Source organism: Nostoc sp. DedVER02 (assembly GCF_034530675.2).
Lineage (GTDB): Bacteria > Cyanobacteriota > Cyanobacteriia > Cyanobacteriales > Nostocaceae > Nostoc.
In genome coordinates this window covers 57672-115342 of record NZ_JAVRCP020000001.1, presented here as the reverse complement: position 1 = coordinate 115342, position 57671 = coordinate 57672, and the positions used below count along the sequence as shown (strand labels likewise).

Here is a 57671-nt window from a genome sequence, read left to right as displayed (position 1 = left end):
TGAGCCAGAGCTAGCCGGCATTTCAGCAGCAGAAGTCATGTATATTTATCCAAAACAAAAAACTTACAGTTGCACCGAAAACGTTGTGCGTAAACCTTTCTCCAATGGTTTGAGCGCAAAATCCGGTATAAACAACAACTATGGAATCTAACTAAATTTTTGACAAATCTTCTTCATTCTAGTGGCAAATCTGCGTTATCGCCCAGCCCTTTCCCTAAAGGCTTAAATGTAATTAGCCATTGAACAAAGATTCAGTTAGGGGTTTCCTCGTTAGTAGCGCCAATTAAAATTTTAATTGTCTTTTAATATATTAAACCCCATTTTTGGTGTAATATCTTGGCTCAAATTCATAGTTTTGCAACGAAAGATTACAAAAACTCTTTAAATCGCAATCTTATTTTACATAAGCTGTAGTGAACTGAAAACAGTACAATTTCTGAATTGGTCTACAGGATGTTGAGAGTATCCTATGGGAGTGATGAGTGAAAGTAATTTTTAATTCAACACTCCAATTTAAAATTTAGGATTGCTCGCTGTGAATGATACCCTCAACCCAAAAGAACAAATGTCAACCAAAAACATTATTCTTTTCGTTTTATTACTGTTTATCCCAGTTTCCCTAGTAGCCCACTTTCTGGAGTGGGGAGAATTAATAGTTTTCATTACAGCTGGATTAGCAATTCTGCCCTTAGCAGCTTGGATGGGTACAGCCACAGAAGAAATTGCTGTGGTAGTGGGGCCATCATTGGGGGGTTTGTTAAACGCCACCTTTGGCAATGCAACAGAACTAATCATCGCCTTAGTAGCGCTGAATGCTGGCTTAATAGATGTAGTTAAAGCCAGTATCACGGGATCGATTATTAGCAACTTATTACTGGTAATGGGTTTTTCCATGCTTTTGGGAGGACTGCGTTACAAAGAACAGACATTTCAGCCAATTGTGGCGCGGGTGAATGCTGCCTCGATGAATTTGGCAGTGATTGCCATTTTGATGCCTACGGCGATGAATTATACCTCTCAAGGAATTAACGAACAAACACTGCAAAATCTTTCTATTGCTGTTGCTGTAGTATTAATTCTGGTTTATGCTTTAACGCTGCTATTTTCGATGAAAACCCACTCCTATTTATATGATGTGGGTGTTGCGGAAACAGAAGAAGAGGAGATTCCTCATAAAAAACCAAATATGATGTTGTGGGTTGGCGTGCTGCTAGTATGTACCTTGCTAGTGGCACTTGAGTCAGAAATGTTGGTCGATTCTCTGGAGGTGGCCACATCTCAGCTAGGCTTGACGGCGCTGTTTACAGGGGTAATTTTGGTTCCCATCGTCGGTAATGCGGCTGAACACGCCACAGCAGTCACCGTGGCGATGAAAGATAAGATGGATCTTTCCCTTTCGGTAGCTGTGGGATCGAGTATGCAGATTGCCCTATTTGTCGCACCCGTGTTGGTAATAGCGGGGCGGATATTGGGACAACCAATGGATTTGGATTTCAAACCCTTTGAATTAGTAGCTGTGGTTGTGTCAGTGTTGATTGCAAACAGTATTAGTTCTGATGGTAAATCCAATTGGCTCGAAGGCACTTTATTATTAGCTGCTTATACAGTGTTGGGGTTCGCCTTCTTCTTCCATCCAGTTATGGATGTTGTGGGGTAGTTAGCAGTATGTAGACGTAGCCCGTCGTAGCGATCGCTTATAGTTTAGTCCAAAGTGATGTCTACGACGGGCTATTCGGTGTCTTTCGTGATTATGGTTGATGAATTTTTTAATTACCTATCTCGATAGTTGGCGAATCTAAACCGCTTTTGCCTGGGACAGGAGAAAATAGAAACATATAAGAGCGATCGCCTGTATGAGCTACTGCCTTAATCCCCATTGTCCCAAGCCTGAAAATCCCAGTGATGTCAAGTTTTGTCGGACTTGCGGTTCTAAATTACTCCTCAAAGAACGTTACCGTGCTATCAAACCAATTGGACAAGGTGGTTTTGGCAAAACTTTCTTAGCTGTGGATGAGGATAAACCGTCAAAACCACGCTGCGTAATTAAGCAATTTTATCCCCAATCCCAAGGCACTAACACTCTTGCAAAGGCTGTAGAGTTATTTAACCAAGAAGCGGTTCGGTTAGATGAATTGGGGAAACATCCTCAAATTCCCGAATTACTGGCATATTTTACCCAAGAAGCTCGGCAATATCTTGTACAAGAATTTATCGACGGGCAAAACTTAGCCCAGGAATTGGCACATCTGGGTGCTTTTAATGAAACGCAAATCCGGCAACTATTGAATGATTTATTGTCAGTTTTGCAATTTTGTCATGCGAGACACGTGATTCACCGCGATATTAAGCCAGAAAATATTATTTTACGTGAGAAGGATAACAAACTAGTACTAGTAGATTTTGGTGCTGCAAAATCTGCCACTGGCGCTGCCTTAAATCAAACTGGTACAAGTATTGGTAGTCCAGAATATGTAGCTCCTGAACAAATGAGAGGTAGGGCTGTTTTCGCCAGCGATATTTATAGTTTGGGCGCGACTTGTATTAATTTATTGACAGCGCGATCGCCTTTCGATTCTTATGATACCCACAACGATGCTTGGGTTTGGCAGCAATATTTGAAAACCCCTGTTAGTAAGGAGTTGAGTCACATTCTCAACAAGATGCTAGAAAGTATTCCCATTCGGCGTTATCAAACAGTGGATGAAGTTCTCAACGACTTAAATCACCAGTCGCAAGTAATAGCCACGCCAGCGATATCGCAAAAATCCATCCCTCAATCACCACCTAATTCTCCAGCTACATTTGTATCGCCATCTCCTAGCCAAATTGAGAATGAATTAGAGGAATTGAAAACTCAATTTTTGGGTGGCAACAAACCTCAACCAAATAAAATACAACCAACAAATCCGACATCTCAGCCTACGAATAAAAGCAAATTAGATGAAGAATTAGAAGAATTAAAAGCCAAATATCTTGGTAATAATAACCCTTAAAATTTTATTAACCTTATATCGAAGTCAGGTTTTTCTCAATAGAGTTCAGTTAAGCATTTCTTCCTTCTCTTACTTTGCGTACTTTGCGGCAAGCCGCTTTGCGTCTACGTTCAAAAATTTACTTTGGCAAAGCGTTAAGCCTTAACTGAACCCTATTAAGGTTTTTCTCATGAGTGTATTCAATACTGCTCGGGTAAAGCATTTTTAACTTGGAATTGGATTTGGGGAAAAGGTTAAAGGTTTTTTCTTCCCCTTTTCCCCAAATCCCGACAAGTATTGTGTGTGTATTGATATTTTTGGTAGTGTAAGCCCTAAACCAAAAAAATCTGTAGAAACGCAAAACATAGCGTTTCTTAATTAGATACGACAAGTTTTATGCTTGGGACTCTTATTAGATTTACATCCAGTATTTTGATTTTTATGAAATGAATTACTCTAAAATGTCAGATCCCTGACAACTTTTATGAAGTCGGGGATCTTGTTGTTCATGAAAAAATCGGTCTAAAACCTTAAGTTCCAAGGCTTTTGGGTTTTAGCTTCACTGCGTGTAATGCGATTATGAATTTTCTATATCTAGAGGAATAAAAATTTTTTGATAAAGGAATAAGTGAATGAAAAATCAGGTAAACTCAAGCAGCAAAAGCTTTCTTGTCTTTCGGGTAAGTAATTAACAGGCACGAAAAACCGTTGTGGATGAACAACTTCAAAAACTTATTGATGAGGTATGCTGCTACCCAGACCCCAGTCTAGAAAGGCAGAAAGCATTAAATAGACTGCTGATGGTTATTCAAAAACTCCCTGGCATTTATAAATCTGGACACCAAGACTATTTAGAAGCCTTAAATCAAACTTGGGAATGGGTAAGCCGGAAGATTTGCTCTTTTGAAGCGCGTTCACGAAATGACTCCGTTCGCGTAGCGTCCCGAAGGGAAGGAGTATCGCCTTCTTTACAACAAAGCCTAGTAATCTGGATTAATGGCTATCTCAGGTGGCGCATTAAAGATTTATATATACTAGATATTAATTATACTCTAAGTTTAGACAGACTTACCCGTAACGATGAGGGTGATGAAACAACCCTGCTCAATATCTTGCCAGACCCTCAATCACCAAATATTTCTTTAGATTTGCTGGATATCAAAATTGCCCAAATCCAGGAAGTTGAGCGTCAGAGACTTGGTAAACGCATCTGGCGATATATTGAGCAAGACGATGAGGGTAAATTAACAGCTAGTCATCCCCGCAAAAATCCCGAATGTCATTGTCACTTATTGGCAATGCGCTTACTTATTCAACAACCACCTCATAAAATCGCTGATATTGCCAGAGAGTTAAATATAAGCAATCAAACTCTCTACTCCCACTGGAAGAAAAATTGCCTTCCCCTATTAAAAGAAATTGGTATGAATTTCGGATCTGACTAATGACTAACACACAACCACATACTTTAAGCGTCCCTCTCCCGAAAAATGCCCACCGTTGGGCTGAGGAATTTGCCGCCCAGCAAGATAACCCCGAAAAGGGAAAACAAGTTTATCTGAATACCCTGGCTGTCTATGCCGTTCATAGCTACCTCAAATGGCTGAACGTTGAGACAGCACTAAATCAAGGTGACAGTTGGCATCGTGCTTTAAGGGCGATTTTTGATGTTGCTGATTTAGTCTTGCCTGGTGTTGGTAAGCTTGAATGTCGTCCAGTGTTACCGGGTGAGGCTACTATAGTTTTGCCGCCAACCATGACACAAGAACGCATTGGTTATGTAGGAGTTCAGTTTAGTCAGCAATTAGATTCTGTAGAACTACTGGGATTTTTGCCAGCAAGGGAGATGACGGAATCATCGGCAATACTGCAAATAGCACAACTGCAATCCTTTGATTCTCTTTTCGAGATTATATATAGACGAACGCTATTAATAAATCTGCGTCAATGGGTTACAGGAATTTTTGAGACAGATTGGCAATCCCCAGAGTTAGTTTTTGCTAACAATTTTAGAAGCAATAGCACAATAATTCGCTCTTCCCCTAACTCCATCAGTCGGGCAAAGGTGATTAACCTAAAAAGCCAAGTACTGTTGTTATTGCAGTTAACTTCTACAGATAGCGAAGTTTTTGATATTCGCCTGCGGGTTTATCCCGGTGATGATTCGATTCATCTACCACCAAATTTACAAATGATTGTCCTTGATGAAGCCGGGAACACTGGTATGGAAGTGCAAGCCAGAAGTGCAGACGACTGGATGCAACTGGAGTTTAGCTGCCAGCACGAGGAAAAATTCAGTGTCAAAATAGTGTTAGGGGAAACAAGTTTGACGGAAGAGTTTGTTGTTTAAAACAAACAAAAGGAGACAGGAATGGCGATCGTCAAGTTGAAACTTAGACACAACTCACAAGATGGGTTTCTGGTAATTCTGACGGCAAAGAATTTGGATGAAGAAACGGAAGGATTTTTGCCTCCATTGCCACCAGATTTAGAATCATCCTTTAATGAATGGCAGTCAGCTTATCGTCAAATCGAAGCTGTACGCTCTTATGTTGCTCCTGCACCAGGGTTGCGTCTTACACCCAAAAGTGTGACGATTCATTCTCATGCAGAACATACGGGAGCAGTTAAAGATTATCTGAATCAATGGCTCAATTGTGGAGATAATAGGTGGCAACCAATCCGGGATAGATTAATTGCGATCGCACAACAATTACATCAGTCAAATGATGAGATTCGCGTAATCATTGATGCTAAAGATATCGGTTTACGCCGCCTTCCTTGGCAAGCATGGAATTTATTAGAAGAACACTATCCCAACGCCGAAGTTGCCCTCAGTGCCCCCAAAAGCTCCAATTTTAAGATAAATAAACTAGTTCCTCAAAGTACAAAAGTCAGAATTTTAGTTGCTGTGGGTAGAAGTGATGGCATTAATACAAAAGATGACTTAAAGGTAATTCAAGATTTAGAGACAGATGGAGTAGAGGTACGCTGTTTAATTAAGCCTAGCCGCCGGGATTTGTGTGATGCTCTTTGGGATGAACAAGGATATCATATTTTCGTATTTACAGGACATAGTGGCAGTCAAGAAGATGGGCAAATAGGTTGGATTGAACTTAACGACAAAGAAAGTTTGACTATTGAGGAATTTAAGGAAGCTTTGAAACAAGCTATTGATAAAGGATTACAATTGGCAATTTTTAATTCTTGTGATGGTTTAGGATTAGCTAACCAACTTGCTCAAATACATTTACCTCAAGTTATTATCATGCGGGAACCTGTTCCCGATCCCGTAGCAGTAGATTTTTTAAGGTACTTTTTCCAAGAATTTACCCATAATAATAAGTCACTATTTACTTCTGTAAAAAAAGCCCGCAAACGCCTAGAACATTTTAAATCTGATTATCCAGGCGCAATTTGGTTGCCAACAATTTGTATTGAAGCTAATGTTGAACCCTTGACTTGGCAAGGATTACGCGAAAGTTCTCCGCCAAAGGCGACTTCAATCAAGCCAGAGAATTAAACTCATCAACCAAAGAAAAATATCAAGCCCTGGTTATTAATTGGTTTGCTTGGTGTGATTGTCGGTAGTGGTGTTGCTTATTTCGTTGGGAAAAAAGTCAACTCCGATTTTAGTTCGGTAACTGCTCCCGAAGGAACATGGTTTTATGGTGGTAGCACATCTTGGGCACCAATTCGGCAATATGTAGATCCTGAAATTAAAAAAGCGCATCCGCAGTTTGAATTACGCTATACAGATGCGATTAATTCTACACCAGGTTCCGGTACAGGAATTCGGATGTTGTTGGAAGGACAACTCACCTTTGCTCAATCTTCTCGCCCGATCGCAGATAGGGAGTATCAACAAGCTCAACAACGAGGCTTGAGTCTAAAACAAATTCCAGTAGCTTTGGAAGGATTAGCGATCGCAGTTCACCCTGATCTCCAAATTTCAGGGCTAACCTTGGGGCAAATCAAAGATATTTATACTGGTAAAATAACTAACTGGAATCAGATTGGTGGCCCTAACCTCAAAATTACTGCTTACTCCCGTCGCTTTGAAGATGGGGGCACTGTAGAATTCTTTGCAAACAACGTTCTCAGTGGTGAAAAACTAGGAAGTAACGTAGTATACGTTTACGATACAACAGATGGGCTGAAAAAATTAGCTAGCGATCGCGGTGGTATTTACTACGCTTCGGCTCCCGAAGTCGTCCCCCAATGTAAGATTAAGCCACTGCCAATTGCAAAACAAGGGAACAGTTTTGTCGCCCCTTACACAGAACCTTTCATTAAAGCAGAACAATGTCCCAATCAACGAAATAAGTTAAACATTGATGCTTTCAAAACAGGTCAGTATCCAATTACACGCCAGATGTTTGTCATAATTAAGCAGAATAATAATAACAGTTTAGAACAACAAGCTGGCGAGGCATACGCCAATATGCTACTAACAACTCAGGGACAAAAACTGATGAATGAAGCCGGATTTGTGCGTATTCGTTGAACAAGAGGCAAGGGGCAGGGGCAATACGGTTCGGTTAAAGGGGAAAGGGAAAAGGGGAAAGGTTTTGAATACATCCTTTACCCTTTCCCCAGACCACAAGGAAAATGAAAAATGCTTATCCGAACCGTATTGGAAGCAGGGGGAAGAAAAGTAGTTTTAATTCAATACAGTTCAGTTCAGCCCAAAATCCTCATGTAGAGACGCGATAAATCGCGTCTTTAAAGACCAATTATCTACACCAATAACTTTTAACTGAACCGTATTGAGTTTTAATTCCAATTCCAAAAATTAGATATAGCACAAGCCTTGGTGGTTAGGACATCAACAGATGATGAAACTTAGACACAAAAGGACTTTTCACCCAGTCCCGAGTCCCCAGTCCCTTGCTATAATTTATTTTTTAGAGTTCCCTAAAAAGAAAGTGACTCTGAAACTCAGAGCCACTCTTAAAACTGTATTCTGAAACTTTTTAACCTTTCACAGTATCTTGATACAGATGTGTGAAAATTTACTTCTTAGCTTCAGCAATGGGTACCCATTCAGTGTGGAAACTTCCGGGCTTGTCAAGACGCAGGTAAGTATGTGCGCCGAAGTAATCGCGTTGTGCTTGAGTCAAGTTTTGAGGTAGGCGATCGCGGCGATAGCTGTCAAAATAATCCAAAGATGCGCTAAATGCGGGTACTGGAATTCCTACTGTTGCTGCTGTTGCAATCACTTCCCGCCAAGCAGTTTGTCTGTCGAGAATTGTCTGCTTAAATTCGGGAGCTAACAGCAAATTAGGCAAAGCTGGATTTTCGCTAAAAGCCTTCTTAATCTTATTCAAAAAGCGAGCGCGAATAATACAACCACCTTTCCAAATCCGCGCCATTTCGCCCAGATCCAAATTCCAGTTATATGTTTTTGAAGCTGTGGATAGCAATGCCATCCCTTGAGCATAAGAACAGATTTTTGAGCAATAGAGAGCATCGCGTACTTTATTGATAAAGTCCTTGGTTTGCCCGTCATACTTGCCACTGGGGCCTGTAAGGGCTTTAGATGCTGCAACCCGCTCCTCTTTAATTGAAGATATAATCCGGGCATTAACTGCTGCTGTAATTGTAGGAATAGCAACTCCCAATTCCAATGCAGTTTGCACAGTCCAGCGTCCAGTTCCCTTTTGACCGGCTGCATCAACAATCAAATCCACCAAGGGTTTTTTTGTTTCTGGGTCAATATATGGGAAGATATTCTTCGTAATCTCAATCAAAAATGAATCGAGTTCATCGGTGGTGTTCCATTCAGCAAACACCTCATGTAGCTGATTGTGGTCTAATCCAGCGACATTTTTCAGCAAGTCGTAGGCTTCAGCAATTAGCTGCATATCGCCATACTCAATACCGTTGTGTACCATTTTGACATAATGGCCAGAACCACCAGGGCCAATATAGGTTACACAAGGGCCATCATCGACTTGGGCAGCAATTTTGTTGAAAATTGGTGATAGATACTCGTAAGAGCTTGTTGTACCTCCGGGCATTAGTGAAGGGCCATTCAACGCCCCTTCTTCACCGCCACTGACACCCATACCAAGATACCGAAGCCCTGCGGGTTCTAATTCCTGAGTGCGTCGTTCCGTATCTTCAAACCAAGAGTTGCCACCGTCGATAATGATATCGCCTTCCTCTAACAAGGGTTTGAGTTGAGCAATCACCGCATCCACTGGCTTACCAGCTTGCACCATTACTAGAATTTTGCGGGGACGTTCCAGTAAGGCAACGAATTCTTCCAGAGTAAAAGCGGCTTTGACGTTCCTTCCTGGCGCACGCTGCGCCATAAACGCATCCGTTTTTTCTCGGGAGCGGTTGTAAACTGCAATTGGGAAGCCATTGCGCTCTACGTTTAGAGCGATGTTCTCACCCATAACGGCTAATCCAATCACACCAAAGCTTTGTAGTGTCATAAAAAATTTCTGGCTAACTCTTGCAGATCCTTTTACTTTAAGGGTAGTCCGATATTTTCCGTTCTCTCCTAAAGAAGACCTTAAGACTTGAATAAACGACAAAAATCCACAACTAACACGGATAATTAATTTTAAATTGTATCTAAATCAACAATTGACTTGTAAAATTTGCAAAATTGTTAGTTTAGGGACTAGGGATTGGGGACTAGGGACTGGGGACTAGGGACTAGGGACTAGGAAGGAATTTAATTTACTGAATTAGTTTTTCTTCTTAATACCTAATACCCAATCGCCAGTTCCCAATAGCCAGTCCCCAATCCCCAATCCCCAATCCCTAGTCAAAGGAGTAACCAAATAATGCTGGCATTTGTTCTAGCTTTGGTGGTCGGTTTTGGTAGTTTAGCCATTTACATAGCAGCTTTCTTTTTTCCAGAAATCCACCGCAAGAATGACTTTATCTGGAGTGGTGTAGGACTATTCTATGCCTTAGTCTTATGGGTGTTTGCACCACGCATTACTGGAGGTTTATTGCTTGGTCATGTGGCTAGCGTGGCTCTTTTAGTCTGGTTTGGCTGGCAAACTCTATCATTACGTCGCCAACTAACCCCCCAAGCACAACAAACCCAAGTACCCAGTCCTGAGACGGTGAAAACTGGCATTCAGGAACAGGTAAATAAGTTCTCCCTTCAAGAACGGCTGGGTCAGTTGCAAAAAGGTCTTGGTAGCACCTTTAGCGGCGTGAAAGATAAAGTGCAACAGACTGGCACTAAAAAGCCACCTGCAACCCCCAAACCTGAAGACATTACTTCTGTTCTGGCAGAGAAACCTGTTGTTGAGATTATCGACAATACTACTGCTATACCAGAACAACCAGCAGAGGACACAGTTACTACCGACACTGAAGCCAAAACCGAAACTGTACCAGAAGCGATTCCACCAAATCCCCCATCTCCCGAATTAGTGGAAGCAGCACAACCAGATTTTGAAATTGAGGACAAGCAACCGATTCCCGTAGAAGAAATTGCGCCGGATGCGGTACTCGCTCCCCCTGCGGAAACGCCACCTGAACAAATACCACCGAATCAAGCTAGTTGAATGTAGTGAAACCCAGTGTTAGCCTAATATAATGTTGGGTTTCACTATTTCCATCAGCTATCCCTGAAAGACTATTGTCTTGTGTTCTCTCTACGGGTTTTCTCTACATGGGCTTTAGGGGAGAGGCTGGAACTAGCTCTAACTCAAAGGATTACAGCAATCCATTACCCTAATTGTCAGTATTCCCAAACATATATACTGTCTAACTAATTACCAAGATATTTATGTAGAATTAAATGTATGAATAAAGACTTTAATTCCGGCGATCGCTCTTTTGAAAGTTATAGGCTCTAAAAAGTACAATAATTGTGCGACAGCTTACTAAAATTCCGCAACTTTAGTCGTGGGGAATGCGTTAGTTATATTAAAAATAAAAATTGGAAAATTAAGAGAGATTAGGTAATGCAGGATTCTGAGTGGAGAATTAAAGTCTTAAAAGAAGTGCAGCAAATCCCAGATGCTAAGTTAGCACAACTCTATGAGATGATTCACGGATTTAGACTTAGCTCAGAAACTAACAGCCACAACGCTGCTGCTATTATGCAGTTCGCAGGTTGCTGGAGCGATATGTCAGATGAGGCATACGGCGAATTTTCAGACGAGATTGCTATCCGTCGTCAGCAAGCATTTTCTCAAAGACGAAACCGTGAAACCAGCATTGATTGATACTGATATTTTGTCCTTGTTCTTTCGAGGCAATACCAATGTAGTAGCTAAATTTTATACTTACTTGATAACCTATCGTCAAATCAACATTAGTATCATCACTTATTACGAAATTCTCAGTGGCTTAAAGCACCGTGATGCCCAAAAGCAACTCGCTTTATTTTTGGAGTTTGTAGCTCAAAACACTGTCTTGCCCCTTACTGAACAATCAGTCACCTTATCGGCAGATATCTACGCAAACTTGCGCCTTTAAGGGATTCCCATCGACGATATTGACTTGCTCATTGCTGGGGTTGCTATTGCCAATAATCTACTAGTTACGATTACTCATAATCAGCGCCATTTCGGTAGAGTTGAAGCACTAGAGTTGCAAGATTGGAGTCAAGCTGAAGTGCTTTGATTGCAATTAAAAGTTGCTCTGTCGATTTTATGCAGCGATCGCAGTACCATCAGAATGAATAAAAGCACACATCTGAAGTGGTTATAACAAGGTTCCCGACTTTTAAAATAAGCCGGGAATCTGAGCCTTTGCTAGAGGCAAGGTACTACCAATTAGATGTCAAAACCTTAATTTATATTACAAGAACATAATCTTCAACAGAAAAGTTATTCAACTTTGGCGCGGAGTGCAGGAGATGGAAAGAGACTTCCAAATCCAACTTGTCGCTCCTTTAAGGGTTCTAAAGCATCGTTCCAAAGACTTTCATAATAAAAGAAAGTTACGCCTAGACCACGTTCTTGGGCAGCCCGCACTTGAGATTTAATTTGCTGCATGGGAACTGGATTATTTCGTAATCCAGTCATAATCCCAATTCCAGTGGGAATTATTTTTTGGGCTTCTTGAATTTCTTGGCGAGAAATATTAGCCACAAAGCTTTGTAGATTCGGACGATAAACTTGCACAATTAACTCGTCCACAATATTTTGTCGCATCCAACTCAGCCAATCTTGCAGGTGAAACTTGTAAGCAAAATCATAGTAATTAGGAGAAACAGAGAAAATCGCCTGGGGTTTTCTCTGTTTCACAGCTTGGTTAAGTTGTACCATGAATGCCGTAATTTTATCTGCCCGCCACTTTACCCATGCCGCATCTTGGGAATTTTTTGGGGGAGCATTCTTGGTTTCTTTGGTGTACAAAGCAACTGTATATTGGTCGTAGCCAAATTCATTGGGCAAACTCATGTGATCGTCAAACTGAATACCATCGGCATCATATTGAGTGACAGTTTCTAGCACGAGATTGGTGATGAATTGTTGCACTTGTGGAAGGAACGGATTGAGCCACATCACCTCACCCGCCGCACTGATGGAAGTTTGGCTACCATCACGCTTTTGCGTGAACCAATCAGGATAATTCAGTGCCAATTCTGACGTTGGAGGAGCCATGAAACCAAATTCAAACCAGGGAATTACTAGCAATCCTTTGCGATGGGCTTGATTAATTAAATCTGCAAGAATATCATGTCCATCTGAACCTTTGTAGATAAAAGGTTGAATACCTGCACGTTGTGCGATCGCACTAGGATACATTACATAACCAGAATTCCACACTACAGGATAGATTGTGTTAAAGTTCAGCCGTCGTAATTGACTTACTGCATCCTGGACTTTGGCGCGATCCTTGAGGGTGTCAAAATCATTGGTGGTCATCCAAACCCCACGAATTTCTTGACGGGGTATCTGTGCGATCGCGCCAAAGCCCCAACCTTGGCTAATTGCAGGAGTGAAACTGTCTACCAGCAATACCGTAACAAAGGATATTAAAATGAGAATTGGAAAAAGATACTTGAGTATTCGCCGCCAAGTTTGAATAATAAAAGGTGATTTCATAGATTTGAATGATGCATTAGCTACCCACACACGCCATATTGTTCGCTTTTGCGATTGAATCTACTAATCATATAGTGTACAAGTATTTATGCTTAGTACAAAATTGATTAGTTGGTAGTTATTTGTTCCCTGCTTATGGAACTTTTGCACCATAAAAACTAAAGCAGACCGATAAGATGCTTGACGCAGCAAGTAGTCATTAAGTGCCCAATAAAGATTGAAATGAAGAATAGGACACTTATACTGAGTAGTTCGACCCTTCAACTAGCTCAGTTTACAGTTGACATTGCTTTTGGCGTAGCCTCTAATAAAGAAATATTGGGCACTTGTCTTCTGCGTAGCCTCTCATAGAGAAGTATTCCTTATATTCCATCTCTCTTTGGGACTTCCGAAAAATAAAATCACAAATGTATAGGAATGATAATCACTGATGCACAAATTTCTACTAAAAAGTTGATTTAAACCTTGAGAATAATAATCTAAACTTATGAATAGTTAAAAACACTTTGAGAGATTTAAACTATAAATTTAATTTCCCGTTTTATTGTTTATTTAAACTTAATTCTGAAAGATAAGTTTTTTCTGCAATTCTTATAGAGTTATTAAAATTATCTTTAATGTATTCAAGTATACTTTGAGCAACATACTCTGCAAGCTTAACTGGTACAGCATTTCCTATCATTTGTTCTAGGTCTGTTTTTGTACCTTCAAAAATAAATGTTTCCGGAAAAGTTTGCAAGTAGCTTCTTTCAACTGTAGTCAATGGACGCAAGCTTTCTGTAACGCCGACTGGATCTTTAGGGTGTTTCTTATAGGTTTTAGGAATAGGTCGATTAACTCCTCTTACTGTTGGACTAGGTTCATCAATACTAAAAATTCCTCTTCTTTGGTAACTTCTTGGATGTCTGTAGTAATATTGAATTTCTAATTTATTTCCTAAATAATCTCTAATAGTCATTGGTTTATCTGCTAACCTTTTATTCAAGTAAGGTTCTAGACTTCCGTCTTTTCCTTGGAACTCTCCAAAGCAAAAAAATCTTTTTCGCTTTTGAGGGACACCGCACAGACTAGCATCTAAAATTATTTCGCTTAAACCATATCCAGCACTTTTAAATATTTCTTTAACCTGTTTATATTTATTAGTTTTACGAAAGAGGTCTACATTCTCTATCAAAAACCACTGAGGAATAACACTTGTAACTATATCAGAAAATACAATACTTAAATCTCCTCTTCCTAAATTCTCATCGCGTTTGCCTGCGCTAGAAAAATCTTGACAAGGTGGGCCACCAATAATAATTTCAGGACAGATTTCTCTAAAAATTTCATAATTTCTACTCAAATTACTAAGATCGTAATCAAAAATTTCATGGCTAAAGTTTTTCTGATAAACATTTATAGCTGGTTTCCAATTATCAAATGCGGCTAAAATGTTAAATCCAGCATTTTGAAACCCTAAAGATAACCCTCCACAACCTGCGAAAAGGTCTAAAACTCTAATTGAAGATATTTTTATATTATTTTTATATTTTTCTTCCATACTTTTATATGTATTTTAAATCTTCATCAAATATTTCTGGATTACTTAGAATAATACCATCAAATCTTCTCTCAGGGCTTAAGTAAGTTTGTCCTCCACCTAAGATAATATTTCCAATCTCTTCTTTCATAATTCTAGGTTTGATCAATTCATCACAAATCATATAAGGATGAGTATTTAATCCACTTGATGCAAAAGCTTTATCATTTTTAGTATGATATGTCAGTATATCAATTATCGATGCGTGCGGTATTTTACCATTTGTGGCAAATTCATATAACATTTTTGCCAGCCATATTACAGTTCGCGCATGGCGTTGAATACTTTCTGCTCCAATTAGTAATTTTTTTGTAACATCAAAAAACAATCTAGTAAAACCAAAATCACTCCAAATAAATATATCTAAACAGTTTTGATATAACTTTGATGTTTTTCCTACAGTTTTCCATACTGGCTGCATTACTAATGGAGATTGCATTTCTATATGATCGTAAAGTAAATTATCTAGACTTTCTATCAATCTTGAAATATAAGGAAGCATATTAGGAATACTAATCCAATCAATAATTTCACTACAAACAGGTTCAAGATATTTAAGTATTTGTTCTCTAGAATCTTGAAATTTATCAGCAATACTTAATGCTAAATAAACTATGGTATCTGGACGAGTAACAATTTCACAACCATATTTATGATCGGGTAAGCGACAAGTCGAGTTATCTGGTAAAGCTGTTAATTTAATTTCTATGCTACGTAAGCAAGTATCAATACTCAAAGTATTTAATGTAACTAAGTCTACTCGTAGTAATCTTCCTATAACTAGCTTTCTATAAGGAAGATAATCACTTTCAAATGCAAAAAATAAGTTGGGAGATAGTGGCGTAATACCAAAAATTTCAGTTACATCAATTTTTATATGTTTAATTTTTAGGTTTTTATCAAGAGTTAAATAGACTAGCTGTAGCCCTTTACTGTGCATATAACAAGCCAATGAAGCAGGAAAAGAATTATTAAATTGATTTTTTCCCCAACTATTAGGTTGAGAGAAATCCCTATTAGATTTAGCTAATCCAAAAAGACCAGGTTGTACTGTATTTTGATTCATTACTCTCTTAGTCACATAGTCATTTCAATGGCATCTTCTGCAAAAAGTGATTTTGCCGCGACACTATTATTGATATGATATGTGTTTATCATCAAGAATTATCACTTTAGTGCATATACTTAAGACAATGTATTTAATAATGCTTAAAAAATTACTAACTTATTCCACACCCTAACTGTGTCACAATAGAAAACTGTAATAAGAAAAATATTGTTAAGGTAATTTAGTGAGTCCAACTGCTCAATCCACGGCAAGCGCGCGTCGCGTTGTATTTCCTTTTACGGCAATTGTGGGCCAGGAAGAAATGAAACTGGCGCTCCTATTGAACGTGATTGACCCCAAAATTGGTGGTGTAATGATCATGGGCGATCGCGGTACCGGTAAATCCACAACTATCCGGGCGCTAGCGGATCTGCTGCCAGAAATTTCTGTGGTTGCCAATGACCCTTTCAGTAGCGATCCTAGCGACCCCGATTTGATGAGCGATGAAGTCCGCCAACTTTTAGAACAAGGGGCAGAAATTCCTGTAACTCACAAAAAAGTCCAAATGGTAGACCTGCCGCTAGGAGCCACAGAAGACCGAGTTTGTGGCACAATCGACATCGAGAAAGCTCTATCTGAAGGTGTCAAAGCCTTTGAACCAGGACTGCTGGCAAAGGCTAACCGGGGCATTCTCTATGTGGATGAAGTTAACTTACTAGATGACCACCTCGTAGACGTACTACTCGATTCCGCCGCCAGTGGATGGAACACTGTAGAACGGGAAGGTATTTCTATCCGTCACCCAGCGCGTTTTGTTCTTGTGGGTTCTGGAAACCCTGAAGAAGGCGAACTACGCCCCCAACTGCTCGATCGCTTTGGAATGCACGCAGAAATTCACACGGTAAAAGAACCAGCCTTGCGGGTGCAAATCGTAGAACAACGGGCGGATTTTGACCAAAATCCTCCAGTCTTTCTCGAAAGCTACAAAGCCCAGCAAGAAGCATTGCAAGAGCAAATTGTCAATGCTCAAAAGCTTTTACCAGAAGTGAAAATTGACTACGATCTGCGGGTAAAAATTTCTGAAGTCTGTTCTGAATTGGATGTAGATGGTTTGCGGGGTGACATTGTTAGTAACCGCGCCGCCAAAGCCTTAACAGCTTATGAAGGACGTACTGAAGTTACAGTTGATGATATCTGCCGTGTGATTACCTTATGTTTGCGTCACAGATTACGGAAAGACCCCTTAGAATCCATTGATTCTGGCTACAAAGTCGCCAAAGTTTTTAGCCGCATCTTTGGCATAGAGCTACCAGAAAATGATACTGCACAGAAAAACGGCACAGGTCAAAAGTTAGGGGCTAGGAGTTAAAAGTTAGGAGTTAGGAGTTAAGAGTTTTGAATCAAAGGCGGCTTCCTAACTCACAACTTCAATTTCTCACTCATAACTCAGCACTAATAACTCAGCACTCAGCACTGAAATATGAGATTTTGGTCTTTTTGGTTCAACAGCTTTATCTTATCTAGTCAATACAACCCGCCCAGGTTTGTAGAATTATTGATGCTCTTATTAGCGATCGCTATGCTGGCGATCGCCAGTATTTTACCAGATAGACCTTATTTAATCTTAGGCTTGAGCCTAGTAGTTGGAGCATCTATTTCTATCTTAGTGCGGGAAGCGATCGCGCCTTCACATCAGACGCGAATCACTCAACTAACAGCATCACTATTGCTCATCATCAGCCTCTATGGTTTTGCTGACTTAATGTACAGTCTTTAACGTTTAACTAAAGACAAATCCGGTGTCAGCCTATCCAAAACTTGCTTCAGCACGATTGCTGTCCAATTTATATCAGCTTCCGTCGTATCACGCCCCAAAATGATTACGAGCAGGAAAACCTTCGCAACCCAATGTCATCAGACCTCACTCATTCACAAGCTACTCAACCCAGTTTTCTAATAGGAGCGTAGGAATACGAGAAAACTCTCGCACGTTATTGGTGACTAGGGTAACTCCTAAACTCAGCGCATGAGAAGCAATGAGCATATCCATTGCACCAATAATAAGTCCTCTACTTTCGAGATCACTTCTGATGCTGCCGTAAATCGTTGCAGATGCTTGATTGAATTCGACAATTTCTAGAGGTAGCAGAAATTGCATTAGGGCGATGCGGTTTTTCTCTTGCTGTTGGCTTTTAGCAACTCCATATTCTAGTTCGGCAATGGTGATAGAGGAGATACCAACATCAGAAATGCTAAGGGTTTGAAATTTATCCAGTACTTTTTGGGGTTTTTGCTTTATCAGGTAAATGCAGATGTTCGTATCAAGCAGGTATAGCATTTAAAAGCTCTCTCTGGTGTCGAGGAGTGGCTGATCTCTGGTAGTCATAAAGTCATCAGAAAAATTGTCTAGACTATCAATGAGGGATTCCCAAGGGTTGTCTTTGGCAATCAGGACAATGGCGTTACCAATTTTTTTGATATAAACTTCAGTGCCAGTGAGTTGGAAATCTTCGGGCAAAATGACCATTTGGTGAGTGCCATCATTAGTAATTTTTGCAGTGTTCATGGTGTTTTTGTCCTAAATTAGCTAGTATTTCATAACCTAGTCGTGCATGAAGTCCCGCTTCTTTTCTCTTTCAATTTCTTCCCGTAATCCCTGAATAAGTTGCTCTACGTATTGCTTATGTTGCAGAAAAGCTACACTATTGAAAAGTGAAAGCAGTGACTCTAAATACTCAACGCGATTCTGAGGAAAGCATCGATGTGTGACATAAAACTATCTCTTGGATTTTTTCAACAGATATTCCAGTTTTTGCTTCATCAAAGCACTTGTCGAGGTCTTTCTTAAATTTCTGAGCAACCCCTTTTTTTTCTGTTGTGTATTCTGCAAAGACATACTTTCCATTAGGTAGCACTACTAATGTATCAGGAGTTCCTGTCCTCACTTTGTCAGCGCCAATTACAGAGCCAAGGGGATTAATCTGCTCATATCCTTTCTTGTGAAGGTAAGCATCGGCAAGCTTTTGGAACTTTTCACCGCTTTGTTGCCGTAGTTCATTTTGGATCTGGTTAATTTTTGACATATAACTTTACACGGTTTAAATCCTAGTAGCGTTGCCAATAATTTAACGCTTAACTAAAGATAAATCCGGTGTTAGCCTTTGCAAAACTTGCTTCAACACCATCACCGTCCAATCTACATCCGCTTGCGTCGTATCATGTCCCAATGTAATGCGAATTCCGCCCAAAGCAGCTTTTTCAGAATAACCCATTGCTAACAATATCGGGCTGGGGCTAAGTTTACCACTGTGACAGGCAGCACCAGCACTGATGCCGATACCTGCAAGGTTTAGCTGTCGTACCAAGGTTTTACCGCTCAATTTTTTCCCATCGGCGTTTTCTAAACACATACTCACATGGTGAGGTAAGCGGTGATACGGATGCCCTGTAGGAATTAAACCAGGAATTTCAGCTAATTGGGCAAAGGCGCGATCGCGTAATTCAATCAATCGTGGTGTTTCTGTAGCCAGTTCTTGCGCTGCTAACTCTGCTGCTACACCAAATCCAGCAATTATCGGTACTGCTTGCGTACCAGAACGCAGCCCTATTTCTTGTCCACCACCACTTAGTAACGACATCAAATCCACACCAGGACGCACATACAACGCACCCGCACCTTGGGGGCCATATATTTTATGACTGGAAAGGCTAAGTAAGTCTACGGGGAGTTGTTGCACATCTATGGGTAAACGTCCCACAGCTTGTACTGCATCTGTATGGAACAAAGTGCCATGCGATCGCACAATTTTACCCAGTTCTGCGATCGGTTGCACAGTTCCAACTTCACTTTGTCCGTAAATTATCGAAACCAAAACTGTGTTATGTCGCAACGCCGCCTTTAAATCTAGGGGATTGACTCTACCTTTAATATCTACAGACAAGCGTGTAACCTCCCAACCCCACATTTCTAGCAACCTTGCTGTTTCAGAAATTGCGGAATGCTCGACGCTGGAAATAATTAGATGTTGAGGAACAGCATACAATCGAGCCACGCCCATTATCGCCAAATTATCTGCCTCAGTGCCACCAGAGGTAAAAACGATCGATTCAGGACTGGCGGCGTTAATTAAACCAGCTACTTGGACTCTGGCTTCTTCTACAACCGTTGCCGCCCGTTGTCCCCACTCATGTAAGCTGGAAGGATTGCCCCACTGTTGAGTGAGGACTGTTTGCATCACTGCGATCGCTTCTTTTCGAGTCGGAGTAGTGGCGCTGTAATCTAGATAAATTTGCATATAACCAATAATGATGAGAACACACGTTGGCAGTAGCCTGCCGAGCTTGTCAGCATATACAGTTTGAGTGGACAAATCCTGAAAAAATCTCTGTAATTCTGCCTCTAGCAGTGGATTTTTCCCTTTAGTTGGAAAGTTATTTTTCTACTTAATTCAGAAGACAAAATTTTGGGAATGATAAATCTATCCACTCCCAATCCACTTTTAACAGATTACAGTGCAACTTATCTCTAGACAAAGATATTTTTTATATATCTTTTTACTTACATTTACCCTTGCTGCTTGTCAACGAGTCCAGTCTTTCAACCAGCATTTAGCACCTCTACCACAAGATCCGTTAGTTCAAGTTTACTTTAACCATTCTGAGTCTTCAGAATACAAAGAAACTTATCGTCAGCAAACTCGCCTTGGGGATGATTTAGAAAAACAGATTGTTGATACTATTACTGGAGCTAAATCTACAGTAGATGTGGCGGTGCAAGAGTTACGTTTACCCAAAGTTGCTCAAGCACTGGTTGATAGACAAAAAGCTGGGGTAAAAGTCAGGATAATTTTAGAAAATACCTATAGCCGACCTTGGAGTAGCTTAACATCTGCTGAAATAGGTAAGTTAGATAAAAGGGAGCAGGAACGCTATAACGAATTTCGCAAATTTATCGATATTAATCAAGATAATCAACTCACTCCAGTAGAAACAAATCAAAGAGATGCTTTGATAATTGTGCAAAATGCCAAAATTCCCTGGATAGACGATCGAGCAGATGGATCAGTCGGTAGCAGCTTGATGCATCACAAATTTGTGATTGTGGATAATCGCATTGTAATTATCACCTCAGCCAATTTTACTTTAAGTGATACTTCTGGTGATTTGACAAATTTTAGCAGTTTAGGCAATGCTAATAACTTGTTGCAGATTGACAGCCCAGAATTAGCATCTTTATTTACAGAAGAGTTTAACATTATGTGGGGAGATGGCCCGGGAGGTAAAGCAGATAGTCAATTTGGTTTACAAAAACCGATGCGATCGCCTAAACAAATTACATTAAATCAAACCACAATTACTGTGCAATTTTCGCCGAATTCTCCAACTCAACCTTGGAGTAACAGTAGTAATGGTTTAATTGGTAAAACTTTAGATTCAGCAACTAAATCTGTTGACATGGCATTATTTGTCTTTTCCGATCAGCGTCTTGCCGATATTTTAGAAAAACGCCATCAACAAAGCGTGCAAATTCGCGCTTTAATTGAACCACAATTTGCTTATCGACCTTACAGTGAAGCCTTAGATATGATGGGCGTTGCTCTCAGTAATAAATGTAAATATGAAATTGATAACCATCCTTGGCAAAATCCAATTACCACCGTAGGTGTACCTATGTTACCCAAAGGCGATTTATTGCATCACAAATTTGGTGTGATTGATAGCCAAACAGTAATTACAGGTTCTCATAATTGGTCAGATGCTGCGAATAATGGTAATGATGAAACACTTCTAGTAATTGAAAGTCCCATAGTTGCGGCTCATTATGTGCGAGAATTTGCTCGTCTTTATGGCAAAGTTAAACCCGGCTTACCACCAGCGATTCAAGAAAAAGTTAAATTAGAAAAAACACAGTGTAACCAGATAAAAAGTTCTTCATCAAGTGAACTACAAGCAATTCAACAAATAAATATTAACACTGCAAGTTTGGAAGATTTAGAAACTCTTCCCGGCGTGGGTAAGAAGTTAGCACAAAGGATAATTCTTAGCCGTCAACAGCAAAAATTCACATCTTTACAAGACTTAGAAAGAGTTCCAGGAGTTAAGGCAAAGACTTTGGAAAAATGGCGCGATCGCGTGATTTGGTAAGTAAGGTAGTATAGTTGTGCTACACCAATGCGATAAGTAATCAGACAGAATTAATTACACAAGTTTTTTCCTGTAATCTGTAACCTGTTCCCTATCTCCACCAATGAGTTTAACTGTGTCCGACGACTTATTTAAATGCGATCGCTACTTAAACCAACCAAACTGCGTAAATGCCCATTCCGAGAAAATCGTTCTGCTATCATAGCGGTTCCCACTCACATGCGGTACAACATTATATCGCCAGGTGTAGGGGCTTGTCTTTGCCCATTAGTGTCAACTTAAGTTCAAACGCTTATTGCACAGGCGTTTTACCCCCCTTAATCCCCCCGATATATTGGGGGAAACAAGAAAATCTAGTTCCCTCACGCCACATGCTTCAAGTCGGGCATTGCCCGCCCAACGCAGTGGCTCCCCAATATATCGGCTACGGTGTACACACATCTCTGTGCTAGGTGCAAAATGTGGTTTGATCCCCCTAAATCCCCCTTAAAAAGGGGGACTTTAAGAAGTTTTCCCCCCTTTTTTAAGGGGAGCCAGCGCGGTCTTGGGGTCTCCCCAAGTGGAGCGACTGGCGTGGGTTAGGGGGGATCAAAACGTTGTGGGGCTAGGTTATCAGACTTGTGTGTACACCGTAGCCAATATATCGGGGAGGGTTAGGGTGGGGTAAGGCGGATCGTAATCAGTGGTGAGTGAACTCAATATTACGTCTTGACAAGAGTTTCACGTTAAGTTGACACCTATGGGCAGTGCCGTGCCCCTACGGGTGTACCTCACGTAAACGAGAACTCTTGAATTGAATATTATTGCAGAGGAAACCCGTCTTCCCTCGGTAAATTACCCACTCCTAAATTCTACCTTTATGAGTTGGATTCTCTAGTATGCTAGAGGGAAAAAACATTAAATAATTGACTTATTACATAAAGTATGATATTTTGGATTGCTATCAATAAAAATTATATATATAAATATAAACGTGAATATCTCTCCATCTTTCAAAAAACCGCGTGTCTCATGGCAGGCGGTTTTCTCACTACTGATATTTGTATTCATGTACCTGCCCATACTGGTACTCAGCTTTTATAGCTTCAATCAGTCGCCCTACAGCGCAACTTGGCAAGGATTCACTCTCGATTGGTATCGCAAGTTGTTCAGCGACGATCGCATTTTATCAGCCTTGCAAAACAGTATGATAGTTGCTGGTTGTGCAGTTGGGGTTTCAGCCGTGCTGGGAACCCTGATGGCGGTTGGGTTGGCGCGTTACCAATTTCCTGGTAAGAAATTGTATCAGGGTGTTGCTTACCTACCATTGATTATTCCTGATATTGCGATCGCAGTCGCTACCTTAGTTTGTCTAGCCGCCTTTGCCATACCCCTGAGTTTGTGGACAATAGTTGCAGCCCATATCGTGTTTTGTCTGGCTTACGTCGGACTTGTAGTTAGTTCCCGACTTACCAATTTAGACCCTCACTTAGAAGAAGCAGCATTAGATTTAGGCGCTACACCAACCCAAGCTTTCATCCAAGTATTGCTACCTCAATTGATGCCTGGTATTTTAGCTGGTTGTCTTTTAGCATTTGTCCTTAGCTTAGACGACTTTCTCATTTCCAGCTTTACTGCTGGTAGCGGTTCTAACACCCTACCAATGGAGATTTTTAGCCGGATTAGAACAGGAGTCAAGCCTGATATTAACGCTTTGAGTGTGATGTTAATTTCAGTATCTGCGATCGTTGCTCTGATAGCTGAATTAATTCGCGCTTCTGGAGAGAATAAAAACTGAAAAAAAGACTTGTAATTGATATCAAGATTATGGATAACTTGGTTCTCCATGAACTTTTTATAATAGTAAAAAAAGCTATATTAAAAGAGACGTTGCAATGTAACATCTCCACATTAGTTAGATTCATGTATTCATATTTACCAATATTTAAAAACGTCCCAATATAGATAAATATATAAAATTTATTCATCTTCTTGTTCTCATGTTAAAAGAAGTTTTAGCACATGAATAAACTTCAGTGTTCGCTTCTGTACATAACTGTTTTCAATTAGATAATATTGGGGCTAACTTTGGAGAAGATGCTATTTCCCCCTCATTATGCAAATCTGCCAAAATCCCAATTGCTCAAATCCATTCAACTCTGATAGCAATAGATTTTGCGTGAGTTGCGGACAAAGCAACTTTGGCAAACTTCTAAGAAACCGTTACCGTGTATTAAGACTTTTAGGTGAAGGTGGATTTAGTAGAACCTATGCTACAGAAGATGTAGACAGACTAAACGCGCCTTGCGTTATCAAACAATTTTTCCCGCAATTTCAGGGAACCGGACAACGCACCAAAGCCGCAGAATTTTTTAAAGAAGAGGCTTTTCGGTTATATGAACTGGGAGAGAATCATACTCAAATTCCCAGATTACTAGCTTATTTTGAACAAGGTACTAGTTTGTATCTTGTACAAGAATTTATTCAAGGAAAAACTCTCTTACAAGAAGTTCAGCAAAAAATTTATGGTGAAAAACAGATTTGGGAACTTTTAGCAGACTTATTGCCAGTTCTAGAATTCATTCATGCCCATAACGTCATTCATCGGGATATCAAACCAGAGAATATTATCCGCCGTGCAAGCGATGAAAAACCCGTATTAATTGACTTTGGCGGTGCTAAACAGGTAACACAAACCAGTTTAGGAAGACAAGCTACAGTAATTTATACCCTTGGTTATGCCCCGACTGAACAAATGGCTGGATTTGCTTGTCACAGCAGCGATTTGTATGCTTTGGGCGTAACTTGCGTGCGTCTTCTAACTCGATGTTTGCCTTTGCAGGATGCTTCTGGACAAGTTAATGACCCTATTTATGATGCCATGAATGCTAAATGGATGTGGCGCGAACGGTTAGAAGAAAAAAGTATTACTATCAGCGACGACTTAGGAAGAATTTTAGATAAATTACTAAAACATCTACCCAGTGAAAGATATCAAACAGCAGTAGAAGTTATCAACGATTTGAAGTTTACAACATCAAATATTGAACCTGTTGCCCTTAAAATCGTTTCGATGTCTCAACCCATATTACCGCCGCTACCACAAAAGGTAATAGTACCATTACCCCCGTTAGAAACCTTTGAATTTGACGTAGTGACAGTAGACACGGGTGGAAGAGAAGTAAACCGCATGAGTGGGAGTGCAAACTTCTTTGCCGAAGAATTAGGTAAATCTGTCACCTTAGAAATGGTATCGATTCCTGGTGGTACTTACATGATGGGTTCACCAGAGTTTGAAGGAGATGCTGACGAACGTCCTCGACATCAAGTTACCGTCGAACCATTTTTTATGGGGAAATTTCCGGTAACTCAAGCACAGTGGAGAGTAGTAGCAGCTTTACCCAAAGTCAAACAAGCTTTAAATCCCAATCCGTCGAAATTTAAAGGTTTAGATAGACCAGTAGAAAATGTATCTTGGTATGAGGCTGTAGAATTTTGTCTCAGACTATCAGAAAAAACTGGACGCGACTATCGTTTACCGAGTGAGGCGGAATGGGAATACGCTTGTCGGGCTGGAACTACAACATCTTTCCACTTTGGTGAAACCATTACCTCTGAGTTAGTCAGTTGCACTATCGAACCAAAAAACAAATTCCGTAAAGAAACAACAAACGTCGGTAGTTTTGAAGTCGCCAACGCCTTTGGATTGTACGATATGCACGGGCTAGTTTGGGAATGGTGCGCTGATTCGTGGCACAACAATTATAGCGATGCGCCCTCAGATGGAACAGCCTGGGAAGTTGGCGGTGATATTAATCGCCGAGTGCTACGTGGTGGTTCTTGGAGTTTCAATGCCGAACTGTGTCGCAGCGCTAGCCGTAGCTGGAATGAATCAGACGGTGGACTAAGAGTTTGTGGCTTTAGAGTGGTATTTTCTGTAGAGGAGATTATTTAACAATTTAATTGAGAGACTGTATAAATTATGAAAGAGAAGATTGATAAAGGTGACATAGTACTTGTTAATAAAATTGGAAAATATCATAATCAAGTGGGTGAAGTTAGTGCCGTTGATTACAATATTTTCTTCGTCAAAATAGTGATAGTGAAGTTAGGTAATCAAGAAGAAGCCTTTGAAGAGAAAGATTTACAATTACAAATTAAAAAACCGAGTATTGAAGAAGTCGTTGCATCAATAGATAAAATTTTAGAACAAGTTGACCAGATTACTAATTTGCCAACAAAAGAGCAAGTAGAGTTACCCAACCGTCTGAAATATCTTAAATTAGATATTCCTAAATTAGATAAGCAGTTGATTCAAAAAAACTTTGACAGTATAGATAAGATATTTTCGGCAGCAAGAGAAGCAGACTCATCAGCAAGCTTTTGGCAGCAAATAGATTCTAATTTAGAAAAAATAAGCTGGTGGATTAGAACAACTTTGTGAAAAAATATAGTGTTTTCGAATCTGGTGATATATAAGAATCATTTGTGCATTAGATTTATGGTTTTTCAGCGCGAAATTCGTATTAAGTAAGTGGGTCAAATTAAATATAAAACCTCACCCTGCCTCCAGCTTACCTCTCCGATACTTTGGAGAGTGATTGAGGGTGAGGTTTGATCTTATATACGCCTACCTACTTACCAGCCTTTTACTATTACTTTATAAATAGTCCTTAAGATGCAATACTTGTCGAGTTTTGGGCAAAAGGGGAAGGGGAAAAGGGAAAGAAAAAACCTTTAACCTTTTCCCCAAACCCAATTTTGAGTTCAAAATCCTAAACCCGAGTAGTATTGCTTTAAGACGGTACTTTGCCTCTTAACCAAATCTTATCAAGAATCTCAGGAAAAACTTATCTTTGACCACATCACCGTTGCTAGATTTAAGGCTAAATAATTAGTATTAGGCATGATTAAACGTAACTATATTTTTATAATTTTTTATCTTTAATGCCTTATTCCTTATATTCTATGCGTCATCATGGAGAGTTAAATTTATTTTTGCCCACCTAGTTTACTTTGTATTCATAACTGTATGACTTAAAGTTTGGTATTAACTTGACCCTTTCTTCATATAAATTTTAAAAAAGCGTTTTTTTCTCTTTTGAGGGTAAATATTTAGCGGTAATGCATAAATTTATAGATGAATCGAGAAGATTTTATTAGATAAAATAAATACGAAAGATCATCAAGGATATATATGCATTTTTCTCAGTTTGTAGGGATTGTTGGTTGCACTACCGCAGCTTTTATCTCAATTGCACCCATGCAGGTGGAAGCTGCAACTTTTAAAGTAATATCAGGAGTTACTAGTATCGATCGCGATCACGAAGATATTCTTCAAAGTATCGGGCTAACCTTGACAGGTACTAATAATACAGTTGCACCAATTCCCAGCAGTTACTTAGTTGGCTTCAACATCGACTCAGCTACTAACTTTACATTTAGCGACGAGGGTGGTTTTACTCCGCTCTCAGGGACAATCGAGCATACTGGTACTGTTACCTTCGATAATCTCGGTAATCTGATAACTGTTGGTGAGTTTTCAGTTGGTTTTGCTCCAGGACGTACTACCAAAGATGCTAGCGGATTTGTTTTAAGAGATACATTTTCTTTAGATACAATTTTGTTTGATTTGAGTCTTCCAGAACCTGTGGCATTTGATGGCAAAAATTTAACTATCCCTGATGTTAAATTGCTGGTTTCTCCAGAGTTTGCCAAAATACTAGGAAACCCGGACTTGACAGGTTTGTTTGCTGGAACCGCACGAATTGATGCTCAAGTTGCTGCCGTACCCGAACCTGATAGTGTACTAGCAGTTTTGGCAGTGGGTGCGGCTCTTTTGGCAACTAGATTTTATAATCAAAAAATTAAATACACTTGATATCTTGAAGCATTTTTAAATGCTTATTAACTGGTGCAAGGGTATTGGCGGCAATCAGCCCACTGGCGGCGACTGCTGGTAAACCAATACCGGGAAATGTTGAGTCGCCACAGCACATCAATCCTGGTAAGGGTGTGCTGGGGCCAGGAAACATACCATTTCCAGCCTGAATTGCTGGCCCGTAGGAACCTTGATGACGGCGGAGATAACGTTCGTGAGTTAAGGGTGTACCTACAAGTGTGACTTCGCAACGAGAGCGAATATCTGGAATTACCCGTTGTAGCGCTTGCCACATTATTTCTGCACGCGATCGCTTTTGTTCGGCATATTCTTGGCTCCTTCTATCCATTCCCTGCCAGATAGAGTATGGCTCATTACCAGGTGTATACACATGAATCACGTGCTTACCTGCTGGTGCTAAAGATGGATCGAGAACTGAAGGGATGGAAATCACCACCATATTTTGAGGTGCTGTTACACCCAATTCCCAGCTATTAACCACAATATAATGACACCGCAAATTTGACTGCAATCCTTGAGCATCAATGCCGAGATGGAGATGCATAAAGCTATCACATTCTGGTGTTGCTTGGCGTTTGATGCGGTACTGTTTAGGGATTGCCTTTTCTGGTAATAACTTCAGTGTGTCCCAAACCGAGGCATTAGAAATTACTGCTCGTTTTGCCCGAATTTCGGAGCGATCGCCAAGACGCACACCCACCGCACGATTACCTTCTACAAGCACTTCTTCGACATGAGCGCCTAGTCTCAGCTTCCCGCCGTGACGCTCCAATCCTTGTACAAGGCTGTCAACTAAAGCACTACTCCCACCAATGGGATATTCAAGGATTGCATTTGGGCGATACCAGTCCGCAAACATAAATGCTACCTCTGCGGCACTAGTGCCATCTGCGGGCAATCCAGAAAGGAGAAAACAAAGCAAATTCAGCCAGTTTCGGGTAAAGGACTCTTTAACAACACCATCCATAATTCGGCTGAAGGGGCCCGTCAGCTTGATTATATTCGCTACATTCTTTGTCATAGATGGGAGAAACGGGCCCACAGTTCTAGCTGCACCAAAATCAAAGCGTAATGCGGCTGGTGGTATGGAAGTTGCTGCATTAGCGAATGGTTCCATAACGCGCTGGAGTTCTTGCCATTCGGCTACAGCAGCATCACCACAGAATTTCATCAGCACTTCACAAAATTGCTCCGCACCAACCGCCGTGTCAAAATCACCTTCTGGCAGACAGCAACCCCAAGTATCGTAAGTGACGCATGGTAATTCCGAACCAATTGCATCTAACACTTGTCGCAAAGGGTTAGCAGAGGGGCTGTAAGATAGTCCAGAGTAGAGAGACGGGCCCGAGTCGAACTTGAAACCATTGCGCTCAAAACCATGAGCCGCGCCTCCGGCAATAGAGTGGCTTTCGCAGACTATCACATCAAAGCCATACCGTGCTAAAACAGCAGCACAACTCAAACCGCCAATACCGCTACCAATAACAACTATATCTGTGTTTTGCATATCCTTGATGTTTGCAACAATAAGTTAAAACAGTTGTGGAAAATTGGATAATATCATTCGCTCCCCCATCCAGAAACCGCTCTAACTGGTTAATATCATCACTAAGGATGGACAATGGGGAATTGGGAATGGGGAATGGGGAATAATTATGCCCAATGACCAATGACCAATGACTAATGACTAATTCTAATTGGAGAGAGGAATTTGAAAAATCAGCAATTTGGGAATTGGCAAAGCACAGTTTTAGGAATTGTGTTAGCAATACTAGTGATTCTTGGACTAAATTCCTTTATCATTATTAACCCAGGACAAGCAGGAGTGATCAGCATCTTGGGTAAAGCTAGAGATGGCGCTTTGTTAGAAGGGATTCACCTGAAACCGCCTTTTATCTCAGTGATAGATGTGTATGATTTAACTGTCCAGAAATTTGAAGTGCCAGCAGAGAGTTCTACTAAAGATTTGCAAAATTTATCTGCGAGATTTGCAATCAACTTTCGCCTCGATCCCATACAAGTGGTTGAAGTTAGAAGGAAACAAGGAACCTTAGAAAATATTGTATCGAAAATCATTGCACCTCAGACCCAAGAAGCATTTAAAATTGCAGCTGCTAGAAGAACAGTAGAAGAGGCAATTACTAAAAGAAGTGAGTTAAAAGAAGACTTCGATCGAGCATTAGGCGATCGCTTAGACAAATATGGGATAATTGTGTTAGATACTAGCGTAGTTGATTTAGCATTCTCACCAGAATTTGCCAGAGCAGTGGAAGAAAAACAAATTGCTGAACAACGGGCGCAAAGAGCCGTTTATGTAGCACGGGAAGCAGAACAAGAAGCACAAGCAGATGTAAACCGTGCCAAAGGTAGGGCAGAAGCTCAAAGACTTTTAGCAGAGACACTCAAAGCCCAAGGAGGACAGTTAGTTTTGCAAAAAGAAGCAATTGAAGCTTGGAAGAGTGGCGGCGCTCAGATGCCCAAAGTCCTTGTTATGGGTAGTGACTCGAAAAGCGGTGTTCCTTTCATATTCAACCTTGGGAATGTTCAAAATCAACCTTAATATTTCGACTTCGTTTAAGATTAAAGCCTTGCTCACTGAGCGAAGTTGAAGTTAACACGAATTTAAATTGAGTAAATAATACTGAATCAGTTGGGCTAGTCTCAACTCAAACACAACGAAAACCAACAAGCTCATAATCAAAGTTTATGCCAAGCCCCAATCCTCAGAATCTCACCGCCGAAGAAGCGAAAAAATTACTGAATAAATTTAACTGTCTAGATATTGCGCCAATTCTCAATGCATCCGAAAAAGCAGTAATTCGTAATGCCTTAACTTTGGTAACTAAACTTGCTGATTATCAAATTTTAGGAATTTGTGCCGATACAGCAGAAGAAGGAATATTGGCAATGAAGACCTATTCTCTGGCTTTGGGTTATGAACCACCAAATAATTTACTGACACCTGAAGGGCCAGTTTATATAAAATTAAATGGTAAAAATGGCTTGTGTTATCTCGATTCTTATGCTGGACATCATCGTGGCGTATTAGTTTCTTGCCAGTCTTACCACGAAGACGGAATTAACGAAATGTATGGACATCTCCCCTTGGATTTATTTGTATAGTATTCGGTAAAGGTAGGTAAGGTAGTGTCTTACCTACTAACTAATTGGTCAATGAAAAATTACTAGATTTTATGAGTATTATTACACTTCAGTCGGTTAAAAAAGACTTTGGCATCAAAGAAGTTTTAAAAGATGCGAGTTTTAGCCTTGATGCTACCGATAAAGTTGGCTTAATTGGTACTAATGGTTCCGGTAAATCGACCTTATTAAAAATGATCGCTGGGTTAGAATCCGTTGATAGCGGTCAAATTATCATCAATTCCGGTTCTAAAATTATCTATTTACCGCAGCAGCCAGATTTAGATGAGAACCACACAGTTTTAGAGCAAGTTTTTGCTGACAGTGGCGAACATACGATTTTGGTGCGTGAGTATGAAGAACTCTCAGATAAATTAGCTCACTATCCAGATGATAGTCAACTGATGTCTCGCCTTTCTGTGGTGATGCAAAAGATGGATACAAGCGGTGCTTGGGAATTAGAAACTAACGCTAAAATCATCCTCACAAAATTAGGAATTTCTGACTTTGATGCCAAGATAGGCACTTTATCTGGAGGCTATCGCAAGCGGATTGCTTTAGCATCAGCATTGTTAGCAGAACCCGATGCTTTGCTGATGGATGAGCCGACAAACCATTTGGATGCTCTTTCTGTAGAATGGTTACAAAGTTATTTAAATCGTTATCGCGGCGCACTTTTTCTAATTACTCACGATCGCTATTTTCTAGATCGCGTCACCAATCGCATTATTGAAATTGACCGAGGCGACATTTACACCTATACAGGTAATTATTCATATTACCTCGAAAAGAAAGCTTTAGCTGAAGAATCTGCCGTTAGTACTCAACGGAAACATCAAGGCTTATTGCGGCGCGAGTTGGAATGGTTGAAAAAAGGGCCGAAAGCTAGAAGTACTAAGCAAAAAGCTAGAATTGACCGCGCTCACGCTCTGCGGGATACTGAATTTAAGCAAGTTCAGGGTAAAGTTGATATTTCTACAGTTGGTCGTCGGATTGGGAAAAAAGTTATTGAATTAAATAACGTTTCTAAAGCCTACAATGGACGCACTCTGATTAAGAATTTCACCTACGAATTTAGTCCAGAAGACCGCATCGGCATCATCGGCGCTAATGGTGCGGGTAAATCCACTTTAATGGATATTATTACTGGTCAAATTAAGCCAGATTCAGGGGTTGCAGAAATTGGGACTACAGTTCACATCGGTTATTTTGACCAGCATTCGGAAGAATTGCTCACAGCTTTAAATGAAAATCAGCGTGTGATTGACTACATCAAAGAAGAAGGTGAATTTATCAAAATTACCGATGGAACTCAAATTACTGCTTCGCAAATGTTAGAGCGGTTTTTGTTTCCTGGTAATCAACAGTATGCCCCAATTAGTAAACTTTCTGGTGGTGAAAAACGCCGTTTATTTCTGTTGCGGGTGTTGATGAGTGCGCCCAACGTCTTGATTTTAGATGAACCGACAAATGATTTAGATGTTCAGACTTTGGCAGTACTTGAGGATTATTTAGAAGATTTTGTCGGGTGTGTAATTGTAGTTTCTCACGATCGCTACTTTCTCGATCGCACCATCGACACAGTATTCTCCTTTGAGGAAGGCGGTAATCTGAGGCAATACCCAGGTAATTACTCGATTTATCTTGACTATAAGAAGGCTGAAGAGGCACAGCAACAGGCTGCTACTACTAAGGAGAAGCCTAAAAATGCCGAAGTCCAAAATGGTGCGTCTGCACCCAAGGATGTAGACAATACCAAGCGGCGGAGGTTATCTAATTGGGAAAAGAAGGAATTTGACCAGTTGGAAGGTAAAATTGCCGAGTTAGAGGCACAGAAGGTAGAAACCGAGAAAACACTAGGGAATGTTGCACCGGGGGATTATAGCGAAGTGCAGAAACTATACGATCGTGTGGAGAAGCTCAAGTACGCGATCGATGTGGCGACTGAACGCTGGTTAGAATTGGCGGAGATGGAGTCTTGATTTTTTAATCTGACGTGAATTAAGACAGGAGACGCGATGAATCGCCGTCTCTACAAAAGACTAATTGTAGAGACGGCGATTTATCGCGTCTTTCGTAGGCATCACCTACACAGCCAGTTTTATCGTAATAAAGTTAAGCTTTTTGGGGTTAACTTTTTCTATAAACATCTTTTCGATGCTTGCACTGCAAAATTTGTACAAGCTGACTTTCATCATCAATCTCATAACGAACTCTATAATCACCAATACGGATACGATACTCGTTATCAGAACCTTTTAACTTGACAATTCCATCGGGACGCGCTTGGGAAGCAAGACTTTGTATTTTCTCAATAACACGCTCAGTAACATCATTTGGTAAGTTATCAATCTGCTTTTGTACCGATTTGGAAATAACGATCGCATAACTCATTATCTCTGCTCTGAGCGGTTAGCAAGATATTCATCTATACTCAAAGACTCACCATCTTTATACTCAGCGCGAACTGCTTCAATTTCTGCCAGTGTATCTGCATCGTCTTCATACAAAGCTTCTTCGGCTTCAAAAATTTGTTGCTCAATTAGCTCTTGAAGTTGACGTTTTTCTGTTAAATCAAGGGAAGATATTGCTTCTGCTAAAGTTTCTAAGGAGAGTTGTAGTTTAACAATGGCTGGCATTTTTCTCCTATTTGGTGTGTTTTTTTCGCATTGTCACACCATTATCCTGATTTTAACTCTAATTATCATGGTTACGCATCTGTGGAAAAGTGCGATCGCCACCCATCAAGTTTTATGTCTAGTCGCTAACATCACGACATTCATCACTAATATCGCGCTATCTATAAGATATATCCCGATATTTGCCACCAACATCACGATTTTACTTATTGATACCGCGATATTCATCCTTAACATCGTGATATCGATAAGTTATATCCCGATATTCGCCACCAACATCACGATTTTACTTATTGATATCGCGATATTCATCCTTAACATCGTGACATTCATCACTAACATGGAAGCGATCGCCAGCAACAAAACCAAGTACAACATCCTAAATCAGGAAAACTACTTAATTTAGTTAGATTTACTTGTTTAAAAATATACATTTATTCAATGATTTTACTGCACCAGAAAACAGCTTGATGAGGTCAAAATAGGTTTTAATCTCTCCTTAAGGAATATATTTATGCCTCGTCAAAAACGTACATCCCGTGTTATAGAAAAAGCTGAATTCAGATTCGCCGGATTCAAAGCAATCGATCCAAATATGAATTTTGATGATTATTGTAATTTAGAAAAGCTGGCTCAATCAATTGAGCAGTTACATACTACGATTGATGCTTATAATGCTGCTCTAGCTGTAGTTGACTCTTCTAAAACTAAAATTGATGAGATGGAAAAAAACTTGAGTAAGCTTTCAGACAAAATGCTGAAGGGAGTTGCTTTTAAGTATGGCACAGACAGCAGCGAATATGAGATAGCAGGTGGTGTTCGTGATAGCGATCGCATCCGTAAAAGTAGGTTGACTCGATTGAAAGCTAGCGCAGGGCAATAAGGGACTTCCAAATTAATAAATATCCCATCGCTATGTAGGCAGAGGGGCAGGGGGCAGGGAGCAGGGGGAAAGAAAGTCGTTTTGCAGGATTAAAATTGGATAATTTATTTCTTGGATTTCCCTAATGAACCCCACCCCCAACCCCATACAATACAGTTCAGATAAGACCAAAACACTTGTCTTGACGGCGATTTATCGCGTCTCAAAAACCCAAAATTTTTTACCAATAGTCTTTAACTGAACCGTATTGAGACATAATATAATTGCCCGAAAGCCATAGCACAAGCCTTGGTGGTTAGGACATCAACAGATGATGAAACTTAGACGCAAAAAGACTTTTCACCCAGTCCCCTGCTATATATAGAAGAAAAGCCTCCCAGGTGGGAGGCTTATAAGTTAGCGGAGAAAACTTGTTAAACTACTGCGTAACTACAGCAATGACTCCCCCTAATGCAGAGAAAACGGCGGAGACGGATGCTGTAGCAAACAGCCACCAAGCTGCTGTAGCTGCGGCTTTGCGGGTTTCTTCTGCTTGTCGCTGTGCTTGATGCTTCACCTGTTCTAGGCGGCGTTGAGCTTCATGCTGGATGCGTTCTGCACGTTGCAATACTGTGTTCCTAGCCCGCTCAATTTGGTCAACGATTCGGTTGGCATCTTCTTCTGAGATGTCCTCACGAGAACTCATAATTGCCACTAAGGTATCACGATCGAAAGAAGATAGGCGATCGCGCAGGGCATCAAATCCCGCTTGAGGATCTTCAAAAAATGTGCGGACATCGCGCTTGATACTATCATAGTTAAGTTCTGGGCGATCCAAAGAGTTTAGATAGTTGCGAATGCGGGCAAAAACTCCCTCAATCGCATCTTGAATGCCTCGTTGGATATTCCGCACTTGTTCTACAAATTGATCCCTGACGGACACCATGTTATCGGCAATCCGCGCTGCTTCTTCATCAGACATATCTTCCCGAATTTTCAGCAGGGCGATAATGGTAGAACGGTCAAAATGGGAAAGGCGATCGCTAAAACTTTCTACCCCAACTCGCGGATCGTGCAAGAGTAGTTGCAAGTCGCGTTTGATACCTTCAGGATTAAGTTCTTCTTTACCAGTTTGGCGTAGATACTCTTCCAGATAAGCTTTGAAGTTTTCCGCTCTTTGCTGGGTGCGGGTAGCTAAACGCCGAGGCGCACGCACAAAGTTACGAATCGAAGTTTGTGTGGAATCAATGATTTCATTGACTTGTTGTTCGCTCAAATCTTGACGTTGACTGAGCAACTTCACGAGTGTATCTCGGTCTACCCGCGACAACCGCCGACGTAGTGCAACGGCTCCCTCTTTGGGATTTTCAAACAATTTGGTCAAATCTCGCTGAATACCCTCTGGATTCAGTTCTTGTTTACCAGTATTCCGTAGATAATCTGCGATCGTTGTGGTAACAGAGTCGTATTGCTCTTTGGCTTTATCCACTACAGCTTGGGGTGTGTGGCGAATGTTATGCCACGACTCCTCAGCCGCATTGATGATTTGATTAACTTGATCTTCACTCAAATCTTGGCGCTGACTCAACAATTGCACCAAGGTATCGCGGTCAAAGCGAGACAAACGTGCCCGAATTGAGCTAATTCCAGCTTGGGGATCTTCTAATAGCTTTTTGAACTCCGCGCGGATGGCATCAGGATTCAGTTCTGATTTCCCTGTATTACGCAGATATGATTCTACATTCAACCACAGGGTTTCTGCTTGATATTGTGCTTGTTCAGCTAATCCTTTGGATTCTATCAAGACGCGATCGCGCTGTTTCTCCAATTCATCAAGAATGCTGTCTACTTCATATAGCTGGATATCATTCCGTTCCAGCAATATCGCCCGAATTTCCTGACGTTCGAGGTGCGCTAATCGCAATGTCAGAGTTTCATAATCTGCATCTGAATCTTGCAACAGAGGTTTGAAATTCCGCTCAATGCCTTCAGCTGTCAACTCTGCTTTTGGGGTAACGAGCAGATAACTTTCTACTGCACGTTGCAAGTCTTGGACTATTTCTCTTTCTTCAATACCTGTAACTATCACCAGCACTTCTTTGCGGACAACTTCTAGCTGATTAGCAATGCGCTGAATTTGGGCTTGGGTAAGTAGTCCCCGTTGTTGCAAGATATTAACGAAATCGTTACGTGATAATCTTTCTAATTCCCTGCGAACTATTCCAGGGTCGGCTGCTGGGTCGTAAATTACATCACGAAATTCTTGGGCAATTCTTTCTTGGCTCAGTTGCCAAGCATAAGTGTTGTAGAGATAGTTTTCGACATCAGCCCGAATTGGACTATAAGGTTGTGATGGTGTTGGCAACCCTAACTTATCTGCTTGCTGGGTGACTTTATCTTTGGCGGTGGTGAGGCTACCCAAGATTTTTTCCACATCCAAATCAGATAAATCTGCCCGTCCTAACACAACGGCGGTTAAGGCGGATAGTCCTTGCTGGATTGTACTTTGCATTGGCCCGGGGGCTGCCTTTTGCTCGGATTCTTTGGAACCACGTGTTTCTGCTACTAATCGATCCAGTTTGGCGTTGAGTTCATCTGTCTTGCTTTGCCCTGCTGGAAGTGATTTCAGATAATCCATTAACTCACCCAGACGGTCTTCGCTGGGTGATTGCTGACTTACCACCTGTTGCCAAACCTTATATAAAGTATCAGCAATGCGGGTAACGTCTTTTTTGGAAAGGTCGGTGCGGCTGCTGACTAAATCGATAAACTTTTGGCGATCGATATTGCGAATATCTGGAGTCCCTGCGATCGCTTTTAATTGTGGATCGTTGAGTAAATTTTCAAAATCACTCCGAATTTTCGATACATCCAACTCTGGTGGACGTAGCTTATCTAAATAATCTTCTATGTTCTCCCGAATACTTCCAGGGTCGATGCCACTTCCCAATTCTCTACGGACGGCGGCGGCGGCGGCTTCAGCTGTGGCGACAACTTGGTTATTGACAGCTTTAGCGCCCAGTGCGGCGGTAGCTGTGCCCATAATCGCCTGAAAACCGGAAGTAGCCGTATTCACCACTGAGCCAATTAAGGAACCCACAGTAGTGGAACTGACCCAAACCAGGAGTAAAAAGTAAGCACCCCAAATCACTAAACCGAGAATTGCTCCCAATACTGGATCTAAGATTACAAGGCTTAACTTTACTGCTAGAAAACAGGCAATTAATAAGGCGATCGTTACAGTGACTAACGTCCAAATCCCTACTGCCGTACCGATTTTGCGAATGCTGCCGCCCAAACTTCCGGCTTCTCCAGAATCTGAATCCGAGTCAGATGAGTTCCCCAGATAGGAAATACCGGCTGCAAGGGAGAGATTAGTGAGAACTAATTGGAAAGCAAAGGCTAGGATCACACCGGAGATTAAAGCTACAAAAAAGCGCGGCCCCGAAGTGAGAACCGATGCCTGTGCTGGCGTGATGTTTGAGGGATCTACTGAAGTCTGTGCAACCCATAACAGTGGTTTGTACAGTCCCAGCATGATTTCCGTACTTTGGAACATTGTATTTCCTTCTACTAAGTTTAAATTTGGGGAATTAAGATTTTCTTGAGAAGCAACTCTTAGTATTTTTGTCTGTATCTATGGCAATACCTAACTGTTTAGTTCAGAATCGTAGAATTTAGCTGTTTAAAGCATCTCTCCAAAGGCTGAAAACTTTATCCAGCAAAAGATATAAATTTTATCATCTAACGGTAAGAGTAGTTAAAAGTTTGGTTAATTATTGGTTGCCAGTCTCTTAATTTTAACTACTTAATCACAACAATTGATTGCGCCGAAATTATAGTTTAATTACTAGAACTTTACATTTATTTATAATTATATTTTTATCACCCTCTGAGGGTGGATTTGTCTGCACGACGATGTTGTTGATTATCGTCCCCAAGAAGTGCTTGTAGTTTGTGCCTACAGACAGAAAGCAATCTAGTTATAAATAGCTACATTAAAGTTAACAAATCAATTGTTAACGACAACAAAATGGCAACTCATTCTTCTAAAGATTTGCCAATACTTGCAAGAGAAAAATTTGCTTTGGGATTTAGTCGTTATAGTATCCAGCGCGATGTTTTACATCTAATTGGCTGCTAGAAATTAAATATCTAAAAAACTGCGAAATTTGGGAGAAACAAATGGCAACTCAAGAAACTCGATCTTCTACTGATTTACCACCTGTTGCACCAGAATACAACGGCATAGATCGCAACGCTTTTCTCTTTGGCTGGACACCTCAAGCCGAAATCTGGAATGGTCGTTTGGCAGCAATTGGTTTTCTAGCCTATCTCTTGTGGGATTTGGCTGGTTATAGCGTTGTTCGTGACGTACTGCACTTAATTAGCTACTAGAAGATTAAATAACTGAAAAACTACTAAATATTGGAGAAAAAAATGGCAACTCAAGGAACTCGTCCTTCTACAGATTTACCACCTGTTGCACCAGAATACAACGGCATAGATCGCAATGCTTTTCTCTTTGGTTGGACACCTCAAGCTGAAATTTGGAATGGTCGTTTGGCAGCAATTGGTTTTCTAGCCTATCTATTGTGGGATTTAGCTGGCTATAGTGTTTTACGTGATGTACTGCATCTAATTAGCTATTAGTAGCCCTGCAACCATAATTTCCAGGTAGGGACAATTCATGAATTGCCCCTACCTCTATCTAAAGTAGAAAGCGAACCAACACATACAAAGCCGAAGCTACGAGTTGCAACAGCATTACTGGAATACCGTAATGTAAAAAAGTTTTAAAAGAGATACGTCGTCCATGCTGCTCAGAAATCCCGGCAGCTACGATATTAGATGATGCACCTACTAATGTGCCATTACCTCCCAAAGTTGCACCAAACATCATCGCGTAAAAGAGTGGTAATACTTCTGGGGGAAACTGCCCTTGAAAATCTTGTGCTAAAACTTCTGCGGGTGCTAATCCCACAGTTACAATATATTGTTTAAGCAAGGGAACCATCCCCACCACTAAAGGAATGTTGGGTACTACGCTAGATAATATACCTACAAGAAATAATAAAACTAGGGAACCCAAAATAATATTCTTCCCTAGAATTGCTGCTAAAACCCCTGATAAACCATTAATTACACCTGTTTTTTCTAGCCCTCCAATTAATACAAAAATACTCATAAAAAATATTAATGTACTCCAATCTACATCCCGCAAAATATTGTTAACTGAATCAATTTTGCTATGGTGAGATAAAAGCAAAGCTAATGCGGCTCCTAACAAAGCTGCGGCAGCAGGCGAAACCGGAACTGGTAAAGTTTCTCCGATGACAAAAAATACCAGAACAAAAAATACTATCACTGCACCCAAGCTTAAAGCTCGTGGGTGATTGATTTGTGGGCGTGGCAGTTCTTCCAGATTATCTAACTGGGTATTCCAAATTTTGCGGAATAAAAAGGGTAGTGTTGCAATTACTATAGCAACGGCAATTACCCCTCCTAAACTCAATTTAAACAAATAATCTGTAAAGCTAATATTCACAGCATCACCAACAATAAAGGTGGCTGGATCTCCAACTAAAGTTAGGAGTCCGGCGCTATTAGCAACAAATACCATTAGAATTAATAAAGGTACGAAATTTATCCCGACTTCCTGCGCCATTGGGGGAATTAAAGGTGCTAGCAACATTACTGTTGTGGCATTTGGTAAAACTGCACAGATGGGTGTCACAATAGCAACAATACCGAGTAATAAACGCTTACCTTGCCCCTTAGCTAGAAGTACTATTTGAGTAGCTAAATAATCAAATATCTTAGTAGGTTCAAAAGCCCGTACTAACACCATAACTCCAAAGAATAAACCGAGTGTTCCATGACTGTTGCCGATGTAACCAACAGCTTCTTCTAAAGTCATGACGTTGCTGAAAACTAATAACAATGCTCCCAATAATGCAGCAATAGTCAGATGTACCCATTCTGTCATTACTAAGATAATGACGCTGATAAATGTAATTCCACTGAGGATTGCTTGCCAGTTGTCCACATCTTACCTCCTGAAGTTTAATTTGTTGCCTATTACAGCACTTCCCGAAGTTATAAGGTACATTAATTGCTCGAATTATTGTTTGTCTGTGTTAATAGTCTGTCGAGTTTAAATTGATGGGTAAGAAAGTTTGTAGTCAGGACTTCAGTCATTATTTTTTAAGCACTAAAGTGCTTACTACAAACTTTTAATTACTAGCTTGACTAATAGCATTCCAAGTATCTGTACCTCATAGCAGCAGGAAGTGCTGTAGCGAAAAAGCCACCTAGTTTTAGGTGACTTATCTACACTCGCAATTAATTGGATAAAAATTACTGAAATTCTAAACAACAATTATTCATCAATAGAAGTGGGAATACCCAAAACAGCGCAGGGAAAATTATAACCTAATCCCTCAATCATCGGGTGATTAACAGAGTTACAACCAAGAAATAGAATATCAGCGGCTTCTGATGCAACAACTTTGCGAAGTTCTGCACAAATACTACCAAACCGCAAATGAGATTTAAAAGAACCCTGCCATTCTTCAGCCAGACTTCGGGCTTGCCAGAGAATTATATCTGCCTGTTGTAGTGGAGTTACCACTGTCTGCAATTTGGGTTGAGTTAATACTTGTGTGACAGACTTTGATACTTCACTGATTGGACATTCTAATGAAGGCTGTTGTGGAAAACTTAAAATATTTGGATATTCACTGCTTTGATTGTCTTCTACCACATAAACAGCTTGAACTGTAACTTCTGCATTAGTAGCTAAACGAGTTTGATGGGCAATCCAGAAGGCAATATCTAGTGCCGTATGACTGTTAGGAGATGCGTCATAAGCAACAATTAAATTAACTGCTTTTGCTTTTTGAGGTTCTTTAGAAAAAGGCTTTTTTGGTTCTGGTACTAGTACCATTTGTTCAATTAAGTCATCTCGTCCTGTGGCACTTTGCAGACGTGCTAACATTGGCTTGATTTGCACAGCTTTACTTCTCCCAATGAAATGAATTAGTAATGAGAAGCAGGGGGACAAATTTTAAATTTTGTCGTTTGTCATTTGTTATTCGTCCATTGTTTTTGACCAATGACCAATGACTCATGACTCATGACTAAAATCTGAAATCAGTCCAGGAAACCCCAATAATAACTGTATTACAGCCAAAGTCTTGGGGGTTCCTTCCATTGCCTACGGAGTTAGCTGACGGGCTAAGACTGGAAGGTGTCTCTCATAAGATTAGCCCCAAACATTGGTTCCTCCGTTCCAAATCCAGCTTTCATGAATTTGAATTAGGCTACCCACTAAAAAAAATGATAATCTAATTTACTCGTCTTGGGCAAAATAGCGATCAAGGAAATTTAAGGCGTGGTTGCGGAGTTCAAAATATTCTTTTGAGTTTCGCATAGCGGCGCGATCGCGCGGATGCTCAAAAGGAACTTCTAAAATCTCTCCTATACTAGCAGATGGGCCATTGGTCATCAAGACGATGCGATCGGACATATAAATTGCTTCGTCTACATCATGAGTAATCATCATCACTGCTTGACGATTACTTTCCCAAATATCCAATACCTGCCGTTGCAATTTGCCACGAGTTAGCGCATCTAGCGCCCCAAAAGGTTCATCCATCAGCAACATTTTAGGACGAATTGCTAAAGCTCTGGCAATACCTACTCGTTGTTTCATCCCTCCAGAGATTTCATCAGGATATTTGTCAGCCGCCGCCGTCAAGTTTACCATTGCCAAGTGTTCATTTACAATGCTAATTTTCTCAGCCCGATTAGCATTTTTTAACACTTCATCCACAGCTAAACGGATATTCTCTCGTACTGTTAACCAAGGTAACAGTGAATAGTTCTGAAATACCATCATCCGCTCTGCTCCTGGCTGACGGATTTCTTTTCCATCTAACCGAACTGAGCCAGAAGTGGCTTTTTCTAAACCAGCTACTATCTTTAATAAGGTTGATTTCCCACAACCTGAGTGACCAATTACAGAAATATATTCATCTTCAGCAATCGTTAGATTAACTCCATCTAAAACGACAAAGTTACCTTTATCAGGTGTCGGATAAGACTTAACTAAATTTTCAATTTCTAAAAATCCAGTGCGGGGCAGAACTCCAGTCTGGGTATTAATAGGTAATGAGGTATATTCCATTATCAAAGGCTCCCGAAATAATTTAGTCAATCAATTTTGGATTAACTGCGACTTGTACCGAAAATCTCAAATTGCCAGGGTCAATTTTTGAATTTGGGATTTAAGACATGAAAAAGTTTGTGGGAGCATTAGCCCTGATAGCAAAACTATTCAGATAGCCCACAGGATCGCTGGGGTCGAAGCCTTTCTTATCTATAAATACTTCTGGTGGTTCGACCTTGTAATCATCCTTGGGACATTTGATGCCCATTTCAGATGCTATCTCCCGATATAAATCTGTTCTCCAGCCAAGTTCTGCTAATTTCTCGGCATTTTTGGGAAATTCCTTAATTTGTCCCCACCGCGCTGCTTGTGTCATTAACCAGAGACTTCTCGATCTCCATAAGAATGTTGAGTGTTCTCCTGGTTGTTTGGGAAGGTTGTCAGGAATATCGAAGAAAATCGTGGTGTCAGCAGCTTTGATGGTACGGTCTTTACCATCAAAGCCGCCATAGTTGTAGTTTCCGAGAATTCCCGGACTTGTAAACTTCGCAATTGGGGCATTTTTCTTTTTGGGTCTTGCACCTGTAAAGGAACGTTCTGTTATTAGTTCGGCAACTTCTTGGCGGTTTTCTGCTTTGCTGCAATATTGGCAAGCTTCAATCATCGCCTTGACTAGGGAACGATAGGTTTTAGGATATTTTTCAATGAAAGATTCCATCACCCCCAAAAGTCTATCTGGGTGTCCTAACCAGACTTCTTTGCCTTGTGCAAAGGTAAAACCGATGTTTTCGTTACCTGTTATTGCTCGTGTATTCCAGGGTTCTGCAACCATGTAAGCTTGCATTGCGCCAATTCGCACGTTTGTCACCATTTGGGGAGGCGGAACGATGATGACGCGAAACTCTTTAAGGGGGTCAACCCCTGCGGCAGCAGATAAGTAACGGATAAAGTATTCGTAAATTGCGGAACTTAACACTACCGCCCAGACTTTACCTTCTGGCGGTTGCTTGTCAAAGTAGCTTCGAAAATCGCGCCCAAAGGCTTCTAAAGCACCATCACCATATTTTTCTTGATACTCGTACCACGGACGCAGCCCAAAATCCCACATGGCTTTGTTCATGGTCATGGCGTTACCGTGGCGGTGAATGGTCATGGCCGCACACAAGGGGGCGTGGCGTGCGCCTTCTGCACCAATTCTGGCGTTGGTAACAGCACCAGATACTACGGGTGAAGCATCGAGGCGACCAAAAATTACACCGTCGCGGGAGGTAGCCCAGCTAGCCTCACGGTTAAGTGTGACGTTCAAACCATATTTGCGGAAGAAGCCTTTTTTCCAGGCGATCGCAAATGGCGCACAATCATTAACGGGAACGTAACCAACAGTAAGATCGGGTTTTTCTAAGTCTTGCGATCTAATTACTGGTTGTACAGCTAAGGCTTCTTCAGTTAATCCTTTGGCTGATCTATCTCCTGAAATTCCACAGGAGGACAGCGCTATTCCGGTTGTGGTTGCTCCTATTCCTTTGATAAAATCTCGTCGAGTCCAGTTTATATCACCCATTTTTGTAGCTCCATTGGTGATTAGTTGCTCATGCTCCAAGTGCAGAGTCTCGTTATATCTTGCTGTTTTGAGCAATCCTAATTTATCGAACCGCCAAGTCGCCAAGGCAAGAAGGAAAGAATTTTCCGATCATTTAGAATTGCCATACATAGCAGCCGAATTTTGTTAGTTGGAAGTTTTTGGGCGATGGGTTACTAATTCTTCGATTTTGCCCACAGCGTAATCTAGGATTAAACCGGTTAAGCCAATTATGAACACAGCTAAAAAGACTGAACTCAAGTTTAAACGACTCCATTCATCCCAGACAAAGAAGCCGATACCAATACCGCCTGTAAGCATTTCTACGGCAACGATTACTAGCCAAGCGATGCCTAAACTAATTCGTAAACCTGTAAAAATATACGGTAAACTTGCAGGCCAAATGATTTTGGTAATCCGCCTCCAACGGGGCATTTCTAACACTTGTGCTACATCTAAATAATCTTTAGGAACGCTAGAAACTCCTAATGCGGTATTAATAATTGTCGGCCATAGTGAGGTAATGAAAATTACAAAAATGGCTGAAGGATCTGCTAAATTGAAAATTGCTAAGGCGATGGGAAGCCAAGCTAATGGCGATACAGGTTTAAAAATTTGAATGATGGGATTGAGCGCTAGCATTGCCGATTTGGACATCCCAATGAGAAAACCCAGAGGAATGGCTACTACCGCACCTAATAAAAAACCCAGTAATACTCGACGCAGACTTGCAATCAGCAACCAACCAATTCCTAAGTTACCTGGGCCTCTTTGGTAGAACGGATTTAAGATGTAGTCAAGATTGGCGATTAATGCTTCTGGTGGGGTGGGCATCAATTCATGGTTGGCGAGTGCAATAATCCACCACAGCACAATTATTCCCAAGAAGCCCAATACAGGTAGAATAAATACATCTCTGAGGATGACAGGTTTTGTCTTTTTCCACGCAGCTTGTGTTGCGATCGCTGCGATCGCGGCCAAATTTAATTGAAATATCATTTACGACCTCAACAGATTTAAGTGCAGGTACAAAAAATCCGAGCAGTACCAGCCTTGGACACTGATGAGATCGGAACATTATAAAAATGCCGTCTCTTCAGTCTCCTCTCAATGCCTACGAAGTTAGCTGACGGGCTAGGGCTGAGAGATGCCCTTCTGAAGAAAGTTATGAGTTATAAGTTATGAGTTATGAGTTAAATATTTAGTAACTCTTCACTTCTCACTCTCAACTCCTCACTTTCTATGAGATACGCCCCACAATTTGGTTCCTCCGCTCCAGCGTTATGCACTGTGACACGCTGAATTAGGCTGACTTACTCTAATGGATTACTAAGATTATGCATAATATAACATTGCTGCTCAGTAAAAGCTATCAGTCTTGTGATACAAATAGTTAAATTTTGTACTAAGACTAAGTGTTTTTAAGTAAACTATAGTAACAATTAGAAATTGTAATTACAGTAATATTTTGAGTAAAATCCTTGCCTAGAAAGCTAAACAATGTAGTTTAGTCAAGCATCAAGTTGGTTACGTGTTTAATTAATATTTCTTAATTTCAAGCTGGATTATACTGAGAGAGTTTTATGTCTGGTTAGTTAACCAGCAAAGAAACGAATATGCAGAATCTATTTCTTTTGGTAGGTGAATTAAATGTTAAAGCTTGGTAAAAAACCACTGCACTCGCTAAACTAATTGGATATGGCAGTTTGCTCATCTATCTCCTAGCTGAATTTAACATAATGGATTTTAGTCAAGTACTGGCTGAAAAAACGGACACCATCCTTGATAAATGGGTTACAGCAGTTCGCAAGGATAGACGGATTGAAAGTGCTGATGACCTATCTTATACAGCAGTAAAGGATCATATCCCTGATGTTTTAGAAGCAATGGTAACAGTGCTTTCAAAATCTCAGGATAATGATATTCAGTCGATAGTTACTGCCAGTTTTCAGCATGGAGCTATTAGAGCGGAACAAGGTTACGATCCAGCAGAAATTGCCAGAGAATATCATCTGCTGCGAACAATAATATTTGATGCTCTACAAGCAGATTTATTAGAAGGAACACCTGTAGATATAATTCGTTCTATGCGTTTGGTTGATGCTATCATAGACGAAGCGATCGCTCGGTGTTTCAAGAGTTATGTTGAGCAACGCTTACGAGAATTACAGCAGTTGCAGTCATCACTAACACTCCATAATGATGAACTTACGCGCTTGATGAGCGCAAATCAAGAGTATCTTTCGCAACTAGCCCATGAATTAAAGCATCCCTTAACTTCTATTATTGGTTACTCGGATCTGTTTTTACGCCAACAACGACGAAACACTAAGATAAAAGACACCTCTGCCAATCTCGAACATATTGAGCGAGTACTACGTAACGGTAGACAATTACTCCACCTAATTAACGATGTACTAGAACTTTCGCGCTATGAAGCAGGACAGATAAAACTCCAACTAGCACCAACCGATGTGCGTGAATTAATCAATAATGTCTGTGAAATGTTGGAACCTTTAGCTGCTGGGAAAAATTTAAAAGTCATAGTAGATTGCGATCGCGCCCCCAAAGAATTAGTCACAGATCCTTTTCAATGCCAACAGATTATTACAAATCTTATTAGTAATGCAATTCGCTATACAGAGTCGGGGACAATTATTATAATGTGTCAGGTGTTGGATAAGGAAAGATGCGCGATCGCAGTTTGTGACACTGGAATTGGTATTGCAGCAGAAAACCAAGCCCAGATATTTGAACCGTACTTTCGGGTTAGTTCTAGCGATCGTCCTTATCTACCCGATAGTACAGGATTGGGGCTAGCGATCGTTTCGCGTTTAGTAAAACTCCTCCAAGGTACAATTAACTTAGTTTCTGAGGTGGGAGTTGGTTCTACTTTCACGGTAATTTTGCCTTTAGAAATAGAGAGTTGATTTCGCGCCAAGACATAAAATTCTTCACTGCGCTTCTGCGTGAAATCAAAAAAGTTTTACAACAAACCTTGTTTTTTCAATTTAGCTAGCGCATCCTCAGCAGCAGCTTTCTCTGCATCTTTCTTATTGCGTCCCTTACCTTCGCCGTAAATTTTTCCATCTACCAATACTTTGGCGACGAATTCAGGCGCGTGAGAAGGGCCTCCTATTTGTTCTGTAAAATATTTGGGGGGATTTGGAGTAACGTTGCGTTGCACCCATTCTTGAAAGCGATTTTTTGAGTCTACATTAGAACGAGATACAACTATATTTTTAGGATCTACAGAATCAAATAGTGGTTCTATAATTGTCCTAACTGCTTCAATATTGGAATCATTATCCAAATAGTAAGCACCAAGTACAGCTTCAAAGGTGCTACTGAGCAAATTAGGATTTTGGTAGCCTCCGTCTCGAATTGCGCCTTTTCCTAACCGCATCCTAAAGTCTAAACCTACTTCCTCAGCGAACTTTGCTAATTGCTTTTCATCTACCAGCGCCGAACGCCGCCGTGTTAATTCATCTTCTCCCATTTCTGGGTGACAACTATATAGATATTCGCCACTTAAGAAATTCAGTAAAGCATCACCAAGAAATTCTAGACGTTCATTGTGTTCGCCTTCTCCAGGGTTTTCATGGACATAAGAACGGTGGGTAAGTGCATGGCGGAGAAGTTTTTCATTATGGAATATTAGAAGCTTGTGCATTTTTATCTTATGTCTTGTTGCGAAAATTGACTATTGGGAAACTTTACCAGTGCTATTGTCTTCAGACATTAAAAAACCGCAGATAGCGGTATTGGTAAAACCCAGTTGAGTAAAAACTGGGTTATTAAAAACTATTTTAAGCAGCCAGTTTGTCTAACTCAACCAAAAATAATTCCTTGCCTTGTTTTTGAACTTTACCATCCCTTATAGCAGCATCAATAAACTGGCTAAACCTCTTAAATTTCTTGCCATTAGCTGTAGAAATAGATGAGCATCCTTGATACTTAGCACAAAGTTGACGCATCAATTGATCAATGCAACCAAATACGGTAGATCTATCTTGGCTTGAAAGAGTATTGATAGCTTCAACTAGATAGTCTATAGCGTCATTGTAATTAATTTGGGGCACAACCGAAATAATTTGAGGTTGATTTTTATCGCTAATTAATCGGGATAAATCGTCTAAAAAGTAAAATTCATCAGCCAATTCCTTAAGCTTTTGTTTTACATTACCTATTTGAGCAAGGATAATAGCTTGTTTACCTAATTTTTGAAGATTGTGAACCAATTTTACAAAGTCCCCATTTCCTGATATGAGCATAATTTTGTCTGGAGACATATTACTGTGAATCTCCTCTAAACAGTCGGCTATTAATTGGTTATCTGCACTATTTTTTAAAGGACAGGGAACATTAACACAGTTAAAACCAAGATTGCCTAAATCATCCTTTACAGCAGTTTGATCTTCACGCTGTGAATTGTAGTAGACATTTATGCTAATTACGCACCCTTTGGATTGGGCTAAATCCAGCAATGATTTAACCTGAGATGGACTTAATTTAGTGTTTTGATAATCCCAATAAATGGAAACTAGAGGTAGCTGCTGGCTTGCTTGTTTTTTGGAAGATTGATTAGCGTATGGCATTGTGATATATCCAGTATTCTTTCGATGAACTGGACAGCTTCAATAAATTACACATCTAGCAGTAGCAGAGCTTTGTACGAAGAATTTGTACTTAAAAAGTACTTCTCTGTCATAAAGCTATCTACCGTCACGCTCATTTGGTTTAAGTCTCAGCAGTAGAACTCCCAGTCTCCTAGCAAGCTTCGCGTCATCCCTTCCCCTGAATATTCACCCAGATATCTTGTCTTCCCATTGAATGTCTAGTCAATTAGTTGACCTGACATCGGGCTGAAAACTCAGCCGGAGGGATGACGCGAAGCTTGGCAGGAAACTAGGAATTCTGCTGCTGAGACAGCCACCAAAAACCTGCGTTTTAGAGTGCGGTTGTTTGTTCTGTCTCATATACAGAGTTACATAGATCACCCTGATTTGTCAATATACTTATTTATGAAGATTCGTAAAAGCGTAGATGCGTAGTGGTTTGTCTTAGACATTGCCTGAAATCTATCAACTTTAAAATCATCTATGGCATTCTTTCAAAGCCAGCATATTATTTAATAATAAAAGCAGATCGCCAGCTATTTTTAAAGCGCTTGCTGAAAAGTCTTGATGGCATCAACATGATTCACCATATTAATGCAACGTAATAACAAATCCAGATCGATCCCTTTGACCTCCTCACTATTAGAAACCCTCTCATAGTGAAGTGCATCACCCTCTTTCCGCAGGTGATAAACTTCTAACACACCATCTTCCCAAAACCATACTTCTGGAATCAAGAGCCGCTTATATGCCTCCAGCTTGTCGATCCCGCCACTGGTAAATACCACCTCAATCACCAGATCGGGACGCACTTGACCTGGAGCCAGTTTATAAGATTCATCCGCCTCATGCTTGACAGCACCGACTTCACTTTCTAAGGTCATTGAGCCAGTAGGAGTAAAGTCAAACCCTGCTACAAGTAAGTACAGTTCCAGCAATGCAGCAATTCTTTTCTTAACGGTTTCGTGTGGTTCTCCAGGCATTCTTCGGATCTCCAAAACTCCATCTAGAAAAGAGAGCCTATATCCTGGACGGTTTAGCAACTGCTGAACTGTTTTGAATTCTCTCCAGGTTAATCCCTCAAACAACAGGGGTGATTCCTGACGGGGCGTAGCGATCGCTGCTGGGGTCATTTGAGTCTCCAGTCTGTTTGCAGATGAGAAATAATTCCGGCTTAGGAAGGCAGTTTGTTTATTTTAACTTTTATTGGACTAATTTACGGTTTGCTTTGTGCGATCGCACCATACAAAATACCTAAAATCCTCTTAATATCCTTAATATAATATTCACTCAAATCAATCGAAACTATATTGCCTTCAAGCTTAAGGAATTGCCAGAGCGTACCTATAGTAACAGCACCATATATAGCTTTGATTTGATTTCCAACTCTCTCGTTAAATAACTGAGCCGCTACCATTTCGGCAATACATTGAGCTAAACCAGACCTCAAATTCTCATTTTTACTTTCTACCAAAACAATCACCGGACTACGTACAAACAACTGCTCCGAAGAAAGACTCAAAATAAAATCAAAAAAGCCGTTTAATCCTCGCTGGCTATCAACAGTAAAATCAACTCCCGAAAAAAAGCTTATTTCATAATTAAACTTGCGTCTAATTTCTAATAAAATTGGACTAATTATCATCTCGCTTCGAGCTTTTTCTGAACTTATCGCTACTGCTAAATCAACATTTTCTCTAAGAAGAGTAGATAACAAATCACTACATTATTGCTCCTGGACATTTGCGAATAGTCCAGATGATTCGTAGATAACTAACCCAAAAGAATCAATAACATCAATAAGTTTAAAGTCACTATAAGCCATAAAACTTACTCCTTTGGCTTATAACTAATAATAAAGTTTAAAAATTCCGCTTTGGTGGAAACACCTTAGCTAAATCAAGAGATAAATCAGGGAAGCAGGGAAAAGTTATTATCTCATTTGACAAGAAAATTCGCTTATTTGAATAACCATATCTGCCTTGATTATCCTGATATGGTTCACTGTAAGCTTCCAAATAATTATCGAATAAATTGAATATCCAATAATCAGTAATACCCACTTTAGCATACAGAGGTATTTTAACGTCTTGATCATAAGCTAAAGAAGAATCGGAAACCTCCATCACCAATAACACATCAGTCGGTTTAGGGTGAGACGAGAGATAATTATCATCTCGGTTTTGAACAATCGCAAAATCTGGTTCGGGTTCGCTGTTAGGTGGCAAAGTAATCGGGGCTTGAGATTGTAGAGTTGCCCTATCTGCTACAATCTTTGGGAGTTGTTTCCATAAATTTCTTAGACAAGTTTCATGGGCTGTACCTTTGGATGCCATTTCAATAATTTCCCCGTTGATTAATTCAATATGGTCATCTTCATGGAAAAAGCCCAATTCTCCAAGCCTGTGGTATTCATCCAGTGTGAAGCGTTTAGCTTGAGCAATACTCATAACCTTACCTTTGATCTCATTGCCATAATACTTATTCTAAATGTCCCAGAAATTGGTATGCTAAAGGCCGAGAGTCGCTATTGAAAAAACAATGCCTGCGCCTACTATCAATCCCACGATCGCTGCCTTTCCCTTGACTGCCGTAGTCGGTCAAGAAGCAATTAAATTAGCCTTGCTGTTAGCAGCAGTCGATCCTGGTTTGGGAGGAGTAGCGATCGCAGGTCGTCGTGGTACGGCAAAATCTGTAATGGCTCGTGCTATCCACGCCTTACTACCACCCATTGAAGTTGTCAAAGGTTCAATCAGTAATTGTGACCCCAATCACCCAGAAGAATGGGACGATCAACTTTTGGCGGAGTACGCAGACAAAGATATTCAAGATGTTCCCGTAGAAATCATTCCCGCACCTTTTTTGCAAATCCCTCTAGGTATTACAGAAGACCGACTCCTCGGTTCAGTGGATGTAGAAAAGTCAGTAAAACAAGGTGATACTATTTTTCAGCCGGGATTACTCGCTACAGCAAACCGTGGTGTACTATACGTAGATGAAATTAATTTATTAGACGATCAAATATCAAATCAGCTTCTAACAGTATTATCTGAGGGACGCAACCAGATAGAACGGGAAGGAATTAGTTTTCAGCATCCGTGCAAATCCCTATTTATTGCGACTTACAATCCAGAAGAAGGCGGATTACGGGAGCATTTATTAGATAGAATTGCGATCGCACTCTCTGCTGACGGTATACTCGGTTTAGATCAAAGGGTAGAAGCAGTTGAAGTTGCGATCGCTTATTCTAAATCTCCCCAAGATTTTCTCCAACAGTACAACGAAGACTTAGACTCCCTGAAAACCCAAATCATTTTGGCACGGGAATGGTTGAAAGAAGTCATCATCACCCATGAGCAAATTACCTATTTAGTAGATGAGGCCATTCGCGGAGGAGTTCAGGGACATCGCGCCGAGTTATTCGCCACGCGGGTTGCCAAAGCTGCGGCGGCTTTGGAGGGACGAACAACAGTTAATGCCGAAGATTTGCGCCGTGCGGTGGAACTGGTGATTGTACCACGCGCCACAGTTGTGCAGACACCACCAGATCAAGCGCCGCCACCTCCTCCACCGCCACCGCAACAGAATCAAGAAGAAACCCAAGACGAATCAGAAGAGGAACAAGAAGAACAGGAAGAACAGGAAGAAAATCAAGAGCAAGAACCCCCCGACATCCCGGAAGAATTTATATTTGATCCAGAAGGGGTAATCCTTGATGACAGCGTGCTGTATTTTACTCAAACGGCGAAGCGGCAAGGTAAATCTGGTAGTCGCAGTGTCATTTTTTCCGATGACAGGGGACGCTACATTAAGCCGATGTTGCCCAAAGGGAAAGCGCGACGCATTGCAGTAGATGCTACCCTAAGAGCAGCTGCTCCTTATCAAAAAGCACGCAGAGAAAGACAACCAGATAGAAAAGTTATTGTCGAACAGCCTGATATTCGCTCAAAACGCCTAGTACGCAAAGCCGGGGCGTTGGTAGTATTTGTGGTAGATGCTTCTGGCTCAATGGCCTTGAATCGAATGCAATCGGCGAAAGGTGCAGTGATGCAACTATTAACAGAAGCTTATCAAAATCGCGATCAAATAGCATTAATTCCTTTTAGAGGAGAACAGGCAGAGGTATTATTGCCTCCAACACGTTCTATTGCTTTAGCGCGTAACCGTTTGGAAAGGTTGCCCTGTGGTGGGGGTTCGCCCTTAGCGCATGGTTTAACTCAAGCTGTGCGCGTCGGCTTAAATGCCCAGATGAGTGGAGATATTGGGCAAGTTGTCCTTGTAGCAATCACCGATGGGCGGGGTAATATTCCCTTAGCGCGTTCTTTGGGTGAACAGCTAGAACCAGGAGAAAAGCCAGATATCAAAGGAGAATTATTAGAAATTGCTGCTAGAATTCGTGCTTTGGGGATGCAACTATTAGTAATTGATACGGAAAGTAAATTTGTGTCTACTGGCTTTGCTAAAGAATTATCGCAAACAGCAGGCGGTAAATATTATCATTTGCCAAAAGCGACAGATCAAGCTATTGCTGCTATGACCAAAGGTGCGATCGCTGATTTAAAATCTAGATAATTGGTCATTTGTCATTGGATTTTTGACTATGAACCAGTGGGCATTACCTGTGGTTGTAAATAGCAAATCAAATCTTGGATTCCCTTTTGCAGATACCGCGTTACCGTCATTGGACTAGTGCCAATATTTTTAGCAGCATCCTTGCGAGAAAGTTCCTTTAAAAATACCATTTCGACTGCCATACGGGGCTTTTCTTCCAACATATTTATTGCACCTTGCAGTTGTTGGCGTTCTTCTTCCTGTTGCAGAAGAACATGAGAACGAGGACAAGGAAGTGCTTCACCCAAAGTTATTTGGCAATCAACATAGTTAACTGCGGTTGCATCTAAACTCAAAGGCATCCGATTTTGAGCGGCTAATTTGGTTTCTTGCCATTCTTGCACAGATACCCGGAGTTGGCTGGCAATTTCAGCATCCTTGGGCTGACGACCTAAAGACATTGCTAAGTCCTTGCGAATCTTTTGCCCCTCATTATATAATTCTTGCCAACGACGGGGAATTTTTAATAGAGTACTGCGATCGCGCAAAAAGTGCAGCATCTCACCGCGAATGTATGGCACTGCAAAGGAACTAAAAGCATATCCTTGGCTAGGATCGAAACGTTCAATAGCCCTAATCAAACCAAAATACCCAATTTGTTCTAAATCTTCATAAGGTTCATTACATTGATGGCTGAATTTATGAGCCATCTTCCGTACTAAGCCAGTGTGTAACTGTACAAGTTTATTACGAAGTTTAATAGAAGGATTCTGGTGGTACAAGTGTAATAATTCTATACCATCAGTTCGTAAAGAGGACTCACTTGTTGCCATATACATTCCCTTGTTGTAACCCCATTCCTCAGAAAATGGAGTTGCGTATATTTTCTTCTAAGCTGTTATTATTTTGCTTAGTCAGGGAAGAATAAGCCATCGTCGTTTCACTGAACTTATCAGGGGTCTAACTCCACAATTCGGTATTTGTACGCATGATTTTTCTAACCTCTCTGTTGCAGGTTATTTTTATTTTTTACATAACTATTGAATGGCAGAGAATGTTTAGCTTTTGCAACAAAAACTAGCTATTTATGCTGAACAATGCATTACTGACCTAATGGCCATCCGTCATACTGAGTGCAGCGTGGTTAGGTACTTAATTAATCGCAAAAGAGACTGGGAAATTTTATCTCTGAGTATGCACTGTCATTAATAAAGGTCGGGAATCAAAATTAGAAGTTGAGTTGAGAAACAAAACCCAAGCTACAAAAAACAGAATTCCGATTCATTTTTATGGGGATTTGTACTTAGTTGGGTCTGAGGATACATTTCTATTCAATATTGATAAGATGGAAACTTTGGAAACCTAGTAGAAAAATAAAAACAGGTGATTGACATGCCAGTTTGGTCGGTGTCACACTTCCTTGTGCTAAACAGAAGGGTGAATAATGAAAATCACGTGGGAAAAACTTAACCAGATCCAAAATGGTACTAACTGCATCTATCACCTATTCTTTAGCCATCTTAAACTGGTTGCGTCTAAATTTTTGGCTGTTAACTGCAAAGATTGGTAAGAATAGGAATAAGCAGAACGTTTTCCTAAAAAACAGTTTTTCAATATGAGCAATACCAGTAATTTTCGTGAAGCTATGCGTGAGGCTAAATCTCACGCCCTAGTTGGCCCAAACGTGATTGCCAACGCCCTCCCCTACGTCGGTGGTGGATTAGTGCTAACGGCATTAGGAACCTACGGCGGTTTGGGAGTTATCCGTACTAACCCTGAAATATTCTTTCCCACCTTCATCGGTGCGGTGATTTTGGAGTTAATTTTGTTCTTTGTTGCCCAAAATGTTGCCCAAAAAGGTAACAAGGGACTTGCGCTACCCTTGTTAGCAACCTACAGCCTCTTGTCTGGATATACCCTCAGTGGGTTGGTATTTGTCGCCTTGAGATCCCAAGGTGTTGGCATTCAAGGCATTGGATTGGCTGCCCTTGGTTGTGGCGTTACTTTTATTGCTGCCCGTCAAATTGGTTCAAATCTTTCTGAACAAGACGGCATGGCTTTGACGAAAACCATCAATCTTGGTGTTATGGCATTGGTGGTTGTGTGCCTTGTCCAATTCGGGTTTGCCATGTTTGGTGTTTACACACCAAATTGGTTAGAAATCGCCATCTCTGGTTTAGGAGTATTCCTGTTTGTTGGGGTTTCTGTTGTCGATTTTTACATCTTGCCCCGCACTTACAGCGATGATCAATATCTGCCTGCTGCTTTGTCGATGTACTTAACTTACATCAACTTGTTTGTCTTTATCTTGCGATTACTAATTGCTATCAATGGCCGCGATTAAGCACCCGTAAGTAGAAAAATTTAACAAATATATCAACCGTGGTCAAGCATTAGCAGCCACGGTTTTTTGTGGAATAAGGAACTAAAGCAATTTTAGTAATACAATATGTAGTAAGTTTTCAACCACAGTGAGTAAAATCATGCTGGAACTCTTAAACATCAAACGCGAAGTAGAAAGGTTATCAAATATCTTGGCTAAGGCTGAAGGCTGTCTTTGACGTTCGAGAACTGAGTGCGAGAATTGAGGACTTGAATCAATTAGTTTCTCAAACTACTTTCTGGCATAATTCTGTCACTTCCCGTCAGACACTTCAAGAAATTGATTCACTCAACGCTACAAAGAAACAATATCAGCGATCGCACTTCATTCTAGACGAGATCGAGGCTGCACTAGAACTACTAGAATTGTCTGCTGATAAAGAATTGTTGCAAGAGGTGCAAACCAACCTTTCCCAACTCCAGCAAGAACTCGAAACATTAGAAATACAACAATTACTGTCCGACCCCTGCGACCAAAAGGGGGCATTCTTGGCAATTACGGCTGAGGTTGGAAGTATAGATGCCCAAGACTGGGCAGCTATGTTATTACAGCTATATTATCGTTGGGCAGTAAACCATAACCATAAAGTGTATCTAGTGGAAGAGTCAGCAGGTGATTTAGGAGGGTTCAAACATGCCACCCTGGAAATTATAGGGCGTTATGCTTATGGCTGACTAAAATCGGAACAAGGAACTCATGCAAGAATAGAGCGAATTTCTCCTGTTCATGGCAATGGCAAACGGCATACTTGCCTAGCCAGCGTAGAAGTCAGCCCGATTTTAGATGAGTCTGTTGATTTTGAGATTCCAGAGAAGCATTTAGAAATTACTTTGCCGCGCCATCGGCGGAATGTCAACCGCCCAGAAACATGGGTGCGGTTATTTCACATTCCTACTGGGATTAGTGTATTTTGTAAGGAGGAACGCAGTCAGATGCAAAACAGAGAGAAAGCCTTAGCTATTCTCAAGAGTAAACTGTTTGCGAGCGCACTAGCCCAAAATGTCCCGCTTGATAAAATTCAACCTCGACTGATAAAATCTCTATCCAGTAAGCTCATCCGTGAATATATCTTACATCCTTACACCAAGGTGAAAGATTTACGTACCAATGTAGAAACACCTGCTTCGACTGAGGTTTTGAACGGTAAAATCGATCTGTTTATCAAAGCCTATCTGCAACAGTTAAATCGCACTACTTCAGAGGACAAAGAAGCACTTGATAATTTCAAGTAACTTTTGTAACTTAATATAAGTGGTGCAGAGTGAAATTGCTCAACTACAGCTAAAATTAATAAATGTCAGTAGAATAATGAGCAATTTCCGAATCCAAAGCGCTCTATCTATCATTCAACAAGCACTATGGAAGTTTTAGAACTCAAACGCGAAATCGAAACGTTGTCTAGCCGCCTGGGTAAAACCCAGGACTATCTTTGACGTACCTGCACTGACAGCCAAAATTCAAGACCTCGAAAAAATATCAGCGCAGCCAGAATTTTGGGATAACCAAACCGAAGCTCAACAAACGCTACAAGAACTCAACGACCTGAAAGCCCACCTAGAACAATACGATCGCTGGCACGCCAATCTAGAAGATACTAGGGCAGTTGTTGAATTGTTAGAGTTAGAAACTGACGAGGCACTACTGCAAGAAGCAGAATCTACCATCACTAAACTGAATCGTGACCTAGATCAGTGGGAGTTACAACAGTTACTTTCCGGCCCCTATGATGCCGAAGGTGCTGTACTGACAATTAGTGCTGGTGCTGGTGGCACAGATGCTCAAGATTGGGCATTTATGCTGATGCGGATGTACACCCGTTGGGCTGAAGCTCACGGTTATAAGGTAACTTTAGCTGAAGAGTCCGAGGGTGATGAAGCCGGAATTAAATCGGCAACCCTAGAAATTACTGGTCGCTATGCCTATGGTTACTTGCGATCGGAAATGGGTACACATCGCTTAGTGCGGATTTCACCTTTTAATGCCAACGGCAAACGACAAACCAGTTTTGCAGGGGTGGAAGTGATGCCGCAGATTGATAACTCTGTGCAATTGGATATTCCAGA

51 protein-coding genes, 1 pseudogene and 2 riboswitches (2 of these 54 cut by a window edge) are annotated in these 57671 nt (G+C 40.7%); of the genes and pseudogenes, 28 read left to right on the top strand and 24 right to left on the bottom strand.

The window, feature by feature from the left end; all coding sequences use genetic code 11:
• Positions 1-39, bottom strand: partial view of a DUF3536 domain-containing protein gene (locus RMZ41_RS00480; protein ID WP_322643499.1) — the beginning only. The gene continues 2676 nt to the left of window position 1, outside the view; the window shows 39 of its 2715 coding nt (coding positions 1-39); the start codon lies at positions 37-39; its stop codon lies beyond the left edge, outside the window.
• A 526-nt stretch (positions 40-565) separates the two neighbouring features.
• Here RMZ41_RS00480 and cax point away from each other — a divergent pair.
• The 6 genes from cax to RMZ41_RS00450 all read left to right on the top strand — a co-directional run bounded on the left by cax (position 566) and on the right by RMZ41_RS00450 (position 7479).
• Positions 566-1657: a calcium/proton exchanger gene (gene cax, locus RMZ41_RS00475; RefSeq protein WP_322643498.1), complete on the top strand. Its 1092-nt coding sequence runs from the start codon at positions 566-568 to the stop codon at positions 1655-1657.
• A gap of 196 nt (positions 1658-1853) precedes the next feature.
• Entirely contained in the window at positions 1854-2993 is a 1140-nt protein-coding gene (locus tag RMZ41_RS00470) for a serine/threonine-protein kinase (protein ID WP_322643497.1), read from the top strand.
• Positions 2994-3682: 689 nt separating this feature from the next.
• Positions 3683-4417 (top strand): hypothetical protein, encoded by a 735-nt coding sequence (locus RMZ41_RS00465; RefSeq protein ID WP_322643496.1) that lies wholly within the window; start codon positions 3683-3685, stop codon positions 4415-4417.
• Complete coding sequence (locus tag RMZ41_RS00460) at positions 4417-5322, top strand: DUF1822 family protein (RefSeq protein ID WP_322643495.1); 906 nt, start codon at positions 4417-4419, stop codon at positions 5320-5322. The genes RMZ41_RS00465 and RMZ41_RS00460 overlap by 1 nt, the downstream gene beginning before the upstream one ends.
• Before the next feature lie 21 nt (positions 5323-5343).
• Positions 5344-6495 (top strand): CHAT domain-containing protein, encoded by a 1152-nt coding sequence (locus tag RMZ41_RS00455; protein ID WP_322643494.1) that lies wholly within the window; start codon positions 5344-5346, stop codon positions 6493-6495.
• 39 nt (positions 6496-6534) lie between these two features.
• Positions 6535-7479: a PstS family phosphate ABC transporter substrate-binding protein gene (locus RMZ41_RS00450; RefSeq protein WP_409874708.1), complete on the top strand. Its 945-nt coding sequence runs from the start codon at positions 6535-6537 to the stop codon at positions 7477-7479.
• 508 nt (positions 7480-7987) lie between these two features.
• Here the strand turns inward: RMZ41_RS00450 and gndA are convergent.
• Entirely contained in the window at positions 7988-9418 is a 1431-nt protein-coding gene (gene gndA, locus RMZ41_RS00445; protein WP_322643493.1) for an NADP-dependent phosphogluconate dehydrogenase, read from the bottom strand.
• A 357-nt stretch (positions 9419-9775) separates the two neighbouring features.
• Between gndA and RMZ41_RS00440 the strand changes: the two genes are divergently transcribed.
• The 3 genes from RMZ41_RS00440 (at position 9776) to RMZ41_RS00430 (ending at position 11432) form a co-directional block, all read left to right on the top strand.
• Entirely contained in the window at positions 9776-10513 is a 738-nt protein-coding gene (locus RMZ41_RS00440; protein ID WP_322643492.1) for a Ycf66 family protein, read from the top strand.
• Positions 10514-10915: 402 nt separating this feature from the next.
• Positions 10916-11179, top strand: coding sequence for a hypothetical protein (locus tag RMZ41_RS00435; protein WP_322643491.1), 264 nt, complete (start codon positions 10916-10918; stop codon positions 11177-11179).
• The gene (locus tag RMZ41_RS00430; RefSeq protein WP_322643490.1) at positions 11160-11432 is read left to right on the top strand and encodes a PIN domain-containing protein; all 273 of its coding nucleotides are present in this window, start codon (positions 11160-11162) and stop codon (positions 11430-11432) included. The genes RMZ41_RS00435 and RMZ41_RS00430 overlap by 20 nt, the downstream gene beginning before the upstream one ends.
• Before the next feature lie 353 nt (positions 11433-11785).
• Here the strand turns inward: RMZ41_RS00430 and RMZ41_RS00425 are convergent, their stop codons facing one another.
• From RMZ41_RS00425 to RMZ41_RS00415, 3 genes are all read right to left on the bottom strand, one after another.
• On the bottom strand, positions 11786-13009 hold the full coding sequence (locus tag RMZ41_RS00425) for a glycoside hydrolase family 10 protein (RefSeq protein WP_322643489.1): 1224 nt from the start codon (positions 13007-13009) through the stop codon (positions 11786-11788).
• A gap of 541 nt (positions 13010-13550) precedes the next feature.
• On the bottom strand, positions 13551-14549 hold the full coding sequence (locus RMZ41_RS00420) for a DNA cytosine methyltransferase (RefSeq protein WP_322643488.1): 999 nt from the start codon (positions 14547-14549) through the stop codon (positions 13551-13553).
• 4 nt (positions 14550-14553) lie between these two features.
• Complete coding sequence (locus RMZ41_RS00415) at positions 14554-15654, bottom strand: HindVP family restriction endonuclease (RefSeq protein WP_322643487.1); 1101 nt, start codon at positions 15652-15654, stop codon at positions 14554-14556.
• A gap of 226 nt (positions 15655-15880) precedes the next feature.
• Between RMZ41_RS00415 and bchI the strand changes: the two genes are divergently transcribed.
• Both bchI and RMZ41_RS00405 read left to right on the top strand, forming a co-directional pair.
• Positions 15881-17005 (top strand): magnesium chelatase ATPase subunit I, encoded by a 1125-nt coding sequence (gene bchI / locus RMZ41_RS00410; RefSeq protein ID WP_322643486.1) that lies wholly within the window; start codon positions 15881-15883, stop codon positions 17003-17005.
• A 111-nt stretch (positions 17006-17116) separates the two neighbouring features.
• Positions 17117-17413: a hypothetical protein gene (locus RMZ41_RS00405; protein WP_322643485.1), complete on the top strand. Its 297-nt coding sequence runs from the start codon at positions 17117-17119 to the stop codon at positions 17411-17413.
• 159 nt (positions 17414-17572) lie between these two features.
• Here RMZ41_RS00405 and RMZ41_RS00400 read toward each other — a convergent pair whose 3' ends face one another.
• The 4 genes from RMZ41_RS00400 to RMZ41_RS00385 all read right to left on the bottom strand — a co-directional run bounded on the left by RMZ41_RS00400 (position 17573) and on the right by RMZ41_RS00385 (position 19931).
• Positions 17573-17974 (bottom strand): type II toxin-antitoxin system tRNA(fMet)-specific endonuclease VapC, encoded by a 402-nt coding sequence (locus RMZ41_RS00400; RefSeq protein ID WP_322643484.1) that lies wholly within the window; start codon positions 17972-17974, stop codon positions 17573-17575.
• Positions 17975-18202, bottom strand: a complete 228-nt coding sequence (locus RMZ41_RS00395; protein ID WP_322643483.1) for a type II toxin-antitoxin system VapB family antitoxin — start codon at positions 18200-18202, stop codon at positions 17975-17977. It lies immediately after the preceding gene.
• Between the two features lie 169 nt (positions 18203-18371).
• Positions 18372-18719, bottom strand: a complete 348-nt coding sequence (locus tag RMZ41_RS00390) for a hypothetical protein (RefSeq protein ID WP_322643482.1) — start codon at positions 18717-18719, stop codon at positions 18372-18374.
• A 42-nt stretch (positions 18720-18761) separates the two neighbouring features.
• Positions 18762-19931: a cysteine desulfurase family protein gene (locus RMZ41_RS00385; protein ID WP_322643481.1), complete on the bottom strand. Its 1170-nt coding sequence runs from the start codon at positions 19929-19931 to the stop codon at positions 18762-18764.
• A gap of 217 nt (positions 19932-20148) precedes the next feature.
• Between RMZ41_RS00385 and RMZ41_RS00380 the strand changes: the two genes are divergently transcribed.
• The 5 genes from RMZ41_RS00380 (at position 20149) to RMZ41_RS00360 (ending at position 27640) form a co-directional block, all read left to right on the top strand.
• Positions 20149-21780, top strand: a complete 1632-nt coding sequence (locus RMZ41_RS00380; protein WP_322643480.1) for a DUF655 domain-containing protein — start codon at positions 20149-20151, stop codon at positions 21778-21780.
• Positions 21781-22753: 973 nt separating this feature from the next.
• The gene (locus RMZ41_RS00375) at positions 22754-23557 is read left to right on the top strand and encodes an ABC transporter permease (protein ID WP_409874686.1); all 804 of its coding nucleotides are present in this window, start codon (positions 22754-22756) and stop codon (positions 23555-23557) included.
• A gap of 318 nt (positions 23558-23875) precedes the next feature.
• Positions 23876-25714 carry a bifunctional serine/threonine-protein kinase/formylglycine-generating enzyme family protein gene (locus RMZ41_RS00370; RefSeq protein ID WP_322643478.1) on the top strand — a complete coding sequence of 613 codons (1839 nt, stop codon included), beginning with the start codon at positions 23876-23878 and terminating at the stop codon, positions 25712-25714.
• A gap of 27 nt (positions 25715-25741) precedes the next feature.
• On the top strand, positions 25742-26203 hold the full coding sequence (locus RMZ41_RS00365; protein WP_322643477.1) for a hypothetical protein: 462 nt from the start codon (positions 25742-25744) through the stop codon (positions 26201-26203).
• A gap of 753 nt (positions 26204-26956) precedes the next feature.
• On the top strand, positions 26957-27640 hold the full coding sequence (locus RMZ41_RS00360) for a hypothetical protein (RefSeq protein WP_322643476.1): 684 nt from the start codon (positions 26957-26959) through the stop codon (positions 27638-27640).
• On the opposite strand, the gene RMZ41_RS00355 is transcribed toward RMZ41_RS00360, so the two are convergent.
• Positions 27627-29168 (bottom strand): NAD(P)/FAD-dependent oxidoreductase, encoded by a 1542-nt coding sequence (locus RMZ41_RS00355; protein WP_322643475.1) that lies wholly within the window; start codon positions 29166-29168, stop codon positions 27627-27629. The two genes, RMZ41_RS00360 and RMZ41_RS00355, sit on opposite strands and share 14 nt — an antisense overlap.
• A 204-nt stretch (positions 29169-29372) precedes the next feature.
• Between RMZ41_RS00355 and RMZ41_RS00350 the strand changes: the two genes are divergently transcribed.
• The 3 genes from RMZ41_RS00350 (at position 29373) to RMZ41_RS00340 (ending at position 32784) form a co-directional block, all read left to right on the top strand.
• Positions 29373-30221 carry a prohibitin family protein gene (locus RMZ41_RS00350; RefSeq protein WP_322643474.1) on the top strand — a complete coding sequence of 283 codons (849 nt, stop codon included), beginning with the start codon at positions 29373-29375 and terminating at the stop codon, positions 30219-30221.
• Positions 30222-30367: 146 nt separating this feature from the next.
• Positions 30368-30784: a DUF1824 family protein gene (locus RMZ41_RS00345; protein WP_322643473.1), complete on the top strand. Its 417-nt coding sequence runs from the start codon at positions 30368-30370 to the stop codon at positions 30782-30784.
• A gap of 71 nt (positions 30785-30855) precedes the next feature.
• Positions 30856-32784, top strand: coding sequence for an ABC-F family ATP-binding cassette domain-containing protein (locus RMZ41_RS00340; protein WP_322643472.1), 1929 nt, complete (start codon positions 30856-30858; stop codon positions 32782-32784).
• 148 nt (positions 32785-32932) lie between these two features.
• Here RMZ41_RS00340 and RMZ41_RS00335 read toward each other — a convergent pair whose 3' ends face one another.
• Both RMZ41_RS00335 and RMZ41_RS00330 read right to left on the bottom strand, forming a co-directional pair.
• Positions 32933-33196: a type II toxin-antitoxin system RelE/ParE family toxin gene (locus RMZ41_RS00335; RefSeq protein WP_322643471.1), complete on the bottom strand. Its 264-nt coding sequence runs from the start codon at positions 33194-33196 to the stop codon at positions 32933-32935.
• Entirely contained in the window at positions 33196-33441 is a 246-nt protein-coding gene (locus tag RMZ41_RS00330) for a hypothetical protein (protein ID WP_322643470.1), read from the bottom strand. The genes RMZ41_RS00335 and RMZ41_RS00330 overlap by 1 nt, the downstream gene beginning before the upstream one ends.
• On the opposite strand from RMZ41_RS00330, the gene RMZ41_RS00325 reads away from it, so the two are divergent.
• Positions 33431-33847 carry a hypothetical protein gene (locus tag RMZ41_RS00325; RefSeq protein WP_322643469.1) on the top strand — a complete coding sequence of 139 codons (417 nt, stop codon included), beginning with the start codon at positions 33431-33433 and terminating at the stop codon, positions 33845-33847. The two genes, RMZ41_RS00330 and RMZ41_RS00325, sit on opposite strands and share 11 nt — an antisense overlap.
• 108 nt (positions 33848-33955) lie before the next feature.
• Positions 33956-34324 carry a hypothetical protein gene (locus RMZ41_RS00320; protein ID WP_322643468.1) on the top strand — a complete coding sequence of 123 codons (369 nt, stop codon included), beginning with the start codon at positions 33956-33958 and terminating at the stop codon, positions 34322-34324.
• Positions 34325-34742: 418 nt separating this feature from the next.
• Here the strand turns inward: RMZ41_RS00320 and RMZ41_RS00315 are convergent, their stop codons facing one another.
• Positions 34743-37862 (bottom strand): MFS transporter, encoded by a 3120-nt coding sequence (locus RMZ41_RS00315; RefSeq protein WP_322643467.1) that lies wholly within the window; start codon positions 37860-37862, stop codon positions 34743-34745.
• Positions 37863-38488: 626 nt separating this feature from the next.
• On the opposite strand from RMZ41_RS00315, the gene RMZ41_RS00310 reads away from it, so the two are divergent.
• Both RMZ41_RS00310 and RMZ41_RS00305 read left to right on the top strand, forming a co-directional pair.
• Positions 38489-38701, top strand: a complete 213-nt coding sequence (locus tag RMZ41_RS00310) for a high light inducible protein (RefSeq protein WP_322643466.1) — start codon at positions 38489-38491, stop codon at positions 38699-38701.
• Positions 38702-38743: 42 nt separating this feature from the next.
• Positions 38744-38956 (top strand): high light inducible protein, encoded by a 213-nt coding sequence (locus RMZ41_RS00305; protein ID WP_322643465.1) that lies wholly within the window; start codon positions 38744-38746, stop codon positions 38954-38956.
• Between the two features lie 58 nt (positions 38957-39014).
• On the opposite strand, the gene RMZ41_RS00300 is transcribed toward RMZ41_RS00305, so the two are convergent.
• The 5 genes from RMZ41_RS00300 to ntrB form a co-directional block, all read right to left on the bottom strand.
• On the bottom strand, positions 39015-40352 hold the full coding sequence (locus RMZ41_RS00300; RefSeq protein WP_322643464.1) for an SLC13 family permease: 1338 nt from the start codon (positions 40350-40352) through the stop codon (positions 39015-39017).
• A gap of 333 nt (positions 40353-40685) precedes the next feature.
• Positions 40686-41303 (bottom strand): universal stress protein, encoded by a 618-nt coding sequence (locus RMZ41_RS00295; protein WP_322643168.1) that lies wholly within the window; start codon positions 41301-41303, stop codon positions 40686-40688.
• A gap of 204 nt (positions 41304-41507) precedes the next feature.
• A riboswitch (cyclic di-AMP (ydaO/yuaA leader) is annotated at positions 41508-41640 on the bottom strand.
• Positions 41641-41657: 17 nt separating this feature from the next.
• Entirely contained in the window at positions 41658-42494 is an 837-nt protein-coding gene (locus RMZ41_RS00290) for an ABC transporter ATP-binding protein (protein ID WP_322643117.1), read from the bottom strand.
• A 100-nt stretch (positions 42495-42594) separates the two neighbouring features.
• On the bottom strand, positions 42595-44037 hold the full coding sequence (locus tag RMZ41_RS00285; RefSeq protein WP_322643118.1) for an ABC transporter substrate-binding protein: 1443 nt from the start codon (positions 44035-44037) through the stop codon (positions 42595-42597).
• 165 nt (positions 44038-44202) lie between these two features.
• Positions 44203-45054, bottom strand: coding sequence for a nitrate ABC transporter permease (ntrB, locus tag RMZ41_RS00280; protein ID WP_322643119.1), 852 nt, complete (start codon positions 45052-45054; stop codon positions 44203-44205).
• A gap of 97 nt (positions 45055-45151) precedes the next feature.
• Positions 45152-45375: riboswitch (cyclic di-AMP (ydaO/yuaA leader) on the bottom strand.
• Between the two features lie 419 nt (positions 45376-45794).
• Between ntrB and RMZ41_RS00275 the strand changes: the two genes are divergently transcribed.
• Positions 45795-46985, top strand: coding sequence for a HAMP domain-containing sensor histidine kinase (locus tag RMZ41_RS00275; protein ID WP_322643120.1), 1191 nt, complete (start codon positions 45795-45797; stop codon positions 46983-46985).
• A 56-nt stretch (positions 46986-47041) separates the two neighbouring features.
• Here the strand turns inward: RMZ41_RS00275 and rnc are convergent, their stop codons facing one another.
• The 5 genes from rnc to RMZ41_RS00250 form a co-directional block, all read right to left on the bottom strand.
• Positions 47042-47728, bottom strand: a complete 687-nt coding sequence (gene rnc / locus RMZ41_RS00270) for a ribonuclease III (protein ID WP_322643121.1) — start codon at positions 47726-47728, stop codon at positions 47042-47044.
• A gap of 136 nt (positions 47729-47864) precedes the next feature.
• Complete coding sequence (locus RMZ41_RS00265; RefSeq protein ID WP_322643122.1) at positions 47865-48653, bottom strand: NYN domain-containing protein; 789 nt, start codon at positions 48651-48653, stop codon at positions 47865-47867.
• 563 nt (positions 48654-49216) lie between these two features.
• Entirely contained in the window at positions 49217-49807 is a 591-nt protein-coding gene (locus RMZ41_RS00260) for a Uma2 family endonuclease (RefSeq protein WP_322643123.1), read from the bottom strand.
• A gap of 83 nt (positions 49808-49890) precedes the next feature.
• Positions 49891-50391: a hypothetical protein gene (locus RMZ41_RS00255; protein WP_322643124.1), complete on the bottom strand. Its 501-nt coding sequence runs from the start codon at positions 50389-50391 to the stop codon at positions 49891-49893.
• 145 nt (positions 50392-50536) lie between these two features.
• A complete protein-coding gene (locus RMZ41_RS00250; RefSeq protein ID WP_322643125.1) occupies positions 50537-51124 on the bottom strand; it encodes a Uma2 family endonuclease in 588 nt (195 codons plus the stop codon).
• 91 nt (positions 51125-51215) lie between these two features.
• On the opposite strand from RMZ41_RS00250, the gene bchD reads away from it, so the two are divergent.
• Positions 51216-53246, top strand: a complete 2031-nt coding sequence (gene bchD / locus RMZ41_RS00245) for a magnesium chelatase ATPase subunit D (RefSeq protein ID WP_322643126.1) — start codon at positions 51216-51218, stop codon at positions 53244-53246.
• Between the two features lie 26 nt (positions 53247-53272).
• On the opposite strand, the gene RMZ41_RS00240 is transcribed toward bchD, so the two are convergent.
• On the bottom strand, positions 53273-54058 hold the full coding sequence (locus RMZ41_RS00240; protein ID WP_069069688.1) for an RNA polymerase sigma factor SigF: 786 nt from the start codon (positions 54056-54058) through the stop codon (positions 53273-53275).
• A 782-nt stretch (positions 54059-54840) separates the two neighbouring features.
• Between RMZ41_RS00240 and RMZ41_RS00235 the strand changes: the two genes are divergently transcribed.
• The 3 genes and pseudogenes from RMZ41_RS00235 to prfB form a co-directional block, all read left to right on the top strand.
• Positions 54841-55569, top strand: coding sequence for a Bax inhibitor-1 family protein (locus RMZ41_RS00235; RefSeq protein ID WP_322643127.1), 729 nt, complete (start codon positions 54841-54843; stop codon positions 55567-55569).
• 142 nt (positions 55570-55711) lie between these two features.
• Positions 55712-56840: pseudogene (locus RMZ41_RS00230) on the top strand (PCRF domain-containing protein).
• 126 nt (positions 56841-56966) lie between these two features.
• A protein-coding gene (gene prfB / locus RMZ41_RS00225) for a peptide chain release factor 2 (protein WP_322643128.1) occupies positions 56967-57671 on the top strand; the annotation gives its coding sequence in 2 pieces (ribosomal slippage) (positions 56967-57038 and positions 57040-57671; 1122 coding nt in all); it runs 418 nt beyond the window's last position.

Bases quoted from the DNA above. Each gene is read 5' to 3' on its own strand.
- RMZ41_RS00390 (WP_322643482.1), bottom strand. From the start codon at position 18,719: ATGTCAAAAATTAACCAGATCCAAAATGAACTACGGCAACAAAGCGGT.
- RMZ41_RS00470 (WP_322643497.1), top strand. From the start codon at position 1,854: ATGAGCTACTGCCTTAATCCCCATTGTCCCAAGCCTGAAAATCCCAGT.
- ntrB (WP_322643119.1), bottom strand. From the start codon at position 45,054: ATGATATTTCAATTAAATTTGGCCGCGATCGCAGCGATCGCAACACAA.
- RMZ41_RS00440 (WP_322643492.1), top strand. From the start codon at position 9,776: ATGCTGGCATTTGTTCTAGCTTTGGTGGTCGGTTTTGGTAGTTTAGCC.
- RMZ41_RS00365 (WP_322643477.1), top strand. From the start codon at position 25,742: ATGAAAGAGAAGATTGATAAAGGTGACATAGTACTTGTTAATAAAATT.
- RMZ41_RS00310 (WP_322643466.1), top strand. From the start codon at position 38,489: ATGGCAACTCAAGAAACTCGATCTTCTACTGATTTACCACCTGTTGCA.
- RMZ41_RS00405 (WP_322643485.1), top strand. From the start codon at position 17,117: ATGAGATTTTGGTCTTTTTGGTTCAACAGCTTTATCTTATCTAGTCAA.
- RMZ41_RS00425 (WP_322643489.1), bottom strand. From the start codon at position 13,009: ATGAAATCACCTTTTATTATTCAAACTTGGCGGCGAATACTCAAGTAT.
- RMZ41_RS00355 (WP_322643475.1), bottom strand. From the start codon at position 29,168: ATGCAAAACACAGATATAGTTGTTATTGGTAGCGGTATTGGCGGTTTG.
- RMZ41_RS00360 (WP_322643476.1), top strand. From the start codon at position 26,957: ATGCATTTTTCTCAGTTTGTAGGGATTGTTGGTTGCACTACCGCAGCT.
- RMZ41_RS00435 (WP_322643491.1), top strand. From the start codon at position 10,916: ATGCAGGATTCTGAGTGGAGAATTAAAGTCTTAAAAGAAGTGCAGCAA.
- RMZ41_RS00345 (WP_322643473.1), top strand. From the start codon at position 30,368: ATGCCAAGCCCCAATCCTCAGAATCTCACCGCCGAAGAAGCGAAAAAA.
- cax (WP_322643498.1), top strand. From the start codon at position 566: ATGTCAACCAAAAACATTATTCTTTTCGTTTTATTACTGTTTATCCCA.
- RMZ41_RS00370 (WP_322643478.1), top strand. From the start codon at position 23,876: ATGCAAATCTGCCAAAATCCCAATTGCTCAAATCCATTCAACTCTGAT.
- RMZ41_RS00325 (WP_322643469.1), top strand. From the start codon at position 33,431: ATGGCTGGCATTTTTCTCCTATTTGGTGTGTTTTTTTCGCATTGTCAC.
- RMZ41_RS00395 (WP_322643483.1), bottom strand. From the start codon at position 18,202: ATGAACACTGCAAAAATTACTAATGATGGCACTCACCAAATGGTCATT.
- RMZ41_RS00260 (WP_322643123.1), bottom strand. From the start codon at position 49,807: ATGACCCCAGCAGCGATCGCTACGCCCCGTCAGGAATCACCCCTGTTG.
- RMZ41_RS00340 (WP_322643472.1), top strand. From the start codon at position 30,856: ATGAGTATTATTACACTTCAGTCGGTTAAAAAAGACTTTGGCATCAAA.
- RMZ41_RS00330 (WP_322643470.1), bottom strand. From the start codon at position 33,441: ATGCCAGCCATTGTTAAACTACAACTCTCCTTAGAAACTTTAGCAGAA.
- RMZ41_RS00335 (WP_322643471.1), bottom strand. From the start codon at position 33,196: ATGAGTTATGCGATCGTTATTTCCAAATCGGTACAAAAGCAGATTGAT.
- RMZ41_RS00295 (WP_322643168.1), bottom strand. From the start codon at position 41,303: ATGTTAGCACGTCTGCAAAGTGCCACAGGACGAGATGACTTAATTGAA.
- RMZ41_RS00265 (WP_322643122.1), bottom strand. From the start codon at position 48,653: ATGCCATACGCTAATCAATCTTCCAAAAAACAAGCAAGCCAGCAGCTA.
- rnc (WP_322643121.1), bottom strand. From the start codon at position 47,728: ATGCACAAGCTTCTAATATTCCATAATGAAAAACTTCTCCGCCATGCA.
- RMZ41_RS00400 (WP_322643484.1), bottom strand. From the start codon at position 17,974: ATGCTATACCTGCTTGATACGAACATCTGCATTTACCTGATAAAGCAA.
- RMZ41_RS00385 (WP_322643481.1), bottom strand. From the start codon at position 19,931: ATGCAAATTTATCTAGATTACAGCGCCACTACTCCGACTCGAAAAGAA.
- RMZ41_RS00250 (WP_322643125.1), bottom strand. From the start codon at position 51,124: ATGAGTATTGCTCAAGCTAAACGCTTCACACTGGATGAATACCACAGG.
- bchD (WP_322643126.1), top strand. From the start codon at position 51,216: ATGCCTGCGCCTACTATCAATCCCACGATCGCTGCCTTTCCCTTGACT.
- gndA (WP_322643493.1), bottom strand. From the start codon at position 9,418: ATGACACTACAAAGCTTTGGTGTGATTGGATTAGCCGTTATGGGTGAG.
- RMZ41_RS00415 (WP_322643487.1), bottom strand. From the start codon at position 15,654: ATGAATCAAAATACAGTACAACCTGGTCTTTTTGGATTAGCTAAATCT.
- RMZ41_RS00305 (WP_322643465.1), top strand. From the start codon at position 38,744: ATGGCAACTCAAGGAACTCGTCCTTCTACAGATTTACCACCTGTTGCA.
- RMZ41_RS00460 (WP_322643495.1), top strand. From the start codon at position 4,417: ATGACTAACACACAACCACATACTTTAAGCGTCCCTCTCCCGAAAAAT.
- RMZ41_RS00420 (WP_322643488.1), bottom strand. From the start codon at position 14,549: ATGGAAGAAAAATATAAAAATAATATAAAAATATCTTCAATTAGAGTT.
- RMZ41_RS00290 (WP_322643117.1), bottom strand. From the start codon at position 42,494: ATGGAATATACCTCATTACCTATTAATACCCAGACTGGAGTTCTGCCC.
- RMZ41_RS00240 (WP_069069688.1), bottom strand. From the start codon at position 54,058: ATGGCAACAAGTGAGTCCTCTTTACGAACTGATGGTATAGAATTATTA.
- RMZ41_RS00320 (WP_322643468.1), top strand. From the start codon at position 33,956: ATGCCTCGTCAAAAACGTACATCCCGTGTTATAGAAAAAGCTGAATTC.
- RMZ41_RS00285 (WP_322643118.1), bottom strand. From the start codon at position 44,037: ATGGGTGATATAAACTGGACTCGACGAGATTTTATCAAAGGAATAGGA.
- RMZ41_RS00275 (WP_322643120.1), top strand. From the start codon at position 45,795: ATGGATTTTAGTCAAGTACTGGCTGAAAAAACGGACACCATCCTTGAT.
- RMZ41_RS00235 (WP_322643127.1), top strand. From the start codon at position 54,841: ATGAGCAATACCAGTAATTTTCGTGAAGCTATGCGTGAGGCTAAATCT.
- RMZ41_RS00455 (WP_322643494.1), top strand. From the start codon at position 5,344: ATGGCGATCGTCAAGTTGAAACTTAGACACAACTCACAAGATGGGTTT.
- RMZ41_RS00315 (WP_322643467.1), bottom strand. From the start codon at position 37,862: ATGTTCCAAAGTACGGAAATCATGCTGGGACTGTACAAACCACTGTTA.